At 56.9% G+C, this 57,352-nt stretch carries 54 protein-coding genes (1 of these 54 cut by a window edge); 18 read left to right on the plus strand and 36 right to left on the minus strand.

Annotation, left to right across the window (positions count from 1 at the left end):
• Positions 1-28: 28 nt before the first annotated feature.
• Positions 29-151, plus strand: a complete 123-nt coding sequence (locus ACFO6X_RS11910; RefSeq protein ID WP_382433528.1) for a zinc ribbon domain-containing protein — start codon at positions 29-31, stop codon at positions 149-151.
• A 32-nt stretch (positions 152-183) separates the two neighbouring features.
• Here ACFO6X_RS11910 and ACFO6X_RS11915 read toward each other — a convergent pair whose 3' ends face one another.
• Positions 184-2,199 (minus strand): C2 family cysteine protease, encoded by a 2,016-nt coding sequence (locus ACFO6X_RS11915; protein WP_382433305.1) that lies wholly within the window; start codon positions 2,197-2,199, stop codon positions 184-186.
• Between the two features lie 245 nt (positions 2,200-2,444).
• Here ACFO6X_RS11915 and ACFO6X_RS11920 point away from each other — a divergent pair, with 245 nt between their 5' ends.
• The 7 genes from ACFO6X_RS11920 (at position 2,445) to ACFO6X_RS11950 (ending at position 11,618) form a co-directional block, all read left to right on the plus strand.
• On the plus strand, positions 2,445-3,083 hold the full coding sequence (locus ACFO6X_RS11920) for an MBL fold metallo-hydrolase (protein WP_382433307.1): 639 nt from the start codon (positions 2,445-2,447) through the stop codon (positions 3,081-3,083).
• Positions 3,084-3,104: 21 nt separating this feature from the next.
• Complete coding sequence (locus ACFO6X_RS11925; RefSeq protein ID WP_382433309.1) at positions 3,105-4,508, plus strand: MATE family efflux transporter; 1,404 nt, start codon at positions 3,105-3,107, stop codon at positions 4,506-4,508.
• A gap of 248 nt (positions 4,509-4,756) precedes the next feature.
• Complete coding sequence (locus tag ACFO6X_RS11930; RefSeq protein WP_382433311.1) at positions 4,757-5,086, plus strand: hypothetical protein; 330 nt, start codon at positions 4,757-4,759, stop codon at positions 5,084-5,086.
• 4 nt (positions 5,087-5,090) lie between these two features.
• The gene (locus ACFO6X_RS11935; protein WP_382433313.1) at positions 5,091-6,995 is read left to right on the plus strand and encodes a tetratricopeptide repeat protein; all 1,905 of its coding nucleotides are present in this window, start codon (positions 5,091-5,093) and stop codon (positions 6,993-6,995) included.
• A complete protein-coding gene (locus ACFO6X_RS11940; protein ID WP_382433315.1) occupies positions 6,992-8,770 on the plus strand; it encodes a tetratricopeptide repeat protein in 1,779 nt (592 codons plus the stop codon). Before ACFO6X_RS11935 ends, ACFO6X_RS11940 begins: the two co-directional genes overlap by 4 nt.
• A gap of 104 nt (positions 8,771-8,874) precedes the next feature.
• Entirely contained in the window at positions 8,875-9,300 is a 426-nt protein-coding gene (locus ACFO6X_RS11945) for a pilin (RefSeq protein ID WP_382433316.1), read from the plus strand.
• 119 nt (positions 9,301-9,419) lie between these two features.
• Complete coding sequence (locus tag ACFO6X_RS11950; RefSeq protein WP_382433318.1) at positions 9,420-11,618, plus strand: FkbM family methyltransferase; 2,199 nt, start codon at positions 9,420-9,422, stop codon at positions 11,616-11,618.
• Positions 11,619-11,644: 26 nt separating this feature from the next.
• Here ACFO6X_RS11950 and ACFO6X_RS11955 read toward each other — a convergent pair whose 3' ends face one another.
• The 3 genes from ACFO6X_RS11955 to moaC all read right to left on the minus strand — a co-directional run bounded on the left by ACFO6X_RS11955 (position 11,645) and on the right by moaC (position 13,396).
• Positions 11,645-12,322 carry a glycosyltransferase gene (locus tag ACFO6X_RS11955; RefSeq protein WP_382433320.1) on the minus strand — a complete coding sequence of 226 codons (678 nt, stop codon included), beginning with the start codon at positions 12,320-12,322 and terminating at the stop codon, positions 11,645-11,647.
• Positions 12,319-12,807 carry a DUF2919 family protein gene (locus tag ACFO6X_RS11960; RefSeq protein WP_382433322.1) on the minus strand — a complete coding sequence of 163 codons (489 nt, stop codon included), beginning with the start codon at positions 12,805-12,807 and terminating at the stop codon, positions 12,319-12,321. The genes ACFO6X_RS11955 and ACFO6X_RS11960 overlap by 4 nt, the downstream gene beginning before the upstream one ends.
• Positions 12,808-12,889: 82 nt before the next feature.
• Positions 12,890-13,396: a cyclic pyranopterin monophosphate synthase MoaC gene (gene moaC, locus ACFO6X_RS11965; protein WP_382433324.1), complete on the minus strand. Its 507-nt coding sequence runs from the start codon at positions 13,394-13,396 to the stop codon at positions 12,890-12,892.
• A gap of 95 nt (positions 13,397-13,491) precedes the next feature.
• Between moaC and ACFO6X_RS11970 the strand changes: the two genes are divergently transcribed.
• Positions 13,492-15,021, plus strand: coding sequence for a M48 family metalloprotease (locus ACFO6X_RS11970; protein ID WP_382433326.1), 1,530 nt, complete (start codon positions 13,492-13,494; stop codon positions 15,019-15,021).
• 31 nt (positions 15,022-15,052) lie between these two features.
• On the opposite strand, the gene ACFO6X_RS11975 is transcribed toward ACFO6X_RS11970, so the two are convergent.
• Complete coding sequence (locus ACFO6X_RS11975) at positions 15,053-15,784, minus strand: TerC family protein (RefSeq protein ID WP_382433328.1); 732 nt, start codon at positions 15,782-15,784, stop codon at positions 15,053-15,055.
• Between the two features lie 397 nt (positions 15,785-16,181).
• On the opposite strand from ACFO6X_RS11975, the gene cysQ reads away from it, so the two are divergent.
• The 3 genes from cysQ to ACFO6X_RS11990 are packed head-to-tail and all read left to right on the plus strand — an operon-like array spanning position 16,182 to position 17,931.
• Complete coding sequence (gene cysQ, locus ACFO6X_RS11980) at positions 16,182-16,979, plus strand: 3'(2'),5'-bisphosphate nucleotidase CysQ (RefSeq protein WP_382433330.1); 798 nt, start codon at positions 16,182-16,184, stop codon at positions 16,977-16,979.
• Positions 16,980-16,990: 11 nt separating this feature from the next.
• Positions 16,991-17,515, plus strand: a complete 525-nt coding sequence (locus tag ACFO6X_RS11985; RefSeq protein ID WP_382433332.1) for a hypothetical protein — start codon at positions 16,991-16,993, stop codon at positions 17,513-17,515.
• 5 nt (positions 17,516-17,520) lie between these two features.
• Positions 17,521-17,931 carry a DUF3717 domain-containing protein gene (locus ACFO6X_RS11990; protein ID WP_382433530.1) on the plus strand — a complete coding sequence of 137 codons (411 nt, stop codon included), beginning with the start codon at positions 17,521-17,523 and terminating at the stop codon, positions 17,929-17,931.
• Position 17,932: 1 nt separating this feature from the next.
• Here ACFO6X_RS11990 and ACFO6X_RS11995 read toward each other — a convergent pair whose 3' ends face one another.
• A complete protein-coding gene (locus tag ACFO6X_RS11995; protein ID WP_382433334.1) occupies positions 17,933-18,493 on the minus strand; it encodes a YaeQ family protein in 561 nt (186 codons plus the stop codon).
• A 7-nt stretch (positions 18,494-18,500) separates the two neighbouring features.
• Positions 18,501-19,880 (minus strand): adenylosuccinate lyase, encoded by a 1,380-nt coding sequence (purB, locus tag ACFO6X_RS12000; RefSeq protein WP_382433335.1) that lies wholly within the window; start codon positions 19,878-19,880, stop codon positions 18,501-18,503.
• 113 nt (positions 19,881-19,993) lie between these two features.
• On the opposite strand from purB, the gene ACFO6X_RS12005 reads away from it, so the two are divergent.
• Both ACFO6X_RS12005 and ACFO6X_RS12010 read left to right on the plus strand, forming a co-directional pair.
• Positions 19,994-20,611, plus strand: coding sequence for a glutathione S-transferase family protein (locus ACFO6X_RS12005; RefSeq protein WP_382433532.1), 618 nt, complete (start codon positions 19,994-19,996; stop codon positions 20,609-20,611).
• Positions 20,612-20,631: 20 nt separating this feature from the next.
• Positions 20,632-21,603: an AEC family transporter gene (locus ACFO6X_RS12010; protein ID WP_382433336.1), complete on the plus strand. Its 972-nt coding sequence runs from the start codon at positions 20,632-20,634 to the stop codon at positions 21,601-21,603.
• Between the two features lie 6 nt (positions 21,604-21,609).
• On the opposite strand, the gene ACFO6X_RS12015 is transcribed toward ACFO6X_RS12010, so the two are convergent.
• The 5 genes from ACFO6X_RS12015 to ACFO6X_RS12035 all read right to left on the minus strand — a co-directional run bounded on the left by ACFO6X_RS12015 (position 21,610) and on the right by ACFO6X_RS12035 (position 26,359).
• Positions 21,610-22,365 carry a 5'-methylthioadenosine/adenosylhomocysteine nucleosidase gene (locus ACFO6X_RS12015; RefSeq protein ID WP_382433337.1) on the minus strand — a complete coding sequence of 252 codons (756 nt, stop codon included), beginning with the start codon at positions 22,363-22,365 and terminating at the stop codon, positions 21,610-21,612.
• Between the two features lie 12 nt (positions 22,366-22,377).
• Positions 22,378-23,163 (minus strand): hypothetical protein, encoded by a 786-nt coding sequence (locus ACFO6X_RS12020; RefSeq protein WP_382433339.1) that lies wholly within the window; start codon positions 23,161-23,163, stop codon positions 22,378-22,380.
• Complete coding sequence (fba, locus tag ACFO6X_RS12025; RefSeq protein WP_382433341.1) at positions 23,164-24,228, minus strand: class II fructose-bisphosphate aldolase; 1,065 nt, start codon at positions 24,226-24,228, stop codon at positions 23,164-23,166. It abuts the gene before it with no gap.
• Between the two features lie 89 nt (positions 24,229-24,317).
• Entirely contained in the window at positions 24,318-25,682 is a 1,365-nt protein-coding gene (locus ACFO6X_RS12030; protein ID WP_382433343.1) for a histidine kinase dimerization/phospho-acceptor domain-containing protein, read from the minus strand.
• Complete coding sequence (locus ACFO6X_RS12035; RefSeq protein ID WP_382433345.1) at positions 25,679-26,359, minus strand: response regulator; 681 nt, start codon at positions 26,357-26,359, stop codon at positions 25,679-25,681. The genes ACFO6X_RS12030 and ACFO6X_RS12035 overlap by 4 nt, the downstream gene beginning before the upstream one ends.
• Positions 26,360-26,431: 72 nt before the next feature.
• Here ACFO6X_RS12035 and ACFO6X_RS12040 point away from each other — a divergent pair, with 72 nt between their 5' ends.
• On the plus strand, positions 26,432-27,139 hold the full coding sequence (locus ACFO6X_RS12040) for a phosphatase PAP2 family protein (RefSeq protein WP_382433347.1): 708 nt from the start codon (positions 26,432-26,434) through the stop codon (positions 27,137-27,139).
• Here the strand turns inward: ACFO6X_RS12040 and pyk are convergent, their stop codons facing one another.
• The 9 genes from pyk to def all read right to left on the minus strand — a co-directional run bounded on the left by pyk (position 27,140) and on the right by def (position 34,414).
• The gene (pyk, locus tag ACFO6X_RS12045; protein WP_382433349.1) at positions 27,140-28,573 is read right to left on the minus strand and encodes a pyruvate kinase; all 1,434 of its coding nucleotides are present in this window, start codon (positions 28,571-28,573) and stop codon (positions 27,140-27,142) included.
• A gap of 121 nt (positions 28,574-28,694) precedes the next feature.
• Complete coding sequence (locus ACFO6X_RS12050) at positions 28,695-29,261, minus strand: FlgO family outer membrane protein (protein WP_382433351.1); 567 nt, start codon at positions 29,259-29,261, stop codon at positions 28,695-28,697.
• Positions 29,258-29,944, minus strand: a complete 687-nt coding sequence (locus tag ACFO6X_RS12055; RefSeq protein ID WP_382433353.1) for a hypothetical protein — start codon at positions 29,942-29,944, stop codon at positions 29,258-29,260. The genes ACFO6X_RS12050 and ACFO6X_RS12055 overlap by 4 nt, the downstream gene beginning before the upstream one ends.
• 132 nt (positions 29,945-30,076) lie before the next feature.
• Positions 30,077-31,273, minus strand: coding sequence for a phosphoglycerate kinase (locus ACFO6X_RS12060; RefSeq protein WP_382433355.1), 1,197 nt, complete (start codon positions 31,271-31,273; stop codon positions 30,077-30,079).
• Positions 31,274-31,342: 69 nt separating this feature from the next.
• Positions 31,343-31,678, minus strand: coding sequence for an AzlD domain-containing protein (locus ACFO6X_RS12065; protein WP_382433357.1), 336 nt, complete (start codon positions 31,676-31,678; stop codon positions 31,343-31,345).
• On the minus strand, positions 31,678-32,391 hold the full coding sequence (locus tag ACFO6X_RS12070) for an AzlC family ABC transporter permease (protein ID WP_382433359.1): 714 nt from the start codon (positions 32,389-32,391) through the stop codon (positions 31,678-31,680). Before ACFO6X_RS12070 ends, ACFO6X_RS12065 begins: the two co-directional genes overlap by 1 nt.
• The gene (gene fmt / locus ACFO6X_RS12075; RefSeq protein ID WP_382433361.1) at positions 32,378-33,361 is read right to left on the minus strand and encodes a methionyl-tRNA formyltransferase; all 984 of its coding nucleotides are present in this window, start codon (positions 33,359-33,361) and stop codon (positions 32,378-32,380) included. The genes ACFO6X_RS12070 and fmt overlap by 14 nt, the downstream gene beginning before the upstream one ends.
• Positions 33,362-33,407: 46 nt before the next feature.
• Positions 33,408-33,908, minus strand: a complete 501-nt coding sequence (locus ACFO6X_RS12080; protein ID WP_382433363.1) for a hypothetical protein — start codon at positions 33,906-33,908, stop codon at positions 33,408-33,410.
• A complete protein-coding gene (gene def, locus ACFO6X_RS12085; RefSeq protein WP_382433365.1) occupies positions 33,905-34,414 on the minus strand; it encodes a peptide deformylase in 510 nt (169 codons plus the stop codon). The genes ACFO6X_RS12080 and def overlap by 4 nt, the downstream gene beginning before the upstream one ends.
• Positions 34,415-34,616: 202 nt before the next feature.
• Between def and ACFO6X_RS12090 the strand changes: the two genes are divergently transcribed.
• The gene (locus tag ACFO6X_RS12090) at positions 34,617-35,831 is read left to right on the plus strand and encodes a LysM peptidoglycan-binding domain-containing protein (RefSeq protein WP_382433367.1); all 1,215 of its coding nucleotides are present in this window, start codon (positions 34,617-34,619) and stop codon (positions 35,829-35,831) included.
• 16 nt (positions 35,832-35,847) lie between these two features.
• Positions 35,848-37,020, plus strand: coding sequence for a DNA-processing protein DprA (dprA, locus tag ACFO6X_RS12095; protein ID WP_382433534.1), 1,173 nt, complete (start codon positions 35,848-35,850; stop codon positions 37,018-37,020).
• Between the two features lie 17 nt (positions 37,021-37,037).
• On the opposite strand, the gene ACFO6X_RS12100 is transcribed toward dprA, so the two are convergent.
• The 5 genes from ACFO6X_RS12100 to ACFO6X_RS12120 form a co-directional block, all read right to left on the minus strand.
• Positions 37,038-39,434: a DUF1631 family protein gene (locus ACFO6X_RS12100; RefSeq protein WP_382433369.1), complete on the minus strand. Its 2,397-nt coding sequence runs from the start codon at positions 39,432-39,434 to the stop codon at positions 37,038-37,040.
• 33 nt (positions 39,435-39,467) lie between these two features.
• Positions 39,468-40,421, minus strand: coding sequence for a protein translocase subunit SecF (gene secF, locus ACFO6X_RS12105; protein WP_382433371.1), 954 nt, complete (start codon positions 40,419-40,421; stop codon positions 39,468-39,470).
• A 12-nt stretch (positions 40,422-40,433) separates the two neighbouring features.
• Positions 40,434-42,320 carry a protein translocase subunit SecD gene (gene secD, locus ACFO6X_RS12110; RefSeq protein ID WP_382433373.1) on the minus strand — a complete coding sequence of 629 codons (1,887 nt, stop codon included), beginning with the start codon at positions 42,318-42,320 and terminating at the stop codon, positions 40,434-40,436.
• 77 nt (positions 42,321-42,397) lie between these two features.
• Positions 42,398-42,733 carry a preprotein translocase subunit YajC gene (gene yajC, locus ACFO6X_RS12115; protein WP_382433374.1) on the minus strand — a complete coding sequence of 112 codons (336 nt, stop codon included), beginning with the start codon at positions 42,731-42,733 and terminating at the stop codon, positions 42,398-42,400.
• Positions 42,734-42,857: 124 nt separating this feature from the next.
• On the minus strand, positions 42,858-44,651 hold the full coding sequence (locus ACFO6X_RS12120) for a DnaJ-like cysteine-rich domain-containing protein (protein ID WP_382433376.1): 1,794 nt from the start codon (positions 44,649-44,651) through the stop codon (positions 42,858-42,860).
• 462 nt (positions 44,652-45,113) lie between these two features.
• On the opposite strand from ACFO6X_RS12120, the gene ACFO6X_RS12125 reads away from it, so the two are divergent.
• Positions 45,114-46,802, plus strand: a complete 1,689-nt coding sequence (locus ACFO6X_RS12125; RefSeq protein WP_382433378.1) for an MFS transporter — start codon at positions 45,114-45,116, stop codon at positions 46,800-46,802.
• Positions 46,803-46,815: 13 nt separating this feature from the next.
• Here ACFO6X_RS12125 and ACFO6X_RS12130 read toward each other — a convergent pair whose 3' ends face one another.
• From ACFO6X_RS12130 to ACFO6X_RS12175, 10 genes are all read right to left on the minus strand, one after another.
• The gene (locus ACFO6X_RS12130; RefSeq protein WP_382433380.1) at positions 46,816-47,253 is read right to left on the minus strand and encodes a hotdog fold thioesterase; all 438 of its coding nucleotides are present in this window, start codon (positions 47,251-47,253) and stop codon (positions 46,816-46,818) included.
• Between the two features lie 31 nt (positions 47,254-47,284).
• Positions 47,285-48,034, minus strand: coding sequence for an ABC transporter ATP-binding protein (locus ACFO6X_RS12135; protein WP_382433382.1), 750 nt, complete (start codon positions 48,032-48,034; stop codon positions 47,285-47,287).
• On the minus strand, positions 48,031-49,836 hold the full coding sequence (locus ACFO6X_RS12140; RefSeq protein ID WP_382433384.1) for a branched-chain amino acid ABC transporter ATP-binding protein/permease: 1,806 nt from the start codon (positions 49,834-49,836) through the stop codon (positions 48,031-48,033). The genes ACFO6X_RS12135 and ACFO6X_RS12140 overlap by 4 nt, the downstream gene beginning before the upstream one ends.
• A 52-nt stretch (positions 49,837-49,888) precedes the next feature.
• A complete protein-coding gene (locus ACFO6X_RS12145; protein ID WP_382433386.1) occupies positions 49,889-50,938 on the minus strand; it encodes a branched-chain amino acid ABC transporter permease in 1,050 nt (349 codons plus the stop codon).
• A 62-nt stretch (positions 50,939-51,000) separates the two neighbouring features.
• A complete protein-coding gene (locus ACFO6X_RS12150; protein ID WP_382433388.1) occupies positions 51,001-52,008 on the minus strand; it encodes an FAD-binding oxidoreductase in 1,008 nt (335 codons plus the stop codon).
• Between the two features lie 6 nt (positions 52,009-52,014).
• Entirely contained in the window at positions 52,015-53,070 is a 1,056-nt protein-coding gene (dmpG, locus tag ACFO6X_RS12155) for a 4-hydroxy-2-oxovalerate aldolase (protein WP_382433390.1), read from the minus strand.
• 16 nt (positions 53,071-53,086) lie between these two features.
• Positions 53,087-54,031 (minus strand): acetaldehyde dehydrogenase (acetylating), encoded by a 945-nt coding sequence (locus ACFO6X_RS12160; protein ID WP_382433392.1) that lies wholly within the window; start codon positions 54,029-54,031, stop codon positions 53,087-53,089.
• A 66-nt stretch (positions 54,032-54,097) separates the two neighbouring features.
• Positions 54,098-55,900 (minus strand): feruloyl-CoA synthase, encoded by a 1,803-nt coding sequence (locus ACFO6X_RS12165; RefSeq protein ID WP_382433394.1) that lies wholly within the window; start codon positions 55,898-55,900, stop codon positions 54,098-54,100.
• A gap of 22 nt (positions 55,901-55,922) precedes the next feature.
• Positions 55,923-57,062, minus strand: a complete 1,140-nt coding sequence (locus ACFO6X_RS12170) for an ABC transporter substrate-binding protein (protein ID WP_382433396.1) — start codon at positions 57,060-57,062, stop codon at positions 55,923-55,925.
• A gap of 72 nt (positions 57,063-57,134) precedes the next feature.
• Positions 57,135-57,352, minus strand: partial view of an NAD(P)H-dependent flavin oxidoreductase gene (locus tag ACFO6X_RS12175; RefSeq protein WP_382433398.1) — the 3' portion only. The gene runs 799 nt beyond the window's last position; 218 of the gene's 1,017 nt are visible here — the last part of the coding sequence; its start codon lies beyond the right edge, outside the window; the stop codon is at positions 57,135-57,137.

The raw sequence follows: 57,352 nt of genomic DNA on the forward strand, positions 1-57,352 counted from the left end.
TGCCAGCAGTCCGAAAGGTAGAGCGGGTTTGCGAATAAGAGAGTGGAAGTGCAGCGATTGCGGGGCGGAACACGACCGCGATGTGAATGCAGCACGCAACATTCTCGCGGCGGGGCATCGCCGTCTAACAGTAGGAATCCCCGTCCTTTAGGGCGGGGAGGATGTCAACCTGAGCAGAGCAGATCAAACGCTCATCCACAGGCTAATACCCGTGGTGCCCACCAGTGCAGCCATCTCCATATCAAACGGTGCCAAGTGGGACGGCACAGGCTCTTGGGCTGTTACCGCCGAGAAACCCCAAGGGTTGTATACCTTGACGGTGGTGTTGGTGGCACTGCTGGTATCTGCATCGTAGGCCATATAGGCATGACCGGGCACAAACAGCTTAGAGCCATTGGCATCACTGGTGGTAGCCTGAGACACGACAAACAGCACCTTGCCCTCATTCATCGCCTTGGTGTACTCCTCCAACGCCGTACTGCCTGTGGGCACCACGCTGGTTTGCAGAATGCTGTTGCCGTTGTAGGTAGTCACCTCATCCGCAAAGGTCGTGACCTTGCCACCGGCCACATTGACCACCGCCTCGGCCAAGCCCCCCTCAATAGCCAGCATAGAGTTGGTCTGGGTGGTACGGCCAAAAATCTGCAACTCATTGGCTTGGGCATAGGCTTTTTCTAACAACGGCGCCCACAGCTCTTGCGTTGGGTTGCCTTGGGCGTCTACGCCCTTGACCTTGCTATAGGCCGTTTCGGTATCTTCCAGATTTTTAACCACAAACTGGTTATTGGCCGTTACCCAATGCACCTTGCCATTGGTATCAAAGAAGCGCACCCCCCATGTTTGCAGGCTGTCTGCACTGCTGCCGTTGGGCACAAAGACACTGTTGAGGGCCGTGGGGTTTACTTGGGCCACCGCCGCCATAGATGCCAGCAGATAACAGGTGCCAGCACTGCCCTGATTGACGTCAAAGGCAGAAGCACCACTGATCAATTCGGCACTGAATGCCTTGTAAAGACCCGACGCCGCAGCCGCATTGGGATTGGCGGTGTCCCCTTCTGTAGTCGGGTTAGGCAAGTCTTTGCCCAGCAGCCACTTGTCTTCCAACTTCTGCAAGGTATTGGCTGTGGCATTGGCGCTGAGGTTACCCAGAGTTTGGGTTTGGGTTTGCCCCCCCGTGTAAAAGTTGTTTGCCTTAGAGCCATTGACCAACTGGTTGAACACATACAGCAAATAGCCGGTTTCAGCACCGGCCAAATCAGGGGCGGTAAACAGCTCTTTGCCACGGGCAGCAATGGCCTTCAGATCACTGAACAAATCGGTGCCAATCGGATTGCTGGCCCCACCTACAGACTCAATAGCGGCATCGACAATTTTGACCAACCCAGCATGATTGATCTTGGCATTGTTGGCCGTCAAGGCCTCCACCTGTGCCTTGACCGCAGCCGTCTTGAGCAGTGAAGTCCAACCTGCCGCCACTGGCGTGTCACCCGCGGCATTGATGTCTTCACCCAAACGTTGTTCCAACTCGGAAAGCTGTGCAGAACCCACCGTCTGGAACGTCCCGGCGTCTACACTGCCCGCCTCATCGGTACCGAGTTCAAACAGATTGTCTTCCTCATCTCGGACATAGATCTGGTAACCCCCCTCTTTGGGCACGATGGTTTCAATTTCAAAGCCCTCCAAGGCATCCAACGTCAGGGCTACGCCACCAAACTGCAACGGACGGAAGCTACCATCGGGCTGCTGCAACTGGTAGGCACCCAAGCCATCCAGATACAGATTGACACTGCCCGCGTCTACCAACACCATCGCATCGCCCAATCCACCGTTGTAGTTCAGGTCAATACCGTAGCGAACCTCGGCGGCAAACAGCTCTGCTTGGCTCAGGGCTTTGGCCCCATTGATGTTGCCCTGCGCGTCGGTAGTAGCCTCGAAAAACAAGGCAGGATTCTGGTTGGCTTGCAGGTAGAGAACGTAGCCCCCATCCTCACGCAACTCTGCAGCCAGCGCCGTTACATCAAAAGTATCGTCATGGATACCGCCCTGACCATTGAACTTGACGCTCTGGTACTCGCTGACTTTCTGCCCAACACGGCCCACCGACCAAGTGCCATCAGTGCCCACAAACAGAACGGCCGTACCAATATGGCGAGCATAGGCCACGGTAGAGATGTCTTGATCCAGACTGGTTGCGCTCATGAAAAACCTTTGCAAAGAGGAGAGACGACAGCATCCGACCCACCCAACACAGGTTGGCGGACACCAACATAAGAACTATTTATTCTCGATAGAAATTTTTGATCATCTTTACGTTTCTTGGCAATAGATAAGTCGCCTTTTTGTATGCCCCCCGGCTCGTCGGACAATGCCGACTTGATGGCCGGTTTGCGCTATCGTCGTGCTTTTGCGCTACACCCTGGCCTGCCCTGATTTCTTTTTTATCCATGCTCCAGTACCTCACCGTTCCCGTCACCCCGTTTCAACAAAACTGCTCTATCCTCTGGTGCGATGCCACGCACGAGGCAGCCCTTATCGACCCCGGCGGTGAAATCGACCGGCTACAGGCAGAAGTCCAACGCTTGGGCCTCAAACTCACTCAACTCTGGCTCACCCATGCCCATATTGACCATGCAGGTGGCACGGGGGAATTGGCCGAGCGCCTGGGCCTGCCCATCATTGGGCCGCACTCGGGCGATCAGTTCTGGATTGATGGTCTGCCCATGCAAAGCCAGCGGTTCGGCTTTGCGCCAGCACAGCATTTCACCCCCACACGGTGGCTAACGGATGGTGATACGGTCACTGTGGGCCAAGAGACGGTGCAGGTGCGCCACTGCCCCGGCCATACACCGGGCCATGTGGTGTTTCATGCACCACAAATCGACCGTGCTTTTGTGGGTGATGTGCTGTTTGCAGGCAGCATTGGCCGCACTGATTTTCCGCAAAGCAACCACCAGCAACTGATTGACAGCATTACCCAACGGCTGTGGCCGATGGGCGATCAGACGGTGTTCATCCCCGGTCATGGCCCCGAGAGCACTTTTGGCCGGGAACGCCGCAGCAACCCTTATGTGGGTGGCACCTGAGCGCGCACCCCCTGTGGCCTCATGACCCCCCATTTAGCTCCAGCCAACCCAACGCCCCAACACTGGCCCGACCTGTCCACCATCGTGCGCCATGCCAGCACCGTGTTGGTGGGGCAACTGGCCGTGATGGCTTTTGGCATCACCGACACCATTGTGGCCGGGCGCCATGCCGAGGCCTCGCTGGCAGCGTTGTCTGTGGCCTCGGCTATTTTTATCAGTATTTCGGTAGGGTTGGTCGGCATATTGCAGGCATTGCTTCCCGTCTGGGCCGAACTGCGTGGTGCCCGCCAGAATGAGCGCCTTGGCCCCTCATTTCGCCAAGCACTGTATTTGGGGCTATTGGCATCGGCACTGGGCGCTGGTCTGCTGCAACATCCTGCGCCTTTGCTGGCTGCAGCCCAAGTGCCGTTATTGCTGCACCCTATCGTCTCTGACTATTTGGGTGTGTTGGCTTTGGCGCTGCCCGCCACCTTGCTGTTTCGGCTTTTCAGCATTTTGAACCAAGCCATTGGTCATCCACGACTCATCACTTGGATTCAGGTACTGGCCTTGCCACTCAAGGTGCTGCTCTCGGTATGGTGGACTTTTGGCGGTCTGGGTGTTCCGGCCCTGGGGGCTGTGGGTTGTGCCTGGGCCACGTTGGCGGTGTATGGCTGCATGCTGGGTCTGGCCCTCTGGCTATCACGCACACAAGAGATTTACCAGCCCCTCCAGTTGTGGCAACGCATGGAACGCCCCGATATACGACAACTGGGGCAATTTTTACGGCTGGGTGTGCCCGCTGGCCTGACCGTATTGGTAGAGGTGACCTCCTTCACACTGATGGCCTTATTTATCGCCCGCCAAGGCACCACCGCTGCGGGCGCCCACCAGATCGCCGCCAACTTGGCTGCTGTGCTGTATATGGTGCCACTGTCGTTGGCTATTGCAGCCAGTGCCCGCATCAGTTTCTGGCGAGGCGCAGGCAACGAGGCTCGGGCTCGCCAAGCCGCCCTGACAGGGTTTGCACTCACCACGCTCATGGCCTGCGTGCTGGCTGCCGTGCTATGGGCTTTTAAGAGCACCGTGGCCAGCCTGTATTCTGAGCATCCCCCCGTCATGGCATTGGGTGCCGTGTTGCTGGGCTGGGTGGCGATTTACCACTTGGTAGATGCAGCGCAGTGTTTTTGTCTGTTTGCGCTGCGCTGTTATGGCATCACAGTGGCTCCACTGGCTGTTTACAGTTTGCTGCTTTGGGGAGCCGGGCTAGGAGGAGGCTATGCACTCAGCTACCACGGCATGGGCACCTGGACGGCCCAGCCCTCGCCTGCCACCTTCTGGATCAGCAGTGCCGTGGCCTTGGCCTTGTGCGCTGTGGCTTTTGCCATGATGTTGTGGCATTGCCTCAACAGATGGGGTCGGGCAACGGCTTGCCCACCCACTTGAGCAAGCCACCACACCCACGGTGCAGAGTGTGTTTCTAATAGTTTCTGCCTCGGTAAGGCGGCACCATTCCCGTCTCGCCTTGTGACAAAAATGTCACAAAATAATCGATAGGCAATAGGAAGATCAGGGTATTCTGCACTGGCGCGGCAATTGCTACCGTTTTCCGCTAAGGCTGTTACTTTGGGTACGGTTCTGTTGCAACACACCATACCCCACCTCTCCCTCCAAGACCACACCATTTCACTACCATGTTCGCCAAACTGTTTGGAAAATCCACCGGCCCCTCCATCCAAAACGTAGTTGATGCCTTGGTGCAAGAACTGTTGCGCCGGTATCCCCCCTCTATGGCCAGTGGCGAAGGGCGCAGGCTCTCCCCCCAAGCAGTCACTAACATTCTGGAACAAGTGATCAACAAGGCTGTGGTGAAGGCTACAGAGCTACAACTGGGCTGGTTTGGCAAGGCCAAATTGGCAAATAGTTTCCGTTGGTCTTTAAAAGACCGTGGCTACCCAGAGAAATTTATCGAAGTTCTAACGGAAGCCCTGATTGTGTACGTCACTCGCCAACAAAAGCCCTGAAATCATGTTGGGACGGATTTTTCGGGAAATCACCCGCAGCCTGCGTACACGCCATGAAGCCACTTCTGCACAAGATCCGCTAGACCAGTGGAAAAAGGACTATAGCGGGGCGGCCAACCCTGTGGCGCGTGGACAAGTTTTGCAAGCCCTAGAGACCTGGCTACAGCAACAACCCGATCATCTCTTGGGTTGGATTTTCCTAGGAGACGCACTGCAACAACAGCGACAACTGGAGGCAGCAGAAAGCGCATATCGCCGAGCATTGCGGATAGACCCTACCCATGCCGCAGCCCATGAGGGGGTGGGGTTGGTATTGCTCCATCAGGGTAAATTAGATCAGGCTTGGTTGCACCTAGAAGCCGCCCACAAAGCCGACCCTCAAAACCCCGATATTTTGGTGCATTGGGGTTTGGTTGCATTAGAGAAAAAGAACTTTGGTGAGGCAGCAAAGAACTTTGAAAAAGCCATCGATCGCAATGTTAATCATTACCATGCATGGCACAATCTCGGTTTAGCCCAATTAAAAATGGGCCGACCTCAGCAAGGCATACGTAGTTTTCAGAGAGCATTAGATATTCGACCTGAATTTGGTTTGGCTTGGAGCAATCTAGCTTTGGCACAATGCGATGTTGAAAACTTGAGCGATGCACTGATTTCTGCTCAACAAGCCATTAAATTCAAGGGTGAAAGTGCGCGGACTTGGGTAATTTTAGCTGACATTCTCACAGATGCAGGCGAATGGGAGCAAGCCGATTCTGCATTAACCACAGCCTTCGAACGAGATCCTCATGATACTGGCGGATATATTTCTTTAGGAAAATTACGCTCAGCACAGGCTCGTTACCCTGAGGCAGAATCTGCCTATCAACATGCATTAACTTTAGAACCTGACAATGCACAGGCAAAGGGTGGCCTAGGTCAATTAGAGATGTTGCTAGGTCGTTTTGATGTAGGATTTGAGCATTATGAAGCCCGTCGATTGGTAGATGAGTCACCTGTTCGCCAATGGCCGCTAGAATCATGGGAAGGAACCCCTATTCCCCATCAAGGTTTATTAGTTCATTCTGAACAGGGGTTAGGTGACATTATTATATTTGCCAGTTGCATACCAGATTTGTTGGCTCAAACTTCTGGCTGGAATACACATGTAGTTCTTGAGACAGAACCACGCCTTCAAGGTTTATTACAACGTTCGTTTCCTGCATTAAAGGTAATAGGTCGTGAACGCAGCGATCAAAGCATTGATTGGCTGAATGACATTGACTGTCAGTACGAAATACCTATCGGAAGTTTGCCACGTCTTTATCGCAGCTATTCTCATCAATCTATACAGTATCTTCCCTACCTTAAAGCCGATTCTACACAAGTGGAGTATTGGCGCAATAAATTGTTAGCACGCGGCCCTGGCCCCTATGTGGGTGTGAGTTGGCGGGGAGGAATGCTGCGCTCAGGTACTGTACAACGCAGTATTAATCCAATTGCTTTACTCCGAGAGTTGCAAAGCATTGGTATTCAGCCAATATGTCTTCAATATGGGGAAGTGGAATCAACCTTAAATGAAGCGGCTGAAGCATTAAATTTGCAGGTATGGCACTGGCCTGAATCATTGGTAGACATGGACGCTGCTGCTGCAATAACGCAAGCACTGGATGCAGTAGTTACAGTATGCAATACTCAAGCACATTTAACAGGTGGCTTGGGTAAAGATGGCTGGGTTTTGGTTCCAAGCAACCCCAATTGGCGATATGGAATCAATAGTAAAAAATCTTGGTGGTATCCATCACTAAACCTGATCCGCCAAGCACCTCACAGCAACTGGGAAGCACCCATAAAACAGCTTAGTACTGATTTGCAAACATGGAAAACAACTAACAATTCAACCACAATCACTGAAGGAAAAAATAAATGATTTTCCGCTGGTTGCGCCAGCGGCGCAATAACACCCCATCACTTACTACAACAACCAACCCCACAGAAAACAACCGAGAAAATATTGCACTATCTAAAATAGATGATCTTCTAGAGAAGGGTGACATTGAAGCAGCCGAAAAATCACTCAACGAACTCTTACAAGAAGACACTGCCAACTCCGTAGCCATGCTACAGATGGCAAAACTATACAGATTACAAGGAAAATTTTCTGATTCAATTCAATGGGCAGAACGATCTTTATTAGATCACGAAAATCCAGCAGAAGTTCATTACCAACAAGGAGAAACACTGTTGGCAATGAAAGATATTCAAGGCGCTCTAGACTCCATCAATACAGCATTGGCTTTAGATGAAAATCATCTTAAAGCTTGGCTCCGATATGGAGATATTCTTGCAAGACAAGAAAAATACAATCAAGCACTTGATGCCTACAAAACTGCTTTATCATTTTCTGATGAAAAGCATGAAAATCTAATTAACCTACAAATTGCCCAAACACTGCATGCCCTAAGATCTTGGCCAGATGCAGTGGATGCGTACAAAAAGGTTTTATCCAAAGACCCAGAAAACGTCACCGCCTGGACCGCTTTAGGTCATGTTGAGCTGGTACAAGACAATGATGCATCTGCTCTAATAGCCTACATTAAAGCCCGAGAGATTTGCGAGAAAAATTCCATCCCAATCCCATTAACACTAGAGCTACATTTAGCAATGTGTTACCAATATAGTGCCAGATGGAACGAAGCCTTAATTTTATATAGAAAGCTTCACACTCAATACCCCAAAGATTCTAATGTATCTTGGTATCTTTCACAATGCGAACTAGCAATGGGCAATTGGGAGAGAGGATGGGAATTTTATGGATCACGTTTTCTGACCAAAGCATCATCATGGCGAGCGATGCCATTTGCAATATGGCATGGAGAAGAGGCATTGAATAAAACCCTTCTTGTCTTGGCAGATCAAGGCTTGGGAGACGAGATTATGTTTTCTTCTTGTGTTTTAGAAGCAAAGAAACGTGTAGGGCATCTTATATTAGAATGCGAGCCTCGTCTAGAAAAGTTATTTATTCGGTCATTTTCAGGAATTTCTGTAGTTGCCTCAGAGCGCGAGCGAAGCACACGTTGGTTAAAAGATTATCCACAACCAGACTTTCAAATTGCCTCAGGTGATTTACCCGCTTTATTTCGTCAAAATAGAAATAAATTTCCAGATCATCATGGCTATTTAAAAGCAGATCCCGATCGAATAGCTTATTGGGCCAATCGGTTAAATGATTGTGGCCCAGGAGTAAAAATAGGAATATCTTGGCGTGGTGGAGTACCTTTAACGCGAGGTCGCGTACGCAGTACAACAGCACAAGATTGGAAGAGTATTCTTAATACACCCAACTGCCAATTCATTAATTTGCAGTATGGCAACTATCAAGAAGATTTGGCAGAATTCTCCAGCCTAGCACCAGGCAGAGTGCATGATTTTCCTGAAGTTATACCAGACTATGATGAAACTGCTGCATTAGTGATGGCGCTTGACTTGGTCATCACAGTTTGCACTTCCATTGTCCACCTAAGTGGAGCCTTGGGAAAAGAAGTCTGGGTGCTGGTGCCACATGTGCCTGGATGGCGCTATCAAGCATCTGGTAACAGTATGCCTTGGTATCCATCAGCACACCTGTTCCGTCAAACCGATGCAGGAAACTGGAAAGATGCTTGCCAAAATTTGTCATTTGCACTCCAAAAAAGACAAAAATGACAGAGAAAATCTGCTTAACCTCAGCAAATTGGGGTGGCCCAGATTTTGCTTAATAGGATTGGCAGCCTGTGGTGGGTTGCATTTTATGAATTAGGAGTCGTAACATGAAACGTACTTTGCAACAGGGTTTTACCCTGATTGAACTGATGATTGTGGTGGCGATCATTGGTATTCTGGCTGCTGTAGCTTTGCCCGCTTACCAAGATTACACTTTGCGCGCCAAGGCGTCTGAGTTGTTGTTGGCTGCATCTTCTGCTCGCACAGCAATTACCGAAGCATCGCAAAATTCCAACGGTATTTCGGCCACTGGTGTCGAATCTCCTGGCGTTGCAGGCAAGGTTAGTGCCGCAGATGTTTCTGACGCTAACGGTGTTATCACTATTAACGGTCGGGATTCCGAATTTGCCGGTGCCGGTACCGCAGTGGTTGTTACTTTGACTCCTTCCTGGAACTCTACTGGTAAGACTGTGGTTTGGTCTTGTGGCGTTACCCCCGCAAAGCTGGAACCTTCTTCTTGCCGTCAAGACTGATATTGAACTAATCTGCTCCCTTATATCAGGGATGTCAAATAATAAAAGCCTACTCGATTTCTACCGAGTGGGCTTTTTTATTTCTACACATTAATAAATATTATTTCCATTTAAATATTATGCTGCGCAACGTCTTGGCCTCCGTATTTCAATCATCAGAAAACAAAAATACTCAGAATGAAAAGTCAAAGACAATTTCTCATGAATACGCTCAACTGAATGCGCAGTTACATTTAGAAAGATCAGATTATGGAACCAGTGGAAGACAATGGGCCACTACAGTTCAATATTTGCTACAGCAATCCAAATCAAGCTCTGTTCTTGATTACGGTTGTGGCAAACAAACATTAGCCCAGTCTTTACCTGATATAAAAATATTGGGGTTTGATCCAGCCATTCCGGGATTAGATAAACCTCCAATGCCGAGTGACTTACTGGTCTGTACAGATGTACTGGAGCATGTAGAGCCAGAATTTATTGATCATGTTCTAGATGATCTAAGTCGTCTCACAAAAAAAATTGCTTTGATCACTGTGGCAACACGGCCAGCAGTGAAGAAACTGGCTGATGGCCGAAACGCACATTTGACTGTTCAACCTTTTTCTTGGTGGCAAGATCGCTTTGAAAAGAGGTTTGATATTATTGGCATCAAAGAGCAGCCCGGATTTGAGTTTGCCTTGATATTAAGAGGATTGAATTTTCAAGAATCAATAATTATCCCAGAAGATTTTAAGCCTTTCTCAAAGAAAGAAGAAGAAAGTAACACAACCCCATCCGAATCATCACGAAAGATTCCAGTTGGAGTAGTAAAACACGGCGACAATAAAATCCTGTTTACTACGCCCAATCAAATGACGGCTTGGCGCGTTAATAGCTTTTATGAAAAAGAGCCTCACACTGTTCGTTGGTTAGAATCGATCCCTAAAGATTCAGTTTTTCTGGACATAGGGGCGAATGTTGGTATGTATAGCATTTTTGCAGCAGTAGTTTCTCAAGCAAAAGTCTATGCCTTTGAGCCTGAAAGCCAAAACTACGCTGCTTTGAATCAAAACATTTCAATAAATAAATTGAGTGAGAAATTATTAGCCTTTCCCTTGGCAATATCAAATAAAACTGGTGCAGATAAACTATTTCTCTCAGGATTTGACACAGGAGGATCGTGCCATAGTTTTGGTGCAGATGTTGGATTTGATCTGAAACCTCGTGGCCATGCTTTTGTTCAAGGTGCTTTTTCCACCACGATTGACGAGTTAGTTGCTACTGGAACTCTGCCTATTCCAGATTTTGTCAAAATCGATGTTGATGGTTTTGAGCACAAAGTCATTGAAGGCGCTCAGAAAACCTTAAAAGATCCTAAAGTCAAAAGCGTCATCATTGAATTAAACACAAAATTACCAGAGCATAAAGCTGCGGCAGAAATGCTAGAAAAACTTGGATTCTTCTATGACAATGACCAAGTAATGCATGCGCAAAGAAAATCAGGGGCATTTGAAGGGGTTGCAGAATTTATCTTTTGGAAAAACAAAAAAGAAATTAGCAATCTCACCACAGAACGTGCTCTGGGAATTCCTACCAGCATGCAAGCACGGGCAGTGATGAATTATGCCATTGACAAAATACTGTCAACAGCTATAGCCGATGATCCATTTCCATATTTGGTAGTGGATAACATATTCCCACCTGATTACTATCAGCAAATTTTGGCAAATTTCCCAGGCTTGGATGCCGTACGGCCTTTAAGTGAATCTGGAAGAGTACAAAAGGGATCTTACAAAGAAAGATTGACTGTTTTATTTAATCCAGAAGATTTTTCCAGAATGTCTCCTAAGCAAATTGAGTTCTGGTCAGAATTTGCAAGCTGGCTATACTCAGAAGCATTTTTGAGTGCTGTTATATTCAAGTTCCGCCAAACTCTTGAATCCAGAATTTCAAACATCATTAATGCTGAAGGAAAAATCAACGTTCGTGGCGATGCGCTCTTGGTCAATGATCAAACAAATTATGCTATTGGGCCACATACAGATGCCCCTCATCGATTAGTCACTTTCTTATTCTATATGCCAGAGAATGATAAAGATCGCGACTTAGGAACTTCTATTTATCTACCGAAAAAAGAAGGATTCACTTGCTGGGGAGGCCCACATTATCCGCATGATCAATTCGATTTAGTGGATACTGTGGAGTTTTTACCCAACCGATTGCTTATGTTTCCAAAAACGGAAAAAACATTTCATGGGGTTGAGCCTGTACTACGAGAGGGCGTTAATAGGAAATTGTTGATCAACAACATTAGAATTCTTAACAAAACGACCCACTAAATAAAAAAAGCCCAAATGGGCTTTTTTTATTCTCTCTGATCCACTCTGAGCATCATCTCTTTTTCATTCAGCCATTGATCAGAATACTCGCAGCCTATATACTCATTAAAATACGGGCCGCCTAATGTAAAGTGAACATTGGACGCCTGCGAATTAGGGGCATCATAATCTACAAGATGGTTCCATTCTGGCGGTAGCGATCCAATCATGGCATCATCATCCAGCCACTTAAATTGGTGCAACTCCAGTCCACTGGCATTATTCACATACTCAGGGGTTAAGGCCCGACACTTTGCATTATTGAAGAGCATGACGCTACTCCAATTCTTTTTTGCATAAGGTGTTTGAGGGGCACCCAAGAATTTGATGGTTTCTTTGGGCTGATGGTTGTGCTGCACACACATCACTGCATATTTATCATCGCGCAACGCCCACAACTTGGCAATATCATCTTGCACCAGCATGTCACAGTCCATAAAAAGTGACCAGCCCTCATACCCACTCAGGTAAGGTGTCAGGAAGCGTGAAAAAGAAAACTGTGTAGACTGCAGCGGATTAGACTCACGCCACATCAATCCCTGAAGATTATTCAGTGCCAGCGGCGTAAAACTGACAGGGAGGCTCGATCGAGCCAAAATACTATGGGTTAAAACATGCCACGCAACGGTTTCGCGGGGATCAAAACCAATAAATATCCGAATCATAGCGCCGCCTTTTTCTCTACAGAAGGAAAATCTTCAAACAGATGGGTAAAAAATGGGTCTTTATAAATGCTGTAGATGATGGCTATATCTAACAAACTACAGCTTGCCAAGAATAATTCTGGCCAACGGCGCCACACCTCTGCATTCCATAGTGACCACCCCACAAAAACCAAGTGCATCGCCGCAGTGGCTGCAATAATAGTGCGCCCGTATTTCCAAATGTGACGCCATAACGAAGCTGCTTGGGGTGTGCGCTGTGCAATCGCTGCAAAAAGTAGAAATATAGGGGCTTCCATAGGCAGTGCCACCCATGTAAAGCTGGTTAACCACTGTGCTGCTTCGGGTGTTTTTCGTACAGAAACCAACAGCATCAATAAAACAATCCAATGCCTACACAAAAACAACATGCTGAGCCACAATGTGGATGGCACTTTGAGTGATCCATATTTATCCAGCATTAACAATCGATCATCAATCTGAGCCATAGCGTGTTAGTGTAGCTGCCTATACTCGGGGGACTATAGTTGTGGCCTCAGGATTGTTGCAATATGTTTTTTGCACTGAGAGCTAGCGTTGAATCTCATGGTTGGCTATCTGCCAGCCGCCTGATTTTCCCCCCTGTTTTTGCAACACATGCACCCCGTGGATACCCATACTCTTATCCACCGCCTTGCACATGTCGTAAATAGTCAGCAAAGCCACCTGTACGGCCACCAAGGCTTCCATTTCCACCCCCGTAGCGCCTACCGTCTCCACGGTGGCACGGCAAAAAATGCCACACACACCGGGGTGATGGACGCTGGCCTCATCAAAATCGATAGCAATGCGGGTCAGGGGCAAGGGATGGCACAGCGGAATCAGGTCACTGGTTTTCTTGGCGGCCTGAATGCCAGCAATCCGGGCCACCCCCAATACATCGCCCTTGCGGGCCTGCCCTGTGCTGATCAAGGCCAATGTGGCGGCTTGCATTGCAATATAGCCACCCGCTACCGCCACCCGATGGGTGTGGGGTTTGGCTGCAATGTCCACCATCTGGGCTTGGCTTTGGGCATCAAAATGGGTCAGAGTGGGCATGGTGGTATGGCAAGGGAACGATGCTTCAGCAAAAATTTCTACCATGGAGCAACCGTGCATCATAGGCAGCAGCAGGCACCTACCTACCACACACCATGCAAAAATCTACTCTGTTATTGGCGGCCAAAGCACTGGCATTGTCTTTGTCCATCGCAGGCGCGGGGGGGGTCGCCCCCGCCACGGCACTGGCGGCAAGCGGCCTGCCTACTCTGGGGGATGGGGCTGATCTGAGTGTCAGTGCCGAGCGGCGGCTGGGTGACAGCATCATCCGTGAGCTGTACCGCGATCCAGACTATCTGGATGACCCCGTGCTGCAAGACTATGTACAAACGCAATGGCAGGCTTTGTTGGCAGCAGCCAGGGTGCGTGGTGAGCTGTCGCCTGAATTGGACGAGCGGTTTGCCTGGGAAGTGCTGCTAGGACGCGACCGCTCGGTCAATGCCTTTGCGCTGCCAGGGGGCTATCTGGGTGTGCATTTGGGCTTGCTGGGGGTGGTCAGCAGCCGAGATGAATTGGCCTCGGTGTTGGCCCATGAACTCAGCCATGTGACCCAACGGCATATAGCCCGGCTCTTGGCGCAACAAAGCCGCCAAACCCCCTTGGTATTGGGCACCATGATTCTGGCGGCCTTGGCAGCGAGCAAAAGCCCGCAGGCCGCCCAAGCCATCACGGTGGGCGGACAGGCACTGGCGGTACAAAATCAGCTCAATTTCTCGCGCGATATGGAGCGTGAAGCCGACCGGGTAGGCCACAGCCTGATGGCCCCCGCAGGGTTTGCACCAGAGGGGTTTGTGGGCATGTTCGACAAACTGCAACATGCCAATCGGCTCAACGACAACGGCTCTTGGCCCTACTTGCGCAGCCACCCCCTCACCACCCAGCGGGTGGCAGACATGCAAGCGCGTTTACCACTGCAAACCACCCGCGAAGTGCTGGCCCCCACCCTAGAACACGCCATGCTAGCTGCACGGGCTCGGGTGCTCTCACGCCCAGGAGTGGATATGCTGCGCCAATGGCTGGCAGAACCCCGAAGCCACGGTTTTGCCCAACGGGCACCCCACCAACAGGCGGCCGCTTTGTATGCAGCCATGCTCACAGCCATTGCACTGCACGAACCACAACAAGCCCGCCAGTGGCTGCCGCGCCTGCAAGCAGTGACGCAAGGAGATGTGCGGGCACACACACTGGCCCAATGGCTCGGGGCCGAGGTGGAACTGTCTGCCAGAGATGCAGCTGCCGCATGGCGGCTGCTGCCCGAACAAGGCCGTGAAGACCGCCCAGGCTTGTTATTGCGGGCGCAAATTGCGTTGTCTTTAGGCAGGGCTGCAGAAATGGTGGGGCCACTGCAAACCTGGGTAAGTACCCATCCACGGGATGCCGGTGCTTGGCAGGCGCTGGCGTCTGCTTGGCAGGCCCAAGGCCAAACCCTGCGGGCGATACGCGCCGAAGCTGAAGCCCATGCGGCCCGCTATGACTATGCGGCTGCCGTAGACCGTTTCAAGGCTGGGCAAGAGTGGGCGCGCAAAAGCAGCAGCGCCCAAGATTTTGTAGAGGTGTCGATCATCGACACCCGCCTACGGGCCGTGCAAGCACTGGCGAAAGAACAGGCGGCTGCACTGCGCTAGATGGGGTCGCAGGCAGCCGCCAAGGGCGCCATCAGTGAGGAGCAGCGGTGCCCGCAGCAGTGCGGCGGGCCAAGATCAATTTGCCCAAGCCCAACACCAACAAGGCACCAGCCACACTGGCAGCGTACTTCAGGGTATCGGATTGGGGCAGCTTGAGCATCCATTGCCACTTGTCAGGATCGGCCAATGCGGGGTCAGACACCAACATGCCACCGGCAATCCAACCCAACAACATGCCGCCCAGTGTGATGATGATGGGGAAACGCTCCATCAGCTGGATAACCAATTGGCTGCCCCAAACAATAATGGGGATAGAAATCAGCAGGCCCAATGTGACCAACAGCATTTGGTGATCGCCAGCGTTTTGGGCAGCACCAGCAATGGCGATGACGTTGTCCACGCTCATGACCAGATCGGCCACGATGATGGTCTTGATGGCCGCCAGCAGCTTGTCGCTGCCTTGCACATCGCCGTGGCCTTCTTCATCAGGGGCCAGCAGCTTGACACCAATCCACACCAGCAACAGCGCCCCCGTAAATTTCAGGAACGGCAGCGACAACAGCGTCATGGCAAAGGCAATCAGGATGACGCGCAAAACAATGGCGCCTGCTGTGCCCCAAATAATGCCCTTGCGGCGCTGCTCAGGTGGCAACTTGCGACAAGCCAAGGCAATGACCACGGCATTGTCGCCACCGAGCAAGATGTCGATGATGATGATCTGGCCCAAAGCGAGCCAAAATTCATGCGCAAACAGAAAGTCCATAAAAGTTCTCAGTCACGGTTAGCGGTAGGAAGGGCAAGCACCATGATGGCCTTTGCCCCATCACGGGAGTTTGACAGTCTGCGGTGGAAGAACCGGACATCCCACCCGCTGCGCAGTACAGGAGGGTATGGGGACGACCTTGATCAGCCCACTGCGGGCCCATCAAAGGTCTTGCTCAGTATGGGTGCCACCACAGGCACCACACACCCAATCCGCCGGAAGCAGGGCTTCGTATTGACGACGGCATTGACATCCCGAACACCGGGATGGGAGCTACTCCCCTTCGAAGGGGCAATTGGAACACCGCTGCCGCAGTTGTGCAAGTATGGGCCTGTTGTGGGTATTGCGTATGTCGGCACTGAATTTCCTGCCAGGTTGTGCGACCATCCAACCCATCATGATCCTAACCATTGAGCAACTTCATACCCTGTGTACTATTGCCGAGGCCGCAGGCCAGCAGGTAATGGCTGTGTATGCCCAAGACTTTGCCAGTTGGCAAAAAGACGATGCCTCCCCCCTGACCGAGGCCGATTTGCGCGCCGACCATGCCATTCGGGCGGGTTTAGAGGCACAGTTTCCGGGGGTATTTGTCTGGTCGGAAGAGTCGGCATCCACGGGCGCACGCACGGCAGAGACGTTTTTTCTGGTCGATCCACTCGATGGCACCAAAGAGTTTGTACAGCGCAGTGGCGAGTTCACGGTCAATATCGCACTGATCCACCAAGGCCAGCCCGTCGCTGGTGTGGTGTTGGCCCCGGCTACTGGAGAATTGTTTTATGCCGCCCGAGGGCTGGGCGCTTGGCAACGCCAAGCAGCAGGCGCTGTAGCCTTAAAGGTGGCACAGATGCGCACAGAAATGCCACTGCGCGTGCTGGGTAGCCGCTCCCACGGTGGCGAGGCGCTGGCCGCTTGGTTGGCGCAGTTGCCCTTGCCCCATGATTTTGTGGCGGCAGGCAGCTCTCTCAAGTTTTGCCGCATTGCCCAAGGGCAGGCCGATATCTACCCCCGCTTTGGCCCCACCAGCCAGTGGGATACTGCCGCTGCCCAGTGCGTGCTAGAGCAGGCTGGAGGCCATGTGACCGATTTTGCCGGGCAGGTGCTGCAATACGGCCTGCAACGCCCAGTGCTCAACCCGGAGTTTCTGGCCGTGGGTGATCCGCAGTGGTTAGCGCAACTGCTGCCCAGCGCAAAGTAGGAGGCTGACACATGAGAAGCCTGAGCCGTCTGACCACCGAATACGTAGAGGCAGAAGACCGCATCCGCATCACAGGTGAATTGCCTGCACACGCTGGTGAAGACAGCCCACGCACAGTGGTTCTGTGGCTGACACAACGGCTGCTCAACCGCTTGCTGCCGCATTTGCTGCACTGGCTAGAGCGCCACGATGTGCCACAGGGCTGGGACGAGGCCGTGCAAGAATTTGCCCAGCAGGCCGCCGTAGCCGCCTTGCAACCACAGACGCCAGTACACAGTGCGCCCGAGAGCCACGCATGGTTGGTGCATAGCGTGCAGTTGACTTGTTCCCCTGAGCATGTGCAGCTGGGCTTTCAGTCGGCACCTCCGGGTGCAGAACACAGTAGCCATTTGACCTTGCAAGCACAACCCTTGCGCCAATGGCTCAATATTGTTTACGACCAGTATGTGCGGGCCAGTTGGCCGCTGGCACTGTGGCCCCAGTGGCTGGCAGAGGCCCGCCAAACCGCACCATCGCGTTCTGCCATGCTGCACTGAGGCTAATTGTGCAGATCGACATTGCAGATATTGAAGCTGCCATCAACCATTGGCGCACCGTGCAAGCCACAGCTGCTGGTGGGCCATTGGCCCCCCCATTACAGGCATTGGCCGAGGTGTATGGCCGTTTGGTCTTGGCCCGCCAGTCGGGGGTGGATGAACAGGTTCTGCCTGCTGTGGCCTACACGGCATGGCTGGATTGGTACGCTACCACCCCAGACACCCCCTGCATCGCCATTTGCTCTACCAGCCAGGGCGATGAAGAATGCAAGGGTTGTGGCCGCAGTTTTGCCGAGGTGCAACACTGGTTGGCATTGCGCCCGGCACAAAAGCGTGCCGTATGGCGGCGCATTGTGGCGCAGGGCACGGCATGGCGTTTTAATCGCTATGCCGAGCGCACCCACCACGCGGGATAACTTACTTCCAGCGCAGTGGCTCTAACGGCACACTGCCCAAGTGGCTGCTCAAAGTGATAGCGCCTTCTTGGATGGTGGCTTGCAACTGCATACTGCGTTCGGCCAGACGGGCCAAATCCTGCGCTGCCTCCGAGGGAATGCGCCAAACCTGCAATTTGTCCAACCGCGTGAGCTTGGTCTCAATGCCCTTCCACCACACTTCGGCAGCATGGTGAAAGGCATAAACCACCACGGCATCGGCCTTGCTACAAGCCTTGGTCAGCGGTTTGTCTTCGGGCTGGCCCACTTCCATCCACAAACGCTTGCGGCCCGTAAAGTCGGTCAGGGAGGCGTCTGGGTCGTCTGGGTCAGACAGGCCAGCGCCAAAGGCCAAGGTGCCATCGCCGTGGCAGGTGTCTTGCAGGTGGTGGGCATTGAGCGCCAAGGCTGCCAGACGCACCATCATGCGCTCATCGGTCTCGCTGGGGTGGCGTGCCAGAGTGAGTGCATGGTCGGCATAGTAGCCGTGGTCAATATCGGCAATTTGCAGGTTCGCCTTGAAGATGGTGGACTTGAGGGCCATACTTGCTTCAGATGCGCCGTGCCAATTCGGCAGCCTTGCCCACATAGCTGGCAGGCGTCATGGCCAGCAAACGGTCTTTGTCGGCTTGCGGAATCTCCAGCGCCTGAATCAGCCCATGCAAGGCTTCAGCGGTCACGGTTTTGCCGCGCGTGACTTCCTTGAGCTTCTCGTAGGCACCTTGCACACCGTAGCGGCGCATCACTGTTTGGATAGGCTCGGCCAGCACTTCCCAGGCCGCGTCTAAATCTTCTTGCAAGCGTTCTTCGTTGAGCTCCAGTTTGTTCAGCCCTGTCAGCAACGAGTTGTAGGCCAATGCGGCATAGCCCAAAGCCACGCCAATATTGCGCAGCACTGTGCTATCGGTCAGATCCCGCTGCCAGCGGGAGATGGGCAGCTTTTCTGACAGGTGGCGCAGCAGCGCATTGGCCAAGCCCAAATTGCCCTCTGCGTTCTCGAAGTCAATCGGGTTGACCTTGTGTGGCATGGTGGAGGAGCCGATTTCGCCTGCCTTCAAACGCTGTTTGAAGTAGCCCAAGCTCACATAGCCCCAAATATCACGCGACAGGTCAATCAAGATGGTGTTGGCACGGGCCACAGCATCAAACAGCTCGGCCATGTAGTCGTGCGGCTCAATCTGGATGCTGTAGGGCTGAAAGGTCAGGCCCAACCCCATCGGCTCGGGTGTTTCAATAACCTTTTTGCTAAAGGCTTCCCAGTCAAACTCGGGCCAAGCCGACAGGTGGGCGTTGTAGTTGCCCACAGCACCGTTCATTTTGCCCAGAATCTTGACGCTGGCAATGCGGTCTACGGCTATTTGCAGTCGTGCCACCACGTTGGCCAGCTCTTTACCCACGGTAGTAGGACTGGCAGTTTGGCCGTGGGTGCGGCTGAGCATGGGCACCTCGGCGTAGAGCAGCGCCATTTCGCGCAGCTTGAGCACGATGCGATCCAGCCCTGGCTGGATCACCTGATCGCGCCCCGAGCGGATTTGCAACGCGTGGCTGGTGTTGTTGATGTCTTCGCTGGTGCAGGCAAAGTGGACAAACTCTGCCGCCTTTTCGAGTTCTGGACGGGCTTCAAACTTGGACTTGATCCAGTATTCCACCGCTTTCACGTCGTGGTTGGTGGTTTTTTCAAATTCCTTGATGGCTGCGCAATCGGCTTCTGAGAAGTTCTTGACCAAATTGAGCAGGTAAGAGCGCGCACCGGGCGTCAGGGGTTTGAACTCGTCAAAGCCTGCATCTGACAGCGCGATGAACCAGGCCACTTCCACTTGCACACGGCGGTGCATGTAGCCATATTCGCTCATGATTGGGCGCAAGGTGGAGAGTTTGGCGGCGTAACGGCCATCCAGTGGCGACAGGGCGGTAAGGGTCGAGAGGCTCATGGAGCACGATTGTAGGATGACCGCATGACCCCAGTACAGGTCTTACCCATGCTCCATCGATAGAATCTACAGCCCTCTGCTTTTGCAATGCCTGCACGCCCAGCACCATGAAGATGAAACTGATCGGATCGACCACCAGCCCCTACGTGCGCAAAGTGCGCGTGGTGATGGCGGAAAAAAAGCTCGACTACACCTTGGTACTGGAAAACGTCTGGGCACCCGATACGGGCATTGCCACGATCAATCCGTTGGGCAAAGTGCCTTGCCTGATCATGGAAGGAGGCGATACCATTTTTGACTCGCGCGTCATTGTGGAGTATCTGGACGCCCTCTCGCCCGTGGGCAAGCTGATCCCCAGCACAGGCCGGGAGCGGGCCGAAATCAAGACCTGGGAAGCTCTGGCCGATGGCGTGCTGGACGCAGCAATTCTGGTGCGGCTGGAGAACACCTTTGAAGGCCGCAGTCAGTACCAGCGCAGCCCAGCCTGGATAGAGCGCCAGATGAGCAAAGTGCATGTGGGTTTGCACACCATGAGTAAAGGACTGGGTGATAAGGCTTACTACGGCGGCATCCACCCTGGCTTGGCAGATATTGCGGTGGGGTGTGCGCTGGGCTGGCTGGCATTTCGTTTCCCTGAGATTGACTGGCGTGGTCAATACCCCAATCTGGGCCGTCTGCACGACAAACTGATGCAGCGCCCCAGCTTTGCCGACACGCAGCCAGTGGCCTGACAAGGCGTAGCAGCCAACACATGGCTGCTGGGTTTACCGCCATGTTGCAGATTCTCACGCTGACCGTTCCCATTTATCTGATCATCGCGTTGGGGTTTGCTTGTGTGCGTGTTGGCGTGTTCACCCGTGAACAGATGGGGGTGTTGGGGCAGTTTCTGCTGCGCATCAGCCTGCCATGTCTGATCTTTCGTGCCATTTCGCAATACCGGCTGGAAGAGGTGCTCAACCCCGGTTACCTGAGCGTGTATGTGTCAGGCTCGCTGCTGGCTTGGTTGGGCGGATTTGCCTATGCACGCTGGCATTGCCGCCACGGACGCAGCCGCAGTGCGCTGTATGGGCAGGCAATGGCGGCATCCAACAGTGTGTTTATTGGCTACCCGATTGCGCAACCCCTGCTTGGGCCTGCAGCCGATATTGCCCTGCCGCTGTGCCTGCTGACAGAGGTGGCGATCATCATCCCTTTGACGATGGCACTGGCCGATGCGGGTGAAAATCTGCGTTGGCAACAGTCGTTGCTGCAATCGCTGCGCTCTTTGCTCAAAAGCCCTGTGTTTCTAGCCATTGCAGCCGGATTGGGGTGGTCAGCCACCGGCATCGTACTGGCGCTGCCGGTGCAAAAAACACTCACACTGCTGAGCAGTGCTGCCGCACCTGTCGCGCTGTTCATGATTGGTGGCATGTTGGTGGGCCAGCCTTTGCGTGGCGCCGGGCAGGATTTGGGCGTGCTGGCGGCAGGCAAGCTGCTGTTGCACCCACTGACCGTGTTACTGATGTTGTGGCTATTGCCCGACTTTGACCCACCTTTGCAAACGGCTGCGCTGGTCTTTGCCTGCATGCCCATTCCAGTGTTGTTGCCCGCTTTGGCCCAACGCTATGGCTTGGCCGGATTCTGCTCCGCCGCACTGGTGGTGGCCACAGCACTGTCATTCGTCAGCCTCAACAGTTGGCTGGCAATGGCACCGTGGCTCATGCAGTGGGTGCAACGGCACTGAGCCTGCTCAGAGTGCTTGCAGCAGCCCGCGGACGATGTGATCGGCATAGCGGCTCGCCACAGTGCGAATAAAACGCGGAAAGTCCACGGTGGCTTGGTCATCGGCACGGTCGGAGATGGCACGCACAGCAGCAAACGGCACCCCATAGTCAATGCACACCTGGGCCACGGCAGCACCCTCCATCTCTACAGCCAGCACCTCATGGCCTGCGGCCAGCAAGCTGGCCCGCAGTGCCTTAGACACCTCGGCGCTGGTGACAAACTGGTCGCCACTGGCCATCAGCCCTTGGTGCAGGTGTGGCCCACCCGTGGGTGTTGTCCGTGGTGGCTCCCAATGGAGTGCCGCCTGGCCTAGGCAAGATTGAGCCGCTGCCGACAACAACGCCGACAGCGCGGGATCACAGGGCAGGCGCACGCTGGCATAGCCCGGCACCTGCCAGCGGGCAAACAGCGGCGTAGCGTCCATATCGTGCTGCACATAATCCTGCGCCACCACCACATCGCCCACTTGTACGCCCTGCCCAATGCCCCCGGCCACTCCTGTAAAAACCATGCGGGTAACACCAAAGCGTTCAATCAGAGCTGTGGCGGTGGTAGCTGCTGCCACCTTGCCAATGCCTGACAAGGCCAACACCACCGGCTGCCCATAAAGATAGCCCTGCCAAAAAGTCCGGCCTGCATGGGTCAGGCGCACTGGCTGCTCCAGGGTATGGTGCAGGCCTGATTGCTCTTCAGGCAGTGCGCTGAGAATCGCGGTGGTCATGGTGCAGTGGGTTCAACGGGCGGGGAGGGCTAACGGAAAGGCAGGAAACACCAACCGCTGATCCACCCTGGCTACGGCCTGGCGCACGGCCATACGCAACTGCTTGGCCCAAGCACGGCCCAATTCACCCGAGCGCAAATAGTCGGCATTGTTGCCCCGATTGGGCAAGAGCAAGCGTTCGTCTACTAGCGCGGTGACTTGTACATAAGCCCCGCCCGCCGTGGCATAACGGTAGCTGATATGGGCGTAAGGCTGTGGCAGTCCAGGCTGTACGGTCTGTAACCACTGTTGCAATGCGGGATGGTTCTGCGCCATCCAATGTTCGCTGCGGTTGGCCGCACGTTTGAAGCGGAGGCAATCGATGCGCACTGGGCTGCCCGCCGCATCGTCTTGCACCCATACATCGGGCTGTGTGGGGCAGGGGTCTGTCCAAAGGGTGGGGTCTAGTGCAGGGGGGCTACGATGGTGGGTGGTTTGCAACCAAACCACCGCCTGCCAAGTGTTGTCGTGGCGCAGCGCCAGCGTGCGGGTTTGCAACGGCAGGGTGGCACCCAGGTCAGGTAACAAAGGCCAGCTTTGTGCAGACGGCCCCAGATCTTGCCAATCACCCCATGGCAGGGCCAATTGCATATCACCCACAGCATGCCCACTCTGGCCGGGCTGCAAAGGAGCACAGGCAGCCAAAGTGACCGACAGCCCCAAACAACCAGCCCACCCCCACCAGGGGCGGGCCACAGTGGACTGGCCTTTGGTGGAACACACCACAGGCACCGCTAGGGTGGGGGTAGTCTCAGGCAATCAGTTCACCACTTGGGCCAGTTCACCAGCGGCGTAGCGGGCGGCCATCACTTGCAGGTTGTGGCCCTTGATCTTCGCGCCTTGGCCTTCGCATCCAAATTCCAGATAGCGTTGCTTGCAGATTTGTTTAGCCGCTTCACGGGCAGGCTTGAGCCACTCGCGGGCATCAAACTTGTCGGGGTTCTCGGCCATGAACTTGCGCACCGCGCCCGTCATGGCCAAACGGATGTCCGTGTCGATATTGATCTTGCGCACACCAAACTGGATGGCCTTCTGGATTTCTTCCACGGGCACGCCGTAGGTCTCTTTCATCTTGCCACCATACTGGTTGATGATAGCCAGCAGGTCTTGTGGCACGCTGGAGGAGCCATGCATCACCAAATGGGTGTTGGGGATACGGGCATTGATCGCCTGCACACGGCTGATAGCCAGAATGTCGCCTGTGGGCTTGCGCGTGAACTTGTAAGCGCCGTGGCTTGTACCAATAGCAATAGCCAGTGCGTCCAGTTGCGTGGCCTTGACAAAGGCTGCGGCCTCTTCAGGGTCGGTCAGCATTTGGCTGTGGTCGAGCTTGCCCACAGCACCCACACCGTCTTCTTCACCAGCTTCGCCCGTTTCCAGCGATCCTAGGCAGCCCAGTTCGCCCTCTACGGTAGCGCCAATTTGGTGGGCCATTGCCACCACTTGGCGTGTCACTTCGACGTTGTAGTCAAACGAGGCAGGGGTTTTCCCATCTTCACGCAAGGAGCCATCCATCATCACCGAGCCAAAGCCCAGATCCAAAGCGCCTTGGCAGATGGCAGGAGAGGTGCCGTGGTCTTGGTGCATCACCAGCGGGATGTGTGGGTACATCTCGGCAGCCGCTTGGATCAGGTGCTTGATGAAGGACTCCCCTGCGTACTTGCGGGCACCAGCACTGGCTTGCAAGATAACGGGCGCGCCTACTTCATCGGCGGCAGCCATCACGGCCTGCACCTGCTCCAGGTTGTTGACGTTGAAAGCGGGAATGCCATAGCGGTTTTCAGCAGCATGGTCGAGCAGTTCGCGCATCGAGACGAGGGGCATGGTCGTAGTCCGTTCTGAGGATAGAAGAGGGGCCGCAAGGGCCAGGCGCAGCGGCTGTAACCGCTTGGTAACTGCCGATTTTAGCGGGCCTATGCGCTGGCCGATAGAGGAAAATCCAGCCGGTAGCAGGTGGTCAATGGTGCGGGTGCCGGGACCATGCCAAATGCCGCCCCATGTACTTGGGCCACCCGCGCAATGATTTCGTGGCCCAAATGCAAGCTGTCCACTGGCTTGGCAGGCATGGGCGCCCCCCCCGCCGAGGGGCGCGCACCGTCATCACACACTTGCAACCACGGGCCCGCCTGTGCATCGGTGGCCTCGCCACATTGCACCTCGATGTGGGTGGCAGGGGGTGTGTGGCGCAAGGCGTTTTCAATCAGGTTGCGCAGTGCCATCTCCAACAACACGGTGTGGCCCTGCACCATCAACGCTTCTGGCCCCTGCACAGCCAGTGTGTCTTGGCGCTGCCAAACGGCTTGGGCATAGTCGGCAGCCACCGTGCGGGCCAAAGCGGCCAAATCAACAGCACTGGCCGTACCATGCCACTGGCCCCGACTGGTGCGGGCCAGTGCCAACAACTGCTGCAGCACATGACCAGCCCGCAACGCATCGGTGCGTATCGACTCCAGTGCCTGCGCTTGGGCAGCTGAGGGCAACCCCCCTCCCAATGCCTGGGCCTGCAATACGATGGCTGCCAACGGGGTACGCAACTCGTGGGCCACCTCGTTGGCCAATTGGCGCTCACGGGCCAACGCTTCTTGCTGGCGGGTGAGCAAAGTATTGATGGAATCGACCACCGCATCAAACTCCTGCCAGTCGTGGCGCTGTTCTAGGCGCTTGGCCCCCTGCACATCGAGCTGCGCCACCTCCTGTGATAACTGGTGCAGCGGGCGCAGGCCACGCCCAATTGCCAGCCCCAGCGCCAACGCCACGACAGGCAGTAACCACAGCCCCGGCTCCACCATCTGTCCGGCAATGTCATGGGCCAGCCTGTCCCGGTCATCCAAGCGCAATAACACGGTAATTTTGTATGCCCGGGCCTCATCCCAACGAGAAAAGCTGCGCCAGTGCTGAGCCTGTGGCCCCAGTTGTAAATTGGCATAGCCCTCGTTGGAGTCAAAAGGGGGCACAGGTGCCTCGCCCACATGCCAGCGCACACGGCCAGCGGCATCCCACTGCACCACACTCAAAGGTTGCTGATAATCGTGGTGCCTTGGCGGCAACAACAGATTGTCTTTGGTCGCCAAGGCAGGCATTACCGCCGCCTGCACCTGCACTTGGGTGCGCAAATTCAGCAACAGCGCCGACACAGAGGCCAACTGCCCATCGGTGAGTTCATCGGCCTCATGCACTCCGGTGCGGTAGGCCAGTGCCACAAAGCAGCCCCAAACCAGCGCCAGCACCCCCAAACTCCACAGCAACAGGCGCTGACTCAGGGAGCGTTGGCTGTTCACGGCAACTCCTGTGGCATGAAATAGCCCACGCCCCGCATCGTCTGAATGCACTGGCTGCCCAGTTTGCGCCGCAGATGGTGGATATGGACTTCAATCGCATTGCTATCCACAATCGATTCCCAGTCGTATAAGCGTTCTTCCAACTGGCGCCGCGACAGCACCCGTCCTGGCGACTCCATCAGCAAGCGCAGCACAGCAAACTCACGCGGAGAAATCTCGACCCTCTGACCATGCAATTGCACGGTGCGGGTTGCCGGATTGAGTTCAATAGCACCATGTCGCACCAATGGTTGTGCCCGCCCGCCCGCCCGGCGCAACAGGGCGCGCAAGCGCGCCTCCAACTCATCCATATCAAAAGGTTTGGTCAAATAATCGTCTGCCCCTTGGTCTAGCCCCGCAATGCGCGCTTGTACCCCGTCGCGGGCCGTCATGATCAGCACCGGCATGGCTGGATCGGGCAAAGCCCCCTGACTGGAGCGCAAACGCTGCAACAAGGTGCTGCCATCACCATCGGCCAGCCCTAGATCCAACAACACGGCATCAAAACTCTCGGCCCGCAAAGCGGCCCAGGCCACTGCGACACCATCACACACATCCACGGCATAACCGCGCTGGCGCAAATTGGTGCGCAAGCCTTGGGCAATGCCCACATCGTCTTCAACCACAAGAATTCGCATGGCTGGATTGTCGCTGTGCTGGCCTGTGCCGGTTAAGACCGGGTTAAGTGGCGGTGCTTATGGTGAGCCCCCATGCCAATACCTGTACGGGCTTACGCACCACCACTCCACTCTGATACCCGCCGCTTGGCTACGATGACTTTGGGCATGTTGCTGTGCCTATTGCTCTGGGATGCAGCAGGCCAAGACCGCTGGTTGGCCTCTGTTTTTGGCAGCAGAACGGGCTTTGCACTGCGCGACCACTGGTTTTTGCTACAAATCATGCACGAAGGCGCACGCCGGATGGCTTGGTTACTGATGCTGGCACTGATTGTGGGCATCTGGTGGCCTTTTGGGGTCTTACGGTATGCACACAGCCGCCAGCGACTGCAACTGGCAACCAGCACACTGGTATCGTTGGCGGCCATTAGCCTGCTCAAATATGGCAGCACGACCAGTTGTCCGTGGGATTTGCAAGAGTTTGGTGGTATAGCCCGCTATGTCTCCCACTGGGCATGGAACAGTATGGACGGCGGGGTGGGCCACTGCTTCCCCGCAGGCCATGCCAGTGCCGGATTTGCCTTTGTAGGTGGTTTTTTTGCGCTGCGCCATACCCAACCCCAAGCAGCCTACCGATGGTTGCTGTGGGCCTTGGCTGCTGGATTGACACTGGGCTTGGCACAGCAGGCGCGCGGCGCCCACTTCATGAGCCACACGCTCTGGACTGGCTGGCTGTGCTGGTGTGTGGGTTGGCTGTGCGATGTGTTAGCACACCAAATACCGCACAGCACGGCAGATTGATCAGGGCACCCGGCAAATCTTGAGCATGTTGGTGCCCCCAGGCGCTCCCATCGGTTCACCACAGGTGATGGCATACACATCACCTCTTTGCACAATACCGCGCTCTTTCAGGTGGCGTTCGGCTTGCTCCAGTGCGGTGTCGCGGTCGGCGCTGGTGTCCATCAACAGGGGGCGCACATTGCGAAACAGTGCCATACGCCGCTGCGTGGCTACCTTGGGCGTCAGGGCATAAATCGGGATATGGATACGGTGGCGACTCATCCACAGGGCAGTAGCTCCACTATCGGTCATGGCGACAATGGCTTTGGCGCCCAAATGGTGTGCGGTGAACAAAGCCCCCATGGCAATCGATTGGTCAATGCTAGAGAATGTCCGCCCCGAAAAATCGGCATCCAATTGCACATCTTCTGCGGCCTCGGCAGCAGTGCAGATAGTGGCCATTTCTTGCACCGTCTGCAATGGAAAACGCCCGGCGGCGGTTTCGGCGCTCAGCATCACCGCGTCAGTACCATCCAACACGGCATTGGCTACGTCACTGACCTCGGCGCGGGTAGGCACGGGGTTGGTGATCATGCTCTCCATCATCTGCGTTGCAGTAATCACCACCTTGTCCATATCGCGTGCCATGCGGATCATCTTTTTCTGTAACGCAGGCACCACGGCATTACCCACCTCCACCGCCAAATCGCCCCGCGCCACCATGATGCCATCGCTAGCGCGCAAAATTTCTTCCAACCGGGGGATGGCTTCAGCACGTTCAATTTTGGCAATCAGGCTGGGGCGATGGTTCAAGCCTGCGGCAGCCACATGGCACAGTTGGCGGGCCATCTCCATGTCGGTGGCGTTTTTCGGAAAGCTCACAGCCACATAGTCAGCTTGGAATGACATTGCCGTCTTGATGTCATCCATGTCCTTGGCGGTCAGGGCTGGTGCCGTCAGGCCACCGCCCTTTTTGTTGATCCCCTTGTTGTTGGACAGCTCGCCGCCCAGATGCACGGTGGTATGCACCTGCTCGCCACGCACGGCATCGACGGCAAGCACGATCAGGCCATCGTTGAGCAGCAGCAGATCGCCGGGCTTGACGTCGCGTGGCAGCTCTTTGTAATCTAACCCAACGCCGCCAATATCACCCAGTTCGGTGCGCGAGGCATCCAGCACAAAACTGGCACCCGGCACCAACTCCACCTTGCCTTCGGCAAACTTGCCAACACGGATTTTGGGGCCTTGCAGGTCGGCCATGATGGCTACCTCGCGCCCAGCACGGCGGGCCGCCTCGCGCACAGCGGCAGCACGGTCAATATGGTCTTGGGCCTTGCCATGGCTGAAATTCAGCCGCACAACATTGACCCCAGCGATGATCATCTCTTCCAGCATGGCCACCTCGCTAGAGGCGGGGCCCAGGGTGGCTACGATTTTGGTGGCACGGCGCAACATGGTCAAAAGTCTTTCAGGATACGGGGCAGGGGCGTTGCCACCCCAAAAGAAAGGCCGTCCAAGGACGGCCTGCAAGGGAGAAATGCCAGCCCCTGGTCAACAGGGGCAGTGCCACCGCAGGTCAGCGCGGCACTTGCAGCAGACGCTGCACATCGCGGTCGTTGGGCAAGGCGTAGTCGTGGCCCCGAATAATCCGGCTGTCTTCGGTACGCACCAGCTTCAGGCTGACATAGGTAAAGTTGGCCGCTGCCGAGTAGGTACCCACGAGCACCATCGAGGCATTATGGCTGCGGGCAATGTCTTTGATCTCACGCGAGAGCAACAGCTCACCCGCACCCTCACGCACAAACACATCACCACGCAGTTTGATCTCTTTGACGTTGAAGCCTGTGGCCGCCATGTGCGACGCATACTGCTCCGACAGGGTGCGCCCCAGCGGTGCCGAACGGCTCAGATCATTGACGTTGACCACCGTGGCCACCAACACCGGGCCTTGACCAATGCTGCTGAGGTCAAACCCCTCAGTCAGCTTGGCTACCGCCTCGCGGTTGCTTTGGAGGAACGGACTCACCGCCGCCTCTTGGTATGTGGGGCCAACCCGCACAGGCACTGTGCCATTGAAACAACCGGTCAGCAGCGCCGAAGCGCCCGCCAGCAAAACCACGGAAGAGAAAGCAGACAGCTTCATTGCGAGACCACCTTCATGTTAACGCTACGGTAGGAAGGGCGCATGAACAACGGTGTATCCACGTTTTCAAGGTAATAGACATCGGTTTTGCGCACCAAGTACTGCCCACCCTGGGTCACGGTGGTGGTCAGAATCATCTCGGTGTTGGTCGGGCCACCCGAATTGATGCTGGCACCATAGTCGGCAGCCGCCGTGAGGCCCAAGCCTGCGAGCAACTGCATGTCAATGTGCTCGTGGCGCAAGCCGTAGGCGGCCATCAAGCCGCCTGCAATCATGGTGAACTGGCCGGGGATGAAATGGGGCCGATCACTGTTGTGGCGCACCACCTGGGTGTGGTAGCTGACGTCCAACGCCTGTCCGGGCGACTGCATGACCGCTGCGCCACTTTGCACCAGCTCCGTAATCAGAAAATCGCGAAACGCCAAATCGAAGGCGCTGGCATTGGCCGGGGCCGACACATGCAGGGGTGTGGACGGCGGCATTCCCAGGCGCTCCAAAGAGCTCAACGTCTGTGCCACCACATCGCGCGACAGCAGATCCCAATGGCCAGCCGAACGCACCTTGGGCTGCACTGTCAATTCAAAATTCTCTGCCAGAGGGATCGGCGATTTCGCAGCGCACCCCACCAAAGCAGCCACAGCACCCGCCACCAAGGCAGCACCGATTGCTCTTGCAAACACCATGATTCCCTCCTGCTGATAGGTTGGGGCTAGGCTCGCAGCGCCCAGCACCCACCTGATGAAAAAACGATTCTGGGTGTGAAGGCCAGGAAAAACAAGAAAAATGTTGTTTTTGCCCCAGCCCACCCCAATGACTCACACCTGTGCAGCGCGTTGTTGCAAGATGTCAAATGCGGGCAGCAACTTGCCTTCGAGCACTTCCAAGAAGGCACCGCCGCCGGTGGAGATATAGCCCACCTGTTGCTCAATGCCGTACTTGGCAATGGCTGCCAAGGTGTCACCCCCCCCCGCAATGCTAAAGGCGGGCGATTCGGCAATTGCCTGCGCAATGGTTTGGGTGCCATTGGCAAAAGCATCAAACTCAAACACACCCACCGGGCCGTTCCACACAATCGTGCCTGCTGCCTTGAGCTGCGCAGCCAGCTTGGCGGCTGTCTCGGGGCCGATGTCCAAAATCAGGTCGTCTTCGGCCACATCGGTGGCCGCCTTGACAGTGGCTGGCGCATCGGCAGCAAAGGTTTTGGCTACCACCACATCGGTGGGCACTGGCACCTCGGCACCACGGGCCTTCATGGCATCCATCACGGCACGGGCTTGCTCCACCAAGTCTGGCTCGGCCAAGCTCTTGCCAATCGGCAGGCCCGCTGCCAGCATGAAGGTGTTAGCAATACCGCCCCCCACAATCAGCTGATCGACCTTGTCGGCCAAACTTTGCAAAATGGTGAGTTTGGTACTGACCTTGCTACCGGCCACGATGGCTGCCAGTGGACGCTGGGGCTGGGCCAAGGCTTTGGTCAAGGCGTCAATCTCTGCCGACAACAGCGGGCCAGCACAGGCAATAGGGGCAAATTGTGCAATACCGTAGGTAGTGCCTTCAGCACGGTGCGCAGTGCCAAAGGCGTCATTGACAAAAATGTCGCACAGCGCGGCCATTTTGCGGGCCAGTTCTTCTTTGTTCTTCTTTTCGCCCACATTGAGGCGGCAGTTTTCTAGCAGCACCACCTGACCGGGCTGCACTTGCACACCCTCTACCCAATCGGCAACCAGAGGCACTTCACGGCCCAGCAACTCGGACAGGCGTGCAGCCACAGGAGCCAACGAATCCTCAGGCTTGAAAGCGCCTTCGGTAGGACGCCCCAAATGGCTGGTAACCATGACAGCGGCACCAGCGTCTAGCGCCTGCTGGATGCAGGGCACCGAGGCACGGATACGGGTATCTTCGGTGATGCGGCCCGTGTCGTCCTGCGGCACGTTCAGATCGGCACGGATAAACACACGTTGACCACGGACTTTGCCTTGGGCGCACAGGTCGGAAAAGCGAAGAATGTTCATGGGACAGTCAGCGAGAAGAATCTGTTGTAAGCGGGCCACATTGTAGGGGTGGCCCTGCCGATTCCTGCACTACCAGCCCAGCAGAATATGCAACGGTAAGTACACAGCCATGCCCACACTGATGGTGCCCAGAATGCCTCGGCGCCAGAAGTAGTAGCCTGCCGCACACAACACGGCAGGCAAACGCGCATCCTGCCAAGTGACAATCAAGGCCCCTTGGCTCATGACAATCTCAGGAGCCACTACTGCACTCAAGGCTGCCAAGGGTGCGTATTTCAGACCACGCCGAAGCCAAGGTGGCAGGGGCAGCTCCTGCTCCGGAATCATAAAAAAAGCCCGGGATACCATGGTGATAACGGCCAACCCACCAATAGCCAGTGCCCAATCGAGCCAAGTCCAGCCCATCAATCAGACTCCTGGTGCCGCTGCAATGCCTCGGCCGTCAACCCCGCCGCCACAGCCGCAGCAATAGCCACCAAAATATTGAGTTTGAGTGGCAAGGCAAATGCCGCCACCGCCGCTGTGGCGGCCACGCCAGTGGCCAGCCAAGTAGCCCGGTCATGGAGCATGGAAAACAACACACCCAACAGCGCCAGCACCCCAGCAAAGCCCAGCCCCCAAGACAATGGCACCTCATTGGCTAGCAAAATACCCACCACCGATGGCACCTGCCACGCGACCCAGTTGGTGCAGGCAGCGCCCCAAAAATAGGGCAGCTGCTCGGGCAGGGGCCGCTGCTCTGGGTAACGCTTCATGAAGGCCACAAAGATCACATCGCCACTGAAATAACCAATGGTCAACCGCTGACGCAGCGGCAAATGGGCAAAGTAACTGCGCCAGAGGTTGCTAAAGATGACAAAGCGCAAATTGACGCAGATGGCTGTCAACCAAACCACCCACAGTGGTGCCCCCACTGCCAGCAAAGGCAACACCGCCAATTGGGCACTGCCAGCATAGACCAAGAAGGACACGGCCAAAGCCAATGGCACCGACAGCCCGCCCTTGACCATCGCCACCCCCGTGACCAAACCCCAGGCCGCCATGCCCACCCCTGCGCTGGCCATATCGCGCACCCCGAGGCGATACGCCGGGTGGGTCAGGGTGTCAGTGAGGGCCATCCAGAATATCAGCCCCTAGCACCATGCCCGGCTGCAAGGGAAAGCCACGTAAAAAGTCCGCTACCGGCAAACGCTTGCCACCGGCACGTTGCAGCACCGTGAGGCGCAAAACGCCATCACCACAAGCCACCCACACCCCTTGATCGTCTACCTGCACGATCTGCCCCGCCCGCACACCTGCCGTGGGCAGCACATCGGCCACTGTGGCGGCCCAGAGTTTGATGGTCTCACCCTGCGCTAGCGTGCTGGCCCCAGGAAAAGGATCAAAGGCACGGATACGCTGCCCAATCACTGGGGCCGCGAGTTGCCAGTCGATGTGGCTTTCGGCCTTTTCAATCTTGTGCGCATAGGTCACGCCAGCCACAGGCTGGGGTGTGGGCTGCAAAGATGCCGTACTGGCTTGTTGCAGAGCTTGAACGATCAGCCCCCCACCCAAGGAGGCCAACTTGTCATGCAAACTGGTTGTGGTGTCATCTGCGGCAATCGGCAAACGCTCCATCAGCAGCATAGCGCCTGTGTCCAGACCGGCATCCATCTGCATGATGGTCACGCCCGTTTCGGGATCTCCAGCCTCGATGGCACGGTGGATGGGTGCGGCCCCACGCCAACGCGGCAACAAGCTGGCATGGATATTGAGGCAGCCCAGACGGGGTAAATCCAACGTCCATTGCGGCAAAATCAGACCATAGGCGGCCACCACCATCACGTCGGCCTGAGCAGCCTCCAGCATGGCACGGGCCTCGGCGGCTTCTGCTGGAAACTTGCCATCCAAGCGCAGGCTGTGCGGCTGGGCTACTGCAATGCCATGCGCCAGCGCACACTGTTTGACGGGAGATGCCTGCAACTTCATACCCCGTCCGGCAGGCCGGTCAGGCTGGGTCAGTACCAATGGCACTGTGTAGCCAGCCTGCAACAACTGCTCCAATGCCACACGGGCAAACTCCGGCGTACCGGCAAAAACAACGCGCATCCCAAACTCCCCTTTGATCGCTTAAAAGTGCAGATGCCCCATCACATCAGCGGTACTTGTCTTGGCGGGGGTCCGTTGGATCGTCGATCAATTGCACTGTCTCTGCCAAACCTGCCACATTGAACTGGATGCTGGCCAAACGATAACGCCCTTGGTCGTACCAGCGATAGATCCAGACAACCGTTTTGCGCTGCTCGTCTTGCCCATCCATTTGCACCCGCTGCTGGGTTGGTGGCCCCAAGCGTTGCAATACTTCTTGGGTGCGTAGCGGCGGCTGCACTACGCTGCTCAACGATGACAAGGTCAACACCTCTTGGCTGCGCAAAAGACGGCCTTGGGCATCAAAGTCCAGCGCCAAACGCTGGGTGCCATCGCGCTGGCGGTCATAAAACAGACGCTGTGGCCCTTCGGGCAAATCGTAGCTGGCCTGCGGCTCACCCCACACAGCGGCTACGGCATCGCGGGACATGCCAGGCACCACCCCTACCGGACTGGCACAGGCCTGCAACAGCAGCGCCAGCGACACAGCACCCAGATGCAGCCTCATGCTCTGGCCTCACGCTGGCGTTTGACCATCTTGGATTTGATACGGTTGCGCTTGAGTGGCGACAGGTATTCCACAAACACCTTGCCCAACAGGTGATCCATCTCGTGTTGGATACAAACCGCCAGCAGCCCCTCCGCCTCTATCACCCGCGAAGCCCCGTGGGCATCCAGCGCCCGCACCTGCACAGCCACCGAGCGGGCCACACCGTCATAAATACCGGGCACCGACAAGCAACCCTCATCGCCCACCACGGTGTCTGGGCTGGCCCAGACCAGCTCGGGGTTGATAAGCACTTGAGGCTGGTTGCGCTCTTCGGACGTATCAATCACCACCACCCGTTCATGTACGTTGATCTGCGTGGCTGCCAAGCCAATGCCGTGGGCATCGTACATGGTGTCCAACATGTCGGCTACCAGTTGGCGCACGCGCTCATCCACCACAGCCACAGGCTTGGCTACCGTGTGAAGTTGGGGATCGGGATAGCAAAGAATCGGGAGGATGGCCATTGTGTCAGAAGGAAATAGTGCCGTATTTTCGCTACTTTTGCGGCACCGCAGCGCGAGGGCGGCCAATAATCATTGTCCAATGCAGGGCTTGGACAGAGAATCGCTGTTCATTTGTCACATCCATCCACCGCTGGCCTAGACCTGGGGCGCAGGGTGGTTTCAGCGACGGAGCGTATCGCCAATGCATCACCAGAAAGAAGACATGCCCCTTTCCAACCGCACACCTTCAGGGATGCCCTGGCGCATGGTCTTGGCACTAGGCGCCGCACTGACGGGGTTATCCGCCCAAGCACAAACCCCTGCAGCCATCAGCACCAGCACACCCGCCACCACGCAAGCAGTTACCCCACCAGGGATTGCCGTGGCCGAACTGGCACCCAATGCCCCCGATCGCTATGTCGTCCAACGCGGTGACACGCTCTGGGGTATCTCCGGCATGTACCTGCAAAAGCCTTGGCGCTGGCCCGACTTATGGGGCATGAACCGGCAAGAAATCGCCAACCCCCACCTGATTTTTCCTGGCCAAACACTGTATCTCGACCAGCAAGGTGGCTATGCCCGCCTGCGCACCCGTGCCACACAGAACAGCGCCCCCGACACGGTGCGCCTCTCTCCACGCACCCGCAGCGAAACCCTGGCCGACACGGCACTGCCCACACTCAAGCCCCACCTGATCGAACCCTTTCTGGCAGAGCCATTGGTGGTCGATGAGCAAGAACTGCTGCAAGCCCCTCGGATCATTGCCACCACCGAAGACCGCGTGTTGATGAGTACAGGCGACCGCGTCTATGCCCGAGGCGATGCCACCAACCCTTTACGCACTGACACGGATGAGACTCGGCACTACCGGGTTTTTCGCAATGCTCTCCCGCTCAAACACCCGGTCACGGGCGAGGTATTGGGCTACGAAGCCCAATACCTGGGCAAAGCTGAGTTGCTGCGTGGCGAAGGCAGCGAAATCAGCACCAATGACCGGGGCGAACGCATCGAAGAATACATCCCTGCTACCCTGAGCATCACCGCCATCCGCGAAGAAATTCGCGCGGGCGACCGTCTGTTGCCAGCCCCCGCACGCTCCTTTGTCAACTACACCCCCCACGCGCCACAGCACGAGATTGATGCCCGTGTAGTGTCTATCTACAACAGCTCGGCACTGGCCAATGCGGCACAGAACCAAGTCATTGCCATCAGTGCCGGCGAACACGATGGGCTGCAAACGGGCCATGTGCTGCATTTGATGACCAAAGGCGCCCATATCCAAGATAAAACCGACCCATCTCGCCCCACCCTCAAACTACCCAGCGAAAGCAACGGCGTAGCGATGGTGTTTCGCACCTTCGAGCGGGCCTCCTATGCCCTGATCCTGAATGTGCAAACCACCGTGCGTGTCGGGGATCGTTTGGTCAATCCACAGTAAATCTTCTCGCATCGGCATGGAGTACGATGAACTGGCCGCTTGGCTGCGGCTGACCCTGACTCCGGGGGTAGGCCATACCACGGCGCGTCGGCTGCTACGCCACTTTGGGCTGCCGGCGCAAATATTTGCCCAAACCCCACAGGCGCTGCAAGCCTGCGTCAGTGCCGCTCAGAGCGAAGCACTGCAGGTGGTGCCCCCCACGTTGGCGCCTTTGTTGGAGCAGACATGGCAATGGCTGCAATCGTCCAACACCGAGCAGATCAAAGCGATTGCTCCTTTGGGACACCCGCTGTATCCGGCAGCACTGCTCGACAGTGATGATCCGCCATTGCTCCTCTACCTGATGGGGGCTGCTCGTTTTCTGGGCCCACAGGGCATCGGTTTGACAACGCACCACTGTCTAGCCATCGTGGGCAGCCGCAACCCCACTGCGCAGGGCCAAGAAAATGCCCGCGCCTTTGCGCAATCGCTGCGGAGCAGTGGATTGAGCATTGTGTCGGGGTTGGCACTGGGCATTGATGCCGCCGCCCACGAAGGCGCCTTGATGGCCGCTAGCACCGCAGACACCACACCGGCCACGATTGCGGTGGTGGGCACCGGCCTAGACCGTGTCTACCCAGCCCGCCACCGAGAGCTGGCACACCGCATTGCTGCCCACGGCCTATTGCTGAGTGAATACCCGCTGGGCACGGCCCCGTTGGCTGCCCACTTTCCCCAGCGCAACCGCATCATTGCAGGCCTGTGCCAAGGGTTACTGGTGGTAGAAGCGGCCCCGGCATCAGGCTCCCTGATCACGGCTAAGCTGGCAGCCAACCAAGGTCGTGAGGTCTTTGCCATTCCTGGCTCCATTCATGCTCCCCAGTCGCGGGGCTGCCATGCCCTGATACGGCAGGGGGCCAAACTGGTTGAATCTGCCCAAGACGTCTTGGAAGACCTGCACCTGCCCTTATCCTGCTGCGCTGACCGGGCTGCACCAGCTTCGGCGCCCTCTGCCCCCCAGACCGAAGAGGCCACAGCCGAATCTGCTTTGCTAAAAGCACTGGGCTTTGACCCAGTGGGGCTAGATGCCCTGGTAGCCCGCACCGGGCTGGAAACCGCCAGCCTGCTCGTGCAACTACTGGAGCTAGAACTGGCCGGACAGGTAGCACGCCTGCCCGGTGGGCTGTTTCAGCGGGTGGCCTTGGCCTGAGGTTGCCAGTGCCACCGCTATTGCAGTAGACGCTCGGGGTTGGCATCGAGCTTGGCCAACGCATCGCGGGCGGCACGCACTGTCAGCCCTTCTTCGTCTTGCACCGTTAGCAAGCCCGTTTGCAAATAGGCTGCCAGACGACGCAACTGCAACAAATAATTGCGCCCATCAGGGGCAGCAAACAGATGCAACTGTTGGCGCTGGCTGTGCCAAACATACTGCACCTGGGCCGTGCTGCCATTGTGGTCAATCGTGAACCAAGCCCCCACCTGCAACTGGCGCGCCCATTCCACTACGGCTTCTTCCACTGGGGCATCATTGTCGGCAATGACCGCCAAGCCCGACACATCAATGCCCAGCATCATCTCGATGGCCTCGGCATCCAGCGGCATGTCGCCCAACACCGCTTCGCTGATGCAGTCTTCCAGATTTTCTAACCGCTGGGCCAAAATCTCGATCTGCTCGTGGGCAATGGGCTCCGTTTTGGACACAAATGCTTGGGCCAGCACATCGGTCAGAACCTTGATCTGAGCCTCTTGTGGCTCGCCCACCATACCTAACAGGGCCAGCCCCTGACGCAAGCGATCGAGCAGGCCCGGCAGGCTCTGGATGACCCTGGTGCGGTCACTGCGGTGGGGCTTGGCCCCCGCCGCCCACACCAAATCCGCAGCCGTGCGCTTAAAGGCCAAAGTATCGGCATGCTGGGCACCCGCCCGTACGGCAGACAGTGCCAACACTTCGGCCCAGGTTTTGAACAAAAAGTCGCGAATCTCATCACGCACCGGCATGTCTTTGAGCAGAGTGCGCAACTCAATGGTGTATTGAATGGTCAAGGTCTCACGTTGTTCGACCTGCTGCGCCACCGTCACCACCCTGGCGGTGGATTGCTTTTGCGTCAAGAACTTGGCCAGAAAAGCCTCAAACTCTTCACGCACCAGTTGGAAGACCTTACGCCCTGTTTCTGGGTATTGTTCAATCACCTGCACCACGCGACGGATTTCGGCCTCCAGCGCACTGCCGTCAATGGCCGTGGCATCAAACCCCATCACGCAGGCGCCCATACGATCAATCAATAGACGGGCAGGATGGCTCAGATCACTAAAGAAGTCCGGCTCGGCCAACGCCACACGCAGCACTGGTACCTGCAAACGGGCAAACAACACCCGTACCGCTGGCGGAATCCGGTCTTCGGACAAAATGCTCTGAAACATCAGCGCCACCACCTCAATGATGGCTTTTTCGCTGTCGGTGCTGGCCTTTTTCTTCAGCTCGGCCGAGCGTTCACGCACCGCCCCCACCAGTTGCACCACCGCCACAGGCCCAGCTTGGGATGCCATGGCAGCCATGCTGCTGTAAAAGGTTTGCGCATGGCTTTGTTGCTGCGCCAGTGCCTGTGCCAAGGCAGCAGAAGCAGGCGGCGCTTGTATGCTGGCAGCCCCTGGCCCAGCGCCGCCCATGACCGAATGCAAACTGGTAGGCACCCCCATCATCATCGAAGTGCCCGCCTGAGGCGGTGCCGGCATGGCCGGGGCCATCCCAGGCCACATCAGGCGACGCAACTGCCCCATCACCCCATAGGCCCGCTGGCGCGCACGCATCAGTGGCGTCATGGCAGACATGGCTAAGTTCTCTGCCGACACAGGTGCCAGTTGTGATGGCCTAGAAGCGGCTGCGGGCATCTGCGTCTGTGGCCCCCCTAATGCAGCCATCCGAGAGCCATCAGCCGCCCCAACGCCCGGCGCTGCCCCCCCAGGAGGACGACTCACACGCAGACGAATATCGGGCTGTGCCACGCCTTGGCGCCCCAAGAAATCATTGCATTGCTGGTAGGCAGTCTGCGCCCGGATAGCCAGCTCACGCTGCAAAGCATCCACCACTGCTTGCAAATTAGCGCGTGGCAACCCCACAGCGACCCATTGCTCCACCAACAACAGGCAAAAGGTTTCGGGGCGCAACAAGTCACTGCCAACCAGCTCTTGCCCTTCCATGGCCTGCATGCGTCGACGCAAAGCATCAAAGCTGCCACTGACAGCCTCCAACACCGTCAGGGCAATGCGTGAGGCAACAATTTTGTTTTCTACTACATCGTCACTGAGCAACTCCAAGCTCAAGCCTGTGGCCGCTGGTGTGGGCGCCGTGCGCAAGGCTGTAGCAGCCCCCACAGGGCGGGGAATGCTAGCCTGCGCCCAAGCCTCACGGGTGGCTCGCACCCAGTCGGCACGGCGCTGACCATAGAGCTGCCAAGCATCACGACGGTCTTGCATTTCACGCTGAGTACCCGTCTGGTTCAGCAAAGTGGTGAGGAAATCCAGAACGACCTGATCTACCTCGACCAACCCTGCCGCCAGCGCCTCCACAAACTGTTGACGCACCTGACGGGCCAGATCACGTTGTGGGGAGAGCGGCACAGACATGGCACTATCCTAATCGGAAAAACCGGGCTGCACTCACACTGCAGCGCCAGCATTGGGATCATTGGGATCACTGCCCGGCTTGGGGCTGGCCTTGACCAAATCCTCGCGCTTGACACCCAGCCACATGGCAATGGCCGCAGCCACAAACACCGATGAATAAATGCCAAACAAAATGCCAATGGTCAGGGCCAGTGCAAAGTAGTGCAGGCTGGGGCCACCAAAAAAGAACATCGACAGCACCATCGCCTCGGTAGAGGCATGGGTGATGATGGTACGGCTCATGGTGCTGGTGATAGCGTGGTCAATCACCTCGTGCGTTGTCATCTTGCGGTACTTGCGGAAGGCTTCGCGGATGCGGTCAAAAATCACCACCGACTCGTTGACCGAGTAGCCCAACACCGCCAGCACACCGGCCAACACCGAGAGGGAGAACTCCCACTGGAAAAAGGCAAAAAAGCCCAAAATGATGACCACATCGTGCAAGTTGGCAATGATGGCGGCCACGCCAAACTTCCATTCAAAACGGAAGGCCAGGTAAATCACGATGCCCAGCACCACCATGCCCAGCGCCATCAGGCCGCCATGCACCAACTCCTCGCCCACCTGAGGCCCCACAAACTCGGTGCGGCGCAGGGTGACACCCGCATCGGCCACCTTCAGGGCAGCCAACACCTGCTCACTTTGTTGGGCAGAGGTCACGCCCTTTTGCACCGGCAGGCGGATCATGACATCGCGCGAGGTGCCAAAGTTTTGCACTGTGACGTCGGCATAGCCCAGTTGCGCTACCGTGTCGCGCACCTTTCCAATATCAGCCGTTTGCTGATAGGCCACCTCCATCACCGTGCCACCGGTAAACTCCACGGACAGATGCAATCCGCGTGAAAACAGGAAGAACACTGCCAGCGCAAAGGTGATGAAGGAGATCGCGTTGAACACCAACGCGTGCTTCATGAACGGGATATCTTTTCTGATACGGAAAAATTCCATGACCGCAGTCCTTTAATTGCTGGGAGCCACCGTAGTGCCTGTTGCCTCGGGCTTCCATACCTGTCCGATAGACACGCTCTTGAGCTTTTTACGACCGCCGTACCAAAGGTTGACCAGGCCGCGCGAAACAAACACTGCTGAGAACATGCTGGTCAAAATGCCAATGCAATGCACCACGGCAAAGCCACGCACGGGGCCAGAACCAAAGGCCAACAGCGCCAAGCCAGCGATCAGGGTGGTCACGTTGGAGTCCAAAATGGTGGCCCAAGCGCGTTCATAACCAGCATGGATAGCCATTTGTGGTGATACGCCCTCGCGCAGCTCTTCACGAATACGCTCATTGATGAGCACGTTGGAGTCAATGGCCACCCCCAGCGCCAATGCCATCGCTGCAATGCCGGGCAGGGTCAGGGTGGCTTGCAACATCGACAAGATGGCAATCAACATCAGCACATTGACACCCAATGCCAGCGTGGAGAACACACCAAACAACAGGTAGTACAGGCACATGAACACGGCAATTGCCACCATGCCCCACACCACAGAGTTGATGCCCCGCTCAATATTGTCTGCCCCCAAGCTAGGGCCAATGGTGTATTCCTCGATGATTTCCATAGGGGCTGCCAATGAGCCAGCGCGCAGCAGCAGCGCCGTGTCGGTGGCCTCTACGGTTGTCATGCTGCCAGAGATTTGCACCCGACCACCACCAATCTCGGCACGAATCACGGGGGCCGTAACCACTTCACCCTTGCCCTTTTCAAACAACACAATCGCCATGCGCTTGCCCACATTTTCGCGGGTGATATCTTTGAAAATGCGCGAGCCCTTGGCGTCCAGCGTCAAATTGACCGTAGGCTCTTGTGTCTGACCATCAAAGCCGGGTTGGGCATCGGTCAGGTTTTCACCCGTAAGCACCACCTGCTTTTTCACAATCACGGGGCGGGCGTTGCGGTCGAGGTAACGCTCGGCACCAAAGGGCACGGGGCCAGTGCCCAACTCGGCAGAGCGGGCCTCGGCGCTCTCATCGACCATGCGCACTTCTAGCGTGGCCGTGCGACCCAAAATGTCTTTGGCCTTGGCGGTGTCTTGCACCCCTGGCAATTGCACCACGATGCGGTCTAAGCCCTGCTGCTGAATCACTGGCTCGGCCACGCCCAGCTCATTGATGCGGTTGTGCAAGGTGGTGATGTTTTGCTTGAGCGCCTGCTCCTGCACACGGCGCAGAGCCTCGGGCTTGATGCTGGCCTGTAAGTTGAACTCGCCATTCTGGCCGGCAGGGCTGGTTTGCAGATCTGGGAACTGATCTGCAATCAGATTGCGTGCTGCCGTTTGCGTAGCCTCATCACGCAATTTGATGCTGATGCTCTGGCCGTCGCGACTGATGCCACTGTGGCGGATGCTCTTGTCACGCAACGCCGTACGAATATCACCCGCATACGATTCGGCCTTTTTCAGTAAGGCGGCCTGCATATCCACTTGCAGCATGAAATGCACGCCACCACGCAAGTCCAGCCCCAAATACATAGGGGCCGCATGCAGCGAGGTCAGCCAAGCGGGAGAGCGCGACACCAAATTCAGCGCCACGATGTACATCGGGTCGGCTGGATCGGGCACCAGGGCTTTTTGTATGAGATCCTTGGCCTTGAGCTGGGTGTCGGGCGTGTCAAAACGCGCCCGCACCGAACTGCCCTCTAAGCGCAACAGATCGGGTTTGACATCGGCAGCATCCAAGGCGGCTTGCACACGCGCCAACACGGCGGCATCGACCTTGACAGTGGCCTTGGCCGATGACACCTGCACCGCAGGTGCTTCACCAAAGAAATTGGGCAGGGTATAGAGCACCCCCACCAACAGCGCGACCACCAGGATCGCGTACTTCCAGACCGGGTAACGGTTCATCGCGCTTGGACCTCTAGGACAATAGGTTCAGCCCGCGCGCAGATGCCCAGGCTGACAGAACAACAGCCAGCCAGGCTTTACTTGAGGGAGCCCTTGGGCAGAACCTGAGAGATGGCCATGCGCTGCACTTGGATTTCAACGCCATTGGCCACTTCAATGTGCAGGATCTGGTCTGACAGCTTGGACACCTTGCCCAACAAACCACCACCAATCACCACTTCGTCACCCTTGGCCAAGGCATCGACCATCGCACGATGCTCTTTTTGGCGCTTCATTTGTGGGCGGATCATGACGAAGTAGAGCACCACAAACATCAGCACCAGCGGCAACATGCTTTGCAGCGTGGACATGATGTCGCCACCGCCAGCAGCAGCGGCAGGAGCGGTTTGGGCGAAAGCAGAAGAGATGAACACGGAAACTCCCAGAGAAACCAGAAAATACAGGACTGCCCGGCCCAGACGCAACCAGAACGCCTATCGGGGGGACAAAGGCGCGATTGTATGCGGCAGGACATCAGCCCCTACACTCTGTAGGCTGTCAGGTGGAGCCAAACAACCAGCCCAAAAAGCGCCGTATCCAGAACCAGTAAAACAGGCAGGCCATCAGGAGCCAGTAGAACATCCAAACCCAACGGCTAGGCACCAGCCGGGTGCCGTGGCCAGACCAAACCTCCCAGCCACCACCACGCAGCAAAGGCTTGCCAGTGGCATCAAACACATTGAATTTTTTCATGGAGGGCAACGACCGGGCATAAAGCTGGTCTACATCACCATCCATCTTGACGATGAGCACCAAGCTCAGGCAGTAGCCTGCCACCCCAATGATCAAAAACTCCCAGAAACCCGTACTACCAATGGCCAGCCACAGGCCCATCATGGTGCAAAAAATGGCTAAACAAACCCACACCAGATGCATCCGGGCGTAATTGAACTTCATCTGTTGGGCACATTTGATAATCAAGGTGCGTGATTCTTGACCGTGGGGAGAGTTATAGACCTCACTGCCTATGGCTTGCAACGCATCACGGTTGTGGGCAATAGACACAAATCGCTGTATGACTTTTTGTGGGGTTTTGTAATCGGTCAAGAAAAGCTGGTGGTGATCAATTTGTTTGCCCACCTTGCGCAACTCCTCAAAGTCGGCCTCGACCAAATTTTCTACAATGCCGCCCTGCGTGAGCCATTTACGCTCTTTGCCATAAGCCACCGCCTTGAATTTTTTTCCATTGCAGGCGATGTCAATGGATTCAATATCTATATGCCCACCATAGACAACTTGGAGCATGCGGTGGTTATCCAACCCACGCCAGCCAACATACTCTTGTTGCACCACCGCAGAGGAGATATTGGCAATTTTTATCGGGTCTTTTTCTAGCTCAAAAATCTTTTTGGCATACTCAGACGACTGTGCTGGCAGCTTGGTTTGGTGGTGTATTTTGAGGTCAATCGACCCCTCGTACATCAGCCCAGTTTCATGCGAACCTGCACATTGCGGACAACTGAGCTTGCCGGTTTTCTTGCATTTTTCGCAGGGGCAGGCCCCCTTACCAGCACAACGCTCGCAAGGCACAAAGGCATTGCCCCGGCAAGCCAAACAGGGCACTGTGCCCTTCACGCACTCGGCATTGGGGCAAGGAATCATCTCCTTGACCGTTTGGTACTTGACCTTTTGTGGCCCACCATCCTTGCCCCCCCCACTGAACTCGTAGGGCACATCTTTTTCCTGCACCACTTCGCCATTGCCTAGGCAAGTCATGCACATGGTGCGACCTTGGTCGCAACCGGGTGCCCGACAAGGAAGCTTCTGATTGCCGTGGCACTGGGGGCAGACATATTCGCGGTTGCCACCACAGCTGTCGCAAACTACCTCACCTTCCTTGTTGCAGGTTTGGCATTTCTGCAAACTCCAGAAGCGGGTGCTCGTGCCCAGATAGATACCCTCCTCCAAGTCCAGAGGCAAGGTAGGATTGTTCTTGATTTTGTCGTCCAGCCTTTTTTCGGCATCGGCCTCGAGCTTTTCGATCAGCGCCACCATGCCTGTCTGGGCCAGCTCGTCTGCAGGGGCGCGATGGTCTTTGGATTGGGGCTTGAAATATCCGTTGACCGGTGTGACCTTGATATTTTTGTATAGAACAAAAGAAGCACTCAGGGTGAAATCTTGGTCAAACACCTTCTCCTGTATGGGCACCACATCAGCGGCCTTGAAGCTGGTTTTTTCGGCCACCATTCTCTGAATCTGTTGCAGTAAGGCACTACGCGGCCCCGATCCAGCAACGGGCGCCTTGGCGGACTGGGACTCAGGAGGAACAGGATTCGCAGAAGGGTTGTTCATTGCAGGCAGGACAAAAATTGACGGGTTTCAAGCAGCACAAAGATCCCGTAGTGGACATCTACGCTGCCTTCAAAGGCAACGATTCCTGCGGCCAAACGGCCATGCACCGCCGCGAAAATGTTCCGCACAGCTTTCAGATTGCGGTTGTGTGTTGTCTCGCAAACGTTGCACGTCGATGGCCATACCACCTTGGCCGATACTTTGCCGAGCAAAAAGCACGCCAAACCTCGTCTTGCAGGGCGGGGAAGAACAGCGCAAACACCGCAGGCGTCCTACCAGTGCTCAAGGTATTATTTTGCCATGCAGCGTCTGCCATTCTTTCCGTTTGCATTGTGGCCCAACAGCGTTGTAGCAGGCCCATACACCCGCCCGTGGCAAGCCCCTGGGCACGCTTGACGGATGCGTGCAGGGGCATGGGGACATGTTCTGCACGTTAGGGCGGACTTGCGCACAATAGGGCGGATGCCGTCTGCTTCACCCCCTCCTGATCGCACGGTTGCTGTGCCAGTAGCCGCGCCGCCGCCCAAGCCTTCTCACAACACACCCGATGGCGATGCCGCGCCCAGTGCCAGCACTGCACCACCCGCTCGGCTGGCAGCTCTGGCGCCTTTGAGCCTGCCGGTGTTTCGGATGCTGTGGCTCACTTGGGTGGTGGCCAATACCTGCATGTGGATGAATGATGTAGCCACTGCATGGCTCATGACCACCCTGACGACCTCGCCCGTATTGGTTGCACTGGTGCAGTCGGCGTCTACATTGCCGGTTTTTCTGCTGGGACTGCCCAGCGGGGCCTTGGCCGATATTTTGGATCGGCGGCGCTACTTCATAGTGACGCAGTTTTGGGTGGCGGGTGTGGCACTGGTGTTGTGCACGGCGATTTTGCTTGAGGGCATGACGGCACCACTGCTGTTGGCCCTGACTTTCGCCAACGGGATCGGGCTGGCCATGCGCTGGCCGGTGTTTTCAGCCATTGTGCCGGAGCTGGTCAGCCGGGCACAGTTGCCCGCCGCCTTGGCACTCAATGGCGTAGCCATGAATGCCTCACGAATCATCGGGCCACTGCTGGCTGGGGCCATCATTGCCAGTTTGGGCAGCGCCTGGGTATTTGTGCTCAACGCAGTGTTGTCGGTGCTGGCCGGGTTGGTCATCATGCGTTGGCAACGCACCCATGTTCCCAGCCCACTGGGGCGCGAGCGTCTGCCCAGTGCCATGCGGGTGGGTTTGCAGTTTGTGCGCCAGTCGCCCCGGCTCCAAGCGGTGTTGTGGCGTATTTCATTGTTTTTCCTCAATGGCACGGCGCTGATGGCGCTGTTGCCCTTGGTTGCCAAAGGACTAGACGGCGGCGGTGCAGGCACCTTTACCGTATTGCTGGCCAGCATGGGAGCGGGTGCCATTGGTGCCGCCCTGTGGTTGCCACGCCTGCGCCAAGCCTTTGCCCGCGACACCTTGGTGATGGGGGGCACTACCGTACAAGCCGCGGGCATGGCGTTGGTGGCGGTGGCTCCTTCGGTGTGGTTGGCGGTACCCGCCATGCTGATCAGTGGCATGGCTTGGATCACAGCGGCCAACTCGCTGAGCGTATCGGCCCAATTGGCATTGCCCAACTGGGTACGTGCGCGTGGTATGTCCATCTTTCAGATGGCAATCATGGGCAGCACAGCATTGGGTGCCGCACTGTGGGGGCAGGTAGCCACACTGACTTCTGTGAACACCAGCATGTTGCTGGCGGCAGGCACTGGGGTGTTGGCTATGGTGTTGGTGCAACGTCTGGCACAAGACCGTCATGCCGAAGAAGACCTGAGCCCCTCCCAAGCTTGGCAGCCCCCCCAAGCAGCTATTGCCCCAGAAGCCGGACGGGTGCTGACCACGATTGAGTATTGGATTGACCCCGCACGGGCGGTAGATTTTCTGGCTCTGATGCAAGAGAGCAAACGCAGCCGACTGCGCCAAGGCGCCCTGTCATGGCAATTGCAGCACGACATTGCCGACCCCCGACGCTATGTGGAGCAAATCGTGGACGAGTCTTGGACAGAACACCTGCGCCGCTTTGACCGCGTGACAGCCTCAGACGTGGCCTTGCGTGAGCGCAAGCTGGCGTTTCATGTGGCTGAAACGCCCCCGGTGATCGCGCGCTACCTGGTCGAACGTTGAGGCGGCCCGTGGCTCAGTAATAGCGGTTAGGTGCTGCCAACACGGCCATCGTGACACGCGAGATGCAAACGAGCTTGTCTTGCTCGTTGCAGATGCGTACTTCCCAGACATGGCTGCTGCGGCCCAAATGAACGGGCTTGGCAATGCCATACACCCAGCCCTCAGCAACAGCGCGGACATGGTTGGCATTGATTTCTTGGCCTACACAGTGGAACTGGGCTGGATCGACCACATGGGCAGCAGCCCACGAAGCCAAGGTCTCAGCAAACAACACCGACGCGCCGCCGTGCAATACACCGGCGGGCTGGCGTGTGCGTGCATCCACAGGCATACGGCCTTTGAGGTAGTCGTCACCGGCCTCAAGCAGCTCAATGCCTAAATTGCCGTTGGCACATTGCACGCCTTTTTCATTGATGGTGTCCAGTGGCACGCCAGAAAACCAAATCGCCATTCATGTCTCCTTCAGGTAGTGGGGGGAATGCTCAGTGCTTGGTGGCACCAAGATAAGCTTCTACCACCTTAGGGTTTTTGGCCAAGTCTGTAGCCTTGCCCTCTAGGGTGATGTCACCTACCTCCAGAACATAGCCGTAATCCGATACCTGTAGCGCAGCACGGGAATTTTGTTCGATCAGCAGCGTAGCCACGCCGGTTTCGCGCAGGCGCGAAATCACTTGGAACACCTCGGCCATCACGCGCGGGGCCAGCCCCAGTGATGGCTCATCGAGCATCAGCACCTTGGGGTCGCTCATCAAGGCACGGCCCAAGGCGATCATTTGGCGCTCACCGCCGGACATGGTGCCCGCCAATTGCAGGCGGCGCTCTTTCAGGCGCGGAAAGGTGGTGTAGATGCCCTCTAGCCCGTCACGGTACGACCAACCCGGTTTGCGCCGCCGGTAGGCTCCTAGCACCAAGTTGTCTTCTACCGTCATGGTGGAGAACAGCTCGCGCTTTTCGGGCACCAAGGCCAGCCCCTGGCCCAAGCGTTGCTCTACGCTGTCGTGCGAGACATCGCGGCCTTGGTATTGGATTTGGCCTTCGGCATGACCGGGTGCGGGCAGCACGCCCATGATGGAATTCAGCAGCGTGGATTTGCCTGCACCATTGGGGCCAATCACGGTCACGATTTGCCCAGCACGCACTTGGATGTTGGCATTGCGCAAGGCTTCGACCTTGCCATAGCGGGCGCTCAGACCGTGGGTACTGAGCACAACGGGGTGTTTGTCCTTGCTCATTCGATGCCTCCGAGGTAGGCGGCCAGCACGGCCTCGTTGTTTTGGATTTCGGTGGGCAAGCCTTCGGCAATCTTGCTGCCAAACTCCATCACCACCAGACGGTCGGTAATGCCCATAACAAAGTCCATGTCGTGCTCTACCAGCAGCACCGACATGCCTTCGGCCTTGAGCTGCTTGAGCAACTCGGACAGGGCTTGCTTTTCTTTCAGGCGCAAACCGGCAGCAGGCTCGTCCAACAGCAGCAACACCGGGTCGGTACACAGGGCGCGGGCAATTTCCAAAATGCGTTGTTGCCCCAAGGCCAAGCTGCCTGCGGGGGTGTGCATAAACTCACCCAAGCCAACGCGCTTGATTTGCTCAGCCGCCAAATAGAGCAGACGGGCTTCTTCGGCCCGGTCGAGGCGCAGAGCGGCACGCACGGGGTCCATGTGGCCGCGCAGGTGTGTGCCCATGGCGACGTTCTCTAGCACTGACAGGTGCGGAATCAAATGCACATGCTGGAAGCTGCGGCCAATGCCACGCTGCACAATGCGGCGCGAATCCAGCGTATCGATGCGCTCGCCACAGAAACGGATTTCGCCGCTGGTGACGGGCAGCACACCCGTCACCAAGTTGAACATGGTGGATTTACCCGCACCGTTGGGGCCAATCAAGCCAACGATTTCACCGGCACGCAGGTCAAACTGCATGTCTTTCACGGCCACCAAGCCACCAAACTGCTTGCGGGCCTCGTTCACTTCCAAAATGGTGCTGCCGGGGGTGGGCTTGGCGCGGCGGGGCATGTCGCTGTAGCCCTCCGGGGCAATCTCTGGGGCCACCACTTCTGGCTCGGGCGGATGCACATGCGCCCACAGCGCCGTGACGTTGGGCCAAATGCCATAGCGTGCGTGGTGCAACAGCAAAATCACCATGATGCCGAAGAACAGCATTTCGTAGTTGCCATTGCTGCCCAGCAGCAGCGGCAGCCAGTCTTGCAACTGGCTTTTCAGGCCTGTGAGCAAGCCCGCCCCCAAAATAGCGCCCCAGACATGGCCGACACCACCCACCACCGCCATGAACAGGTATTCAATGCCCATGTTCAGGCCAAACGGCGTCGCACTGACCGAACGCTGCAAATGGGCATACAGCCAACCCGACAAGCTGGCCATCAGGGCCGCCAAGACAAATACCAGCACCTTGTATTGCGCCGTGTGGATGCCCATCGCCTCGGGCATGGTCTTGCCCTTAGCCAGCGCATGGATGGCACGGCCCGGACGCGAATTGAGCAGGTTCAGCACCAGCCAAACACAGCCGCCCAAACAGAACCAAATCAGGCCGTACATGACACGCGGGTTGGACAGATCGATGCCAAACACCGTCAGGGGCGGAATGCCCGAGATACCGTCGTACTTGCCCAAAAATTCGAGCGTGCCAAACAGGTAATACAGCGACAAACTCCACGCAATGGTCGCCAACGGCAGATAGTGACCGGATAGGCGCACTGTCATGGCACCAATGGCCAAAGCGGCGGCACCAGACACCAGCAAGCCCATCGGCAGGCCCAGCCAAGGCGACCAACCCATAGTGGTGGACAGGTAGGCCGTGGTGTAAGCACCCAAGCCGACAAAGGCGGCTTGGCCAAAGGAGGTGAGGCCACCCACGCCGGTGAGCAGCACCAAGCCTAAAGCGGCAATCGAGTACAAACCGATGTAGTTGCCCAAGGTGACCCAAAAGCTGGGCACGGGCAGAAATGGAAACAGAAAGAACCACGCAAACAAAAGCCATTGCAGCTTTTTGGTGGAGAGAGAGGCAAGCAGGCGCATGGGAATCGGGCTTAAAGTTGGAGGGGTGGCATCAAGACAGTCCGCATGACCATCACTCTTCATCGCTGTGCGGCGAGCGCCACGAGCGCCAAGCCAACACGGGCAGAATCAAGGTGAAGACAATCACCTCCTTGTAGTCACTGGCCCAGAACGAGGAGTAGCTCTCGAGCAAGCCAACCATTACTGCGCCCACAGCGGCCAGTGGGTAACTGGCCAAGCCACCAATGATGGCGGCCACAAAGCCCTTCAAGGCCACGACAAAGCCGGTGTCGTATTGCACAGTGTTCATGGGGCCAATCAACACACCTGCCAAAGAACCCAGCCCCGCCGACAAGCCAAAGGCCAAACGCCCAGCCTGGTTGGTGCCAATGCCCACCAGCCGCGCCCCGTTGCGGTTGACCGCCGTGGCCCGCAGCGCCTTGCCCAGCAAGGTACGGTCAAAGAACAGATAGAGCAGCGCAATCAAGGACAGCGACACCAAAATCACCAACGCACTTTGACCCGAGATGAGCAAGGCGCCGACCGAGGTGCTCCACTCGGTAAAGGGCAGGGTGCGCGAGCCTTCGGGGCCAAACACCAACAGGCCCAAACTCAACAAGGCAAAATGCACTGCCACCGAGACAATCAACAGCACCAGCACCGAAGCCTCAGCCACCGGCTGGTAAGCCAAGCGGTAGATCATCAATCCCAATGGCACGGTGATGCCCAACACAAACATAATCTGGAACACCATGGGCAGCGTATGCCAAGGCAGTGCCGAAGCCAGTGCCCACACCAGCAAGGGGTAGAGCAGGTTTTCTGCCGCACTCCAGCCCAGCAGCCGAGGCGACAAGGGCTTGTAACGGCGCTCACGCAGAGCGGTCACCCACTCCATCAAAAAAGTAGCGATCCCCATCGCCAGCAGCAGGCCGACCAAACGGGGAAACTGCTCCGTCTGCAACGCAGCCAGAGTCAGGGCACCAAAACCCACAAATTCGCCTTGTGGCAAAAAGATCACCCGTGTCACTGAAAACACCAACACCAGCGCCATGGCCAGCAAGGCATAAACAGCGCCGTTAGTGATGCCATCTTGGGCCAAGATGGCGGCAATACTTAAATCCATGTTGTCTCCTGGTTCAGCCCGGCACAAAACCGGGCTGATACGGTGGTTTGGCAGCGGGGGCGTCAGGCCGTGTTGATGACAAAGGCGTCGCAGTAGAAATGCGTTGCGGGCAGCCCCGCCTGCGTGGTGAAGGCATCACGGGCGGCGTCGATCATCAGAGGGTTGCCACAGGCATACACCTCGTGGCCCGACAGGTCGGGCAGGTCTTGCAACACAGCGGCATGCACTAGGCCCGTGCGGCCCTGCCAATCGGCGGCGGCCTCTGAGAGCACAGGTACCAGCTGCACACCAGGAAATTGCGCTTGCCAAGCGGCTACGGACTCCACCGCATACAAGTCGCTCCAACGCCGCCCCCCCCAGTACAGCACCGCGCCGCGCTGGGCAATGGCGGCACCGTGGGTGCGCAGCAAGGCAGCAATGGGCGCATAGCCCGTGCCCGAAGCCAACAGTACGATGGGGGCCGTGCCCTCGTGCAACACAAAAGTGCCATACGGCCCTTGGATACGCAGCAGGTCACGGGGCTTGAGCTTGTCGTAGGCATGGGGCGAGAAGCGCCCGCCGTCCATGCGGCGCACATGCAGCTCCAGCAAGCCTTCGGCATTGGGCACATTGGCTAAGCTGTAGCTGCGCCGAGCACCATCTTTGAGCAATACGTCGATGTACTGGCCTGCCTGAAAATGCAAGCCCGAGGCCGCTGGCACCTGCAATTGCACTATCGCCACATCGGCAGAGGGGCGCTGCACCTCCAGCACCCGAGCCCCCACCGTGACCACCCGCTGGCCTGGCTCTCGGGGCACATCGGGTGCTTGCAGCACCAGATCGATCAAAGGAAAGGCCTGACAGGTACGACATTGGCCCACAGGCACTGGCTCGGCTCCGGCAGGCACTGGCTCGGCATGACGCACACTACCGGCATTCAGCGCCAAATGGCAACTGTTGCAAGTGCCAGCACGACAGCTGTGCGGCAACCAATAACCAGCGGCAATGGCTGCATCCAGCACCGTCTGATGGGGTGCGCAAGCAAAGCTGCCGCCGTGGGGCTCCAGCCGGATCTGAAAGGTCTCAGACATAGTGGATCAGCCCGCTTCGCTCATGGTGGGAATGGCATGGATGCGGTCGTGCTCTTGGGCTTTGAGCAAATCGAGTGCCACGTCCACGATCATGTCTTCCTGACCGCCAACCATACGCCGTTGGCCCAGCTCGACCAAAATGTCGACTGTCTTGAGGCCGTACTTCTTGGCCGCTGCCTCGCTGTGGCGCAAGAAACTGCTGTACACCCCGGCATAGCCCAGCGCCAATGTCTCGCGATCCACCCGCACTGGTCGATCTTGCAAGGGACGCACGATGTCGTCAGCAGCATCCATCAACTTATACAGATCGGTGCCGTGATTCCAGCCCAAACGTGCCGCCGCAGCAATGAACACTTCCAGCGGTGCATTGCCTGCACCGGCACCCATGCCTGCCAAGCTGGCATCCACGCGGTCGCAGCCTTCTTCGACCGCCACGATGCTGTTGGCTACGCCCAAACTCAGGTTGTGGTGGGCATGAATGCCCGTTTGCGTTTCGGGCTGCAAAGTGTCTTTGAAGGCACGGAAGCGGTCGCGCACGTCATTCATGTTCAGCGCACCGCCCGAGTCCACCACATAGCAGCAGGTGGCACCGTAGCTCTCCATCAGCTTGGCCTGTTGGGCCAACCCTTGGGGGGTTTGCATGTGGCTCATCATCAAAAAGCCCACGGCTTCCATGCCCAAATGGCGGGCGTATTCGATGTGTTGGCGCGAGATGTCGGCTTCGGTGCAGTGGGTGGCAACGCGCACAATGCGTGCCCCAGCATCGTAGGCGGCCTTGAGGTCGTGCACGGTGCCAATGCCTGGCAGCAGCAGGGTGGCAATTTTGGCGTGTTGCACCACGCTGGCCACGGCCTCAATCCACTCGATGTCGGTGTGTGCGCCAAAGCCATAGTTGAAACTGCCACCTTGCAAGCCATCACCGTGGGCCACTTCAATCGAATCGACTTTGGCTTCGTCCAGCGCCTTGGCAATCTGCTTGGCCTGCGCGACGCTGTATTGGTGGCGGATAGCGTGGCTGCCATCGCGCAGCGTGACGTCAGAGATGTAGATTTTCTTGTTCATAAGATGCTCTCCTGGTTCAGGCTGCGGCCAACATGCGCTCGGCCATCTTCTCGGCGGTGCGCAAACCGGCGCTGGTCATGATGTCAAGGTTGCCTGCGTAGGCGGGCAGGTAGTGGGCAGCGCCCTCCACCTCCAAGAACACCGAGGTTTTCAGGCCGCTCATGCGCGCCCCCACACCGGGGATGTTGATGGGGTGAGAAGCCTCGATACGGTCAAATTGCACTTTTTGCTTGAGGCGGTAACCGGGCACATAAGACTGCACATCAGCGGCCATCTGTTCGACCGAGGCGGCGATCTTGTCTTCATCGACAAACTCGCTCAAGGTGTAGACGGTGTCACGCATGATCAGCGGCGGCTCGGCCGGATTGAGCACAATGATGGCCTTGCCCTTGGCAGCGCCTCCCACCACTTCAATGGCTTTGGAGGTGGTTTCAGTGAACTCATCAATGTTGGCACGGGTGCCAGGGCCAGCACTCTTGCTAGAGATGGAGGCGACTATCTCGCCATAGTGGACTTTGGCCACACGCGACACCGCAGCGACCATCGGGATAGTGGCCTGACCACCACAAGTCACCATATTGACGTTGAGTGCATCCAGGTGGGTCTCGCCATTGACCACGGGGATACAGTAGGGGCCAATGGCCGCTGGTGTCAGGTCAATCATGCGGATGCCTGGCTTGAGGGTGCGCAGAAACGCATCGTTTTGCACATGGGCACCGGCACTGGTGGCGTCAAAGACAAAGTCAATGTCCTTGAATACGTCAAGGCGCGTCAAACCCTCAACCCCCTCGTGGGTAGTTGCTACGCCCATGCGGGCCGCACGGGCCAAACCATCCGAGGCAGGATCAATACCCACCATGGCCCCCATCTCGATGTGCTTGCCGTGGCGCAGAATCTTGATCATCAAGTCTGTGCCAATGTTGCCGCTGCCAATAATGGCTGCCTTGAGTTTCTTGGTCATAGAGATTTCAAAAAATTGCGCGCTGCGGCCCATAGCAGCCACCAGCGCGCAGGGGTTGCTATAGGGTCAGCCGCAAACAATCACAGCTTCGGGGCGTGGCTTGCTGTGCAACAGTTGCACCTGCTCGGCGCGACGCTTGAGCACGGCACGCTGGTTGATGTAGCCCTTGTCGGTGATTTCGCCTTCGTCCATGCTGGGAGGCTCGTCCAGCACCAGCGCCCGCTGGGCACTTTGCGAAGAGCCACCGCCTTCGGCCTTGAGCTTGCGCAAGCCCGTTTGGATGTGGGCAGCCAACTCTTGCGCCGACAGCCCCTTGGCGGCGGCGCTGGGAAACACCAACAGCCCCACTTCATCGGCATCGTGGCCCGTGACCACCACATCCTGTGCCCACGGGGCCAGTGCTGTCACGGCCTTGACGCGCAAGGTGCCCACCGACACCCAAGTGCCCGTGGTCAACTTGAAGTCTTCGGCCACACGGCCATTGAACAACACGCCTTTTTCGGGATGCTCGGGGTCTACCAACAGGCCCGCATCACCAATGATGTAGTAGCCTTCTTCGTCAAAGGCTTTGGCCGTCTGTTCAGGGTTGCGCAGGTATTCATCAAACACCTGTGGCCCCTTGACGCGCATTTCCAATTTGCCGTTGTTGGGCAAGAATTTCAGGCTAGTACCGGGCACGGGCAGGCCAATGCAGCCGGGGCCGTCGAGCTTCCAATGCACATTGGTGATCAGGGGCGAGGTTTCGGTGGCGCCCCAAGCGGCGGTAAACCAGACAGACTCGCCCAGCACGCTCTTGGCGCTGCGCTCTAGCCTGTCCCAAGTGGCTTGGGGCAGGGCTGCCGCCGCATAGAACACACCACGCAAACGGCCAAAGAAGTCGCGGGCAAAGCTCTCGTCTTCTTCCAAAAAGGCAATCAAGGCATCAAAGCCCTTGGGCACATTGAAGTACAAGTTGGGCTGTACTTCGCGCAGGTTGCGCACTGATTTTTCCATCAAACCCGGCACTGGGCGGCCTTCGTCAATGTAGAAGCTGCCGCCGTTGCACAGCGCCATGTTCAGGTTGTGGTTGGTGCCAAAGGTGTGGCTCCAAGGCAACCACGAAACGATGACTGGCTTTTCTTCGCGCAAAAAAGTCCAGGTCTGGCGGATTTGTTCTTGGTTGGCGCACAACATACGGTGCGTGTTCACGGCAATTTTGGGTTTGCCGGTGGAGCCTGAAGTGAGCAGGTATTTGGCGTGGGTCTCGGGCGTGATGCGGGCAAACGCGTCCATCACAGCCGGTGTTTCTTTGGCGCGGGTTAACTCGGCAAACGAGCGCCCCACCGACACACTGTAGGCATTGTGGCTAAGCACCACCGGGCAATCCAGACCTGCGGCACGGATGGCAGGGCCATACACCGCCCCATCCGAGGCGTAAATCAGCCCCGGCTGCAACTCGTGCAGGATGCCAGAGATCTTGCTGTACTCTTTGGCGAGGCGTGAATAAGCACTGGTAATGGCCGTGAACGGGCGGCCAATGTGCATGGTGGCAAACATCAGCAGTGCCTGATCCAAGCTGTTGTCCGACAGGCACACCACGGGTGCATTTTCTGCCAGCCCCAAATCCAGCAGGCTCTGGGCAATGGCTCCGATCTTGTCACGGGTCTGGGCATAGGTCAGCTTGACCCACTCGCCATCAGGGCCACGCTCTGCCAAGAACAAGGCATTGGGCGTGGTACGCGCCCAATGCTCCAGCCAATCGCCAATGCAGCGGGTCACATCGCCCAACGGTTCTGGCGATGTCAGGATAAAACCACCCTCGGGCAGGTCTTGCTTGAGCACCGCTGGCGTAGCCAGCATGGCGGGGTTGGTAAAAAACGAACTACTCATGGTGTGCGGTTCCTGCGCGGTATTACTTCAAGAGCTTCCAGGCGTTCTTTTCAATCGTCACCAGCACGCGGCCATCGGTACCAAAGCCGGAGTGGTCGGTCGGGCTCATGGTGATCACGCCGTGGGTCACGGGCAGCTTGTTGGTTTTTTCCACAGCATCGCGCAGCGCAGCGCGGAACTCGGGTGTGCCGGGTTTCGCTTGCTTGGCCACGGTGGTCACGGCTTTGTCCAGCACCAAATAGGCATCGTGGGCATAAGCACCAAAGGGGCTGCGCGAGCCGGCACCGTGCTTGCCTTCATAGGCTTTCAGGTAATCCAAACCGGGCTTTTTGCTGGGGTGGCTGTCGGGCAGTTGCTCGCTGACCAGCACATTGCCCGTGGGCAGCACCACGCCTTCATCGGCGGTGCCCGAGACGCGCAAAAAGTCGTTGTTGGCGACGCCGTGGGTTTGGTAGAACTGGCCCTTGTAACCCCGGTCACGCAGAGCACGCATGGGCAAGGCAGCCGGTGTGCCACTGGCGGCAATGAACACGGCTTGCGGGTTGCTTTGCATCAGCTTGAGCGTTTGGGCCGTGACGCTTTGGTCGCTGCGGGCATAACGCTCTACCGCCGTCACTTTGATACCGTGCTGGGCCGCACCCTTTTGCACATCTTGCAACCAGCCTTCACCATAGGCATCGCTAAAGCCCATAAAGGCAATGTTCTGGACGTTGTGGGCCTTCATGTGCTCAAACAGAGCCGAAGACATCACGCTGATGGACTGGGGCAGCGGAAACACCCATTCAATCTGCTTGGGCTGAAACGGTGCCAAGGCCAATTGGGGCGTTTTGCTGGCGGTAGCGGCTTCGGCAATCGCCAACGAGGTGGGCACGGTGGTGGAGCCAATGATGGCGTCTACCTTGTCCGAGTCGATAAAGCGGCGTGCATTCTTGGCGGCTTGGCTGGGGTCGGAGGCATCGTCCAAGACGATATAGTTCACCGGCAACCCCCCCAAGGTTTTGGGCAACAGCTCAATGCTGTTCTTTTCGGCAATGCCCAACGAGGCGGCGGGGCCAGTGGTGCTCAGCGACACCCCCACATTGATGGTTTGTGCCTGGGCCATAGCGGGCAATACCAGACTGGTGGCGATAGCCAGGGCAGTCAGTGCGTGACGACGTTGCATGGATTTGTCTCCTGTTAAAAATCGTGAAAGAAAAAGCTGGCCGAAGTGGCCCCAACTCAGTCGTCGTACAGATCAGTGGCTGTGGGCCTTGGCGGCATAACGTGGCAGCAAAGCGGCCAGATCCTGCTGCTCACGCACCAAGGTCTCGGCATATCCGGCCTGCAGCTCGGCCACCACCTCTGCCACTTGGGCCACGCGGTCAATACCACCCACTCCATGACCGGCCGACCACACCGATTTCCAAGCTTTGGGGGCCGCGACGATGTCGCCAGAAAAATCGATCTTTTTCT

Source organism: Giesbergeria sinuosa, assembly GCF_042652905.1.
Lineage (GTDB): Bacteria > Pseudomonadota > Gammaproteobacteria > Burkholderiales > Burkholderiaceae_C > Simplicispira > Simplicispira sinuosa.

Bases quoted from the DNA above. Each gene is read 5' to 3' on its own strand.
- ACFO6X_RS12170 (WP_382433396.1), bottom strand. From the start codon at position 57,062: ATGCAACGTCGTCACGCACTGACTGCCCTGGCTATCGCCACCAGTCTG.
- ACFO6X_RS12080 (WP_382433363.1), bottom strand. From the start codon at position 33,908: ATGAGGCTGCATCTGGGTGCTGTGTCGCTGGCGCTGCTGTTGCAGGCC.
- ACFO6X_RS12005 (WP_382433532.1), top strand. From the start codon at position 19,994: ATGAAACTGATCGGATCGACCACCAGCCCCTACGTGCGCAAAGTGCGC.
- purB (WP_382433335.1), bottom strand. From the start codon at position 19,880: ATGAGCCTCTCGACCCTTACCGCCCTGTCGCCACTGGATGGCCGTTAC.
- ACFO6X_RS12165 (WP_382433394.1), bottom strand. From the start codon at position 55,900: ATGAGTAGTTCGTTTTTTACCAACCCCGCCATGCTGGCTACGCCAGCG.
- def (WP_382433365.1), bottom strand. From the start codon at position 34,414: ATGGCCATCCTCCCGATTCTTTGCTATCCCGATCCCCAACTTCACACG.
- ACFO6X_RS12015 (WP_382433337.1), bottom strand. From the start codon at position 22,365: ATGACCACCGCGATTCTCAGCGCACTGCCTGAAGAGCAATCAGGCCTG.
- ACFO6X_RS11955 (WP_382433320.1), bottom strand. From the start codon at position 12,322: ATGATTCGGATATTTATTGGTTTTGATCCCCGCGAAACCGTTGCGTGG.
- fba (WP_382433341.1), bottom strand. From the start codon at position 24,228: ATGCCCCTCGTCTCGATGCGCGAACTGCTCGACCATGCTGCTGAAAAC.
- ACFO6X_RS12070 (WP_382433359.1), bottom strand. From the start codon at position 32,391: ATGGCCCTCACTGACACCCTGACCCACCCGGCGTATCGCCTCGGGGTG.
- ACFO6X_RS11915 (WP_382433305.1), bottom strand. From the start codon at position 2,199: ATGAGCGCAACCAGTCTGGATCAAGACATCTCTACCGTGGCCTATGCT.
- ACFO6X_RS12010 (WP_382433336.1), top strand. From the start codon at position 20,632: ATGGCTGCTGGGTTTACCGCCATGTTGCAGATTCTCACGCTGACCGTT.
- dprA (WP_382433534.1), top strand. From the start codon at position 35,848: ATGGAGTACGATGAACTGGCCGCTTGGCTGCGGCTGACCCTGACTCCG.
- ACFO6X_RS11995 (WP_382433334.1), bottom strand. From the start codon at position 18,493: ATGGCCCTCAAGTCCACCATCTTCAAGGCGAACCTGCAAATTGCCGAT.
- ACFO6X_RS12090 (WP_382433367.1), top strand. From the start codon at position 34,617: ATGCCCCTTTCCAACCGCACACCTTCAGGGATGCCCTGGCGCATGGTC.
- ACFO6X_RS12035 (WP_382433345.1), bottom strand. From the start codon at position 26,359: ATGCGAATTCTTGTGGTTGAAGACGATGTGGGCATTGCCCAAGGCTTG.
- ACFO6X_RS12145 (WP_382433386.1), bottom strand. From the start codon at position 50,938: ATGGATTTAAGTATTGCCGCCATCTTGGCCCAAGATGGCATCACTAAC.
- ACFO6X_RS11935 (WP_382433313.1), top strand. From the start codon at position 5,091: ATGTTGGGACGGATTTTTCGGGAAATCACCCGCAGCCTGCGTACACGC.
- ACFO6X_RS12100 (WP_382433369.1), bottom strand. From the start codon at position 39,434: ATGTCTGTGCCGCTCTCCCCACAACGTGATCTGGCCCGTCAGGTGCGT.
- ACFO6X_RS12040 (WP_382433347.1), top strand. From the start codon at position 26,432: ATGCCAATACCTGTACGGGCTTACGCACCACCACTCCACTCTGATACC.
- moaC (WP_382433324.1), bottom strand. From the start codon at position 13,396: ATGCCCACTCTGACCCATTTTGATGCCCAAAGCCAAGCCCAGATGGTG.
- ACFO6X_RS12140 (WP_382433384.1), bottom strand. From the start codon at position 49,836: ATGCGCCTGCTTGCCTCTCTCTCCACCAAAAAGCTGCAATGGCTTTTG.
- secD (WP_382433373.1), bottom strand. From the start codon at position 42,320: ATGAACCGTTACCCGGTCTGGAAGTACGCGATCCTGGTGGTCGCGCTG.
- ACFO6X_RS12055 (WP_382433353.1), bottom strand. From the start codon at position 29,944: ATGGTGTTTGCAAGAGCAATCGGTGCTGCCTTGGTGGCGGGTGCTGTG.
- ACFO6X_RS11970 (WP_382433326.1), top strand. From the start codon at position 13,492: ATGCAAAAATCTACTCTGTTATTGGCGGCCAAAGCACTGGCATTGTCT.
- ACFO6X_RS11930 (WP_382433311.1), top strand. From the start codon at position 4,757: ATGTTCGCCAAACTGTTTGGAAAATCCACCGGCCCCTCCATCCAAAAC.
- secF (WP_382433371.1), bottom strand. From the start codon at position 40,421: ATGGAATTTTTCCGTATCAGAAAAGATATCCCGTTCATGAAGCACGCG.
- dmpG (WP_382433390.1), bottom strand. From the start codon at position 53,070: ATGAACAAGAAAATCTACATCTCTGACGTCACGCTGCGCGATGGCAGC.
- fmt (WP_382433361.1), bottom strand. From the start codon at position 33,361: ATGCGCGTTGTTTTTGCCGGTACGCCGGAGTTTGCCCGTGTGGCATTG.
- ACFO6X_RS12160 (WP_382433392.1), bottom strand. From the start codon at position 54,031: ATGACCAAGAAACTCAAGGCAGCCATTATTGGCAGCGGCAACATTGGC.
- ACFO6X_RS12050 (WP_382433351.1), bottom strand. From the start codon at position 29,261: ATGAAGCTGTCTGCTTTCTCTTCCGTGGTTTTGCTGGCGGGCGCTTCG.
- ACFO6X_RS12135 (WP_382433382.1), bottom strand. From the start codon at position 48,034: ATGAGCAAGGACAAACACCCCGTTGTGCTCAGTACCCACGGTCTGAGC.
- ACFO6X_RS12125 (WP_382433378.1), top strand. From the start codon at position 45,114: ATGCCGTCTGCTTCACCCCCTCCTGATCGCACGGTTGCTGTGCCAGTA.
- ACFO6X_RS11920 (WP_382433307.1), top strand. From the start codon at position 2,445: ATGCTCCAGTACCTCACCGTTCCCGTCACCCCGTTTCAACAAAACTGC.
- ACFO6X_RS12150 (WP_382433388.1), bottom strand. From the start codon at position 52,008: ATGTCTGAGACCTTTCAGATCCGGCTGGAGCCCCACGGCGGCAGCTTT.
- ACFO6X_RS11960 (WP_382433322.1), bottom strand. From the start codon at position 12,807: ATGGCTCAGATTGATGATCGATTGTTAATGCTGGATAAATATGGATCA.
- ACFO6X_RS12130 (WP_382433380.1), bottom strand. From the start codon at position 47,253: ATGGCGATTTGGTTTTCTGGCGTGCCACTGGACACCATCAATGAAAAA.
- ACFO6X_RS11985 (WP_382433332.1), top strand. From the start codon at position 16,991: ATGAGAAGCCTGAGCCGTCTGACCACCGAATACGTAGAGGCAGAAGAC.
- ACFO6X_RS11925 (WP_382433309.1), top strand. From the start codon at position 3,105: ATGACCCCCCATTTAGCTCCAGCCAACCCAACGCCCCAACACTGGCCC.
- ACFO6X_RS12065 (WP_382433357.1), bottom strand. From the start codon at position 31,678: ATGGGCTGGACTTGGCTCGATTGGGCACTGGCTATTGGTGGGTTGGCC.
- ACFO6X_RS11950 (WP_382433318.1), top strand. From the start codon at position 9,420: ATGCTGCGCAACGTCTTGGCCTCCGTATTTCAATCATCAGAAAACAAA.
- ACFO6X_RS11975 (WP_382433328.1), bottom strand. From the start codon at position 15,784: ATGGACTTTCTGTTTGCGCATGAATTTTGGCTCGCTTTGGGCCAGATC.
- pyk (WP_382433349.1), bottom strand. From the start codon at position 28,573: ATGTTGCGCCGTGCCACCAAAATCGTAGCCACCCTGGGCCCCGCCTCT.
- cysQ (WP_382433330.1), top strand. From the start codon at position 16,182: ATGATCCTAACCATTGAGCAACTTCATACCCTGTGTACTATTGCCGAG.
- ACFO6X_RS11945 (WP_382433316.1), top strand. From the start codon at position 8,875: ATGAAACGTACTTTGCAACAGGGTTTTACCCTGATTGAACTGATGATT.
- ACFO6X_RS11940 (WP_382433315.1), top strand. From the start codon at position 6,992: ATGATTTTCCGCTGGTTGCGCCAGCGGCGCAATAACACCCCATCACTT.
- ACFO6X_RS12120 (WP_382433376.1), bottom strand. From the start codon at position 44,651: ATGAACAACCCTTCTGCGAATCCTGTTCCTCCTGAGTCCCAGTCCGCC.
- ACFO6X_RS12060 (WP_382433355.1), bottom strand. From the start codon at position 31,273: ATGAACATTCTTCGCTTTTCCGACCTGTGCGCCCAAGGCAAAGTCCGT.